Here is a 57,671-nt window from a genome sequence, read left to right on the forward strand (position 1 = left end):
GAATCGTGCCTTGTCGAAGCTGTTAAATTCCGGTCGTTTGCACTCCATGATTTTCTGGGGGCCGCCGGGTACCGGCAAAACAACGCTGGCAAGATTGATTGCTCAGCAGTCCGACTTGCAGTTCATCAGTTTGTCCGCCGTGCTGGATGGTGTGAAATCGGTACGCGAGGCGGTTGAGCAAGCCAAGCTTCATCAGGCGCAGTTCAACCAAGGTACGTTGTTGTTTGTTGATGAGGTTCATCGTTTCAATAAAGCGCAGCAAGACGCGTTTTTACCTTATATTGAAGACGGCACCTTCATCTTCATCGGGGCGACGACAGAAAACCCGTCATTCGAATTGAATAATGCCTTGCTTTCACGAGCACGTGTCTATGTGTTGAGACCATTGGAACAAGAGGATTTGATGCAAGTGTTACAACGCGGCATTGAACTTCTGAGTGAAGATTTGGGTACAACGCTGGAATTGGAACCGCAAGCCGAAGAGTTGTTGGTGCAATACGCGGATGGCGATGCACGACGCTTGCTGAATATGTTGGAGCAGGCGGTCGATTTTGCCGAGCAAAATCTGCCAGGTCGGGTAGTGTTGACTGCGGATCATTGCCGAGAAGTCGTGCAGGGTGGTGTGCGTCGTCAGGACAAAGGCGGCGAGTTGTTTTATGATCAAATCTCCGCGCTGCATAAGTCCATACGAGGCTCAGATCCGAATGCGGCGTTATATTGGCTGACGCGCATGCTGGAAACCGGCGTTGATGCGCGTTATCTGTCCAGGCGGTTGATTCGCATGGCGAGTGAAGATATTGGGAATGCCGATGTGAAAGCCCTTGGCTTGTGTTTGGATGCAGCAGAAGCTTATGAGCGCTTAGGTTCCCCCGAAGGGGAGTTGGCGCTGGCACAAGCGGCGGTTTATCTGGCGGTGGCTCCTAAGTCCAATGCCGTTTACATGGGATATAAAGCCGCGGTGAGAGATATTCAGGAGCACGGTACCTCGGAGGTTCCGTTGCACTTGCGCAATGCGCCGACCAAATTGATGAAGAACCTAGATTATGGCGAAGGCTATCGTTATGCGCATGATGAGCCTGAGGCTTTTGCCGCCGGAGAATGTTATTTCCCCGAAGACATGCCTGAGCGTGATTACTACCAGCCAGTGCCAAGAGGGTTGGAGATAAAAATCGGCGAGAAAATGGCTCGACTCAAACAAATGAATTTGCAGTCACCGCAAAAAAGGCGGTGATAGCTTGATGTATAAATAGAAAGAACTAGGAGAAACCTTGTGCAAAGTTTTCACTTGATGCAATTACTCGCTGTCGGGGTCGGCGGTACCTTTGGTGCCATGTCCCGTTTTTTGCTGTCGAACCAGATGTATGCCTGGTGGGGGCGTGACTTCGTTTGGGGAACTTTGACGGTAAACGCTTTGGGATCTTTTTTGATCGGGCTGTTGACGATTTTGATGATTGATAAATTACAGCTTGCCCTTGAGTGGCGTGCGTTATTAATCGTCGGTTTTCTAGGGTCATTCACTACTTTCTCGACCTTTGCTTTTGAAACCCTGTTGTTCTTGCAGGAAGGGTTGTTTGAAAAAGCGATGATGAACATCGTTGCCAATGTTGTGTTGTGTATTTACATGGTTTGGTTTGGCGTCTGGTCTGGCAAACAATTCTTGTTGTAATGAGGTTTCCATAGAGAAATTTTCTACAAGTAATTCATAAAATAACCCTTAGAATTTAATGAATATTTTTTATTCCTAAGTCCACATTTTGATAAACTTTTGACTTCAAATTTTTGCAAATTAACGTCAGTCAGAGAGACGCCATGACAGAGTCCGCCAACCTTCTCAAAACCCCTTCTTACGACCTTCATGTCGAAGCTGGTGCCAGAATGGTTCCTTTCGCTGGTTACGATATGCCGGTGCAGTACCCGATGGGCATTAAAAAGGAGCATCTGCATACACGCGAAAAGGCGGGGTTGTTCGATGTGTCTCACATGGGACAAGTCAAACTTAAGGGTGAAAAAGCCGCGCAAGCACTCGAAGCGTTGGTACCCGTCGATATTATCGATCTGCCTTTATTGAAACAGCGCTATGCATTGTTCACCAATGATAAGGGTGGTGTGTTGGATGACTTGATGGTCACTTGTGTTGATGATGGTCTGTTTCTGGTCGTCAATGCCGCCTGTAAAGAGCAGGATATCGCTCATCTGAAAGCCAATCTTGATAGCTCGGTTACAGTAGAAGTGTTGGACGATAAAGCCTTGTTGGCGTTGCAGGGACCAGAAGCCAAAAACGTGATGGCAAAGCTGGCACCGGAATCACAATTCATGACATTTATGACTGCCAAATCTTTGGAGATTGGTGGTATCAACTGCTTTGTGACACGCTCCGGCTATACTGGTGAAGATGGTTTTGAAATTTCCGTTGCCAAAGATCAAGCCGTTGATTTGGCAAGAATGCTATTGGCGGAAGACGCTGTGGAGTGGATTGGTTTGGGCGCACGGGATTCTTTAAGACTGGAAGCCGGTTTGTGTCTATACGGACATGAGCTGACAACTGACATCACGCCGATTGAAGCCAGTTTGAACTGGGCAATTTCCAAAGCAAGACGTCCGGATGGCGTCAGAGCAGGCGGTTATCCGGGGGCGGATGTGATTGGTGGGCAAATGCTGTCCGGCGCGCCACGTAAACGTGTAGCGATTTTACCGCAGGGAAAAATGCCAGTGCGCGATGGCGCGGAAATCATTACCGAAGATGAAACCCTTGTCGGTATCGTCACCAGCGGTGGTTTTGGCCCTAGTTTGAATGTGCCGATCACGATGGCGTTATTGGATACGGATGTAGCCCAAGGGCAACAGCCGTTATTTGCAATGGTTAGAGGTAAGGCGATTCCTGTTGAAATAACGTCTTTGCCGTTTGTTAAACAAAATTATTACCGTGGTGCTTGAGGATAAGTTAAATCAGCATGCTAAAACAATTTAATAGAACAGTTTATTGATTCAGAGGAGATAAGTGATGAGTCAAATTAAATATACAGAAGATCACGAGTGGATTGAAATTCATGGCGATGGTACGGCGACTATCGGCATTACGGATTTCGCTCAAGAACAACTAGGTGACTTGGTTTATGTTGAAGTGCCTGAAGAAGGTTCTGACATTACCAAGGGGGAAGCGGTCTCGGTTATCGAGTCTGTTAAAGCCGCATCTGATTTGATTGCACCTGTTTCTGGAACCATCATCGAATCAAACCAATCTTTGGAAGATGAACCTGAAAAGGTCAACGAAGACCCAATGGGCGATGGTTGGTTTATCAAAGTGCAAATCGCGGATGAATCCGAGTTGGAAGATTTGATGGACGAAGCTGCTTATCAAGCTTGCATCGAGTAATTTGATTTCTCACTAAGTGACATGAAGTAAGACAAAGCCATTAAGAGAAGATTATGACCGGAAAAATTGCAGATTTGATGAAGACCGATAATTTTAGTCAACGTCACATTGGCTCCAATCATGAGCAACAGCAGGCAATGTTGTCTGCACTGGGTTATGACTCTCTTGAACAACTTTTGGACGGAGTAGTCCCTAAGTCTATTCGCCGTCAGTCTGAGATGGCGCTTGGTGAAGGCTTGTCCGAGCATGATGCTTTGGCCAAGCTCAAAGCAATGGCAAGCCAAAACCAGTCAATCAAATCTTTTATCGGCATGGGGTTCTATAACACGCTAACACCGCCGGTGGTGTTGCGTAATGTATTGGAAAATCCGGCTTGGTACACGGCCTACACGCCATATCAAGCGGAAATCTCTCAAGGGCGTATGGAAGCCATGCTGAACTTCCAGACCATGATTGCCGATATGACCGGCATGGAGCTTGCCAACGCGTCGATGCTAGATGAAGCGACTGCCTGCGCAGAAGCTATGACATTATGTCAGCGTATGTCAAAATCGAAAGGCAATGTGTTCTTTGTGGCTGAAGATTGCCATCCACAAAATATTGAAGTGCTGAAAACCCGCGCTGAACCACTGGGTATTGAAGTGGTGGTTGGCAATCCAGAAAACGGGTTTGCAGATTTGGAATTGTTCGGTGTTTTGCTGCAATATCCGGGCACCTATGGCGATGTAAAAGAGTTATCCGCCATTATCGCCGAAGCGCATGAAAAGAAAGCCTTGGTTGCCGTTGCAACAGACTTACTAGCGCTGACGCTGTTGAAATCACCGGGAGAAATGGGGGCGGATGTCGCCATCGGGAACTCACAACGTTTTGGTGTGCCTTTAGGGTATGGCGGACCACATGCTGCTTTTATGGCAACCAAAGACGACTTTAAACGTTCCATGCCGGGGCGTTTGATTGGAGTGTCGGTTGATCGTTTGGGCAACCCTGCTTACCGCTTGGCATTACAAACGCGTGAACAGCATATCCGCCGCGAAAAAGCGACCAGTAACATTTGTACCGCTCAAGCACTCTTGGCGGTGATGGCAAGCTTTTATGCTGCTTATCATGGAGCAGAAGGTTTAAAACGTATCGCCAATAAAGTCTTTCAGCTAACCGCAGCTTTTGCCGATGCGCTCAATAAAGCGGGCATCAAGGTTCAAAATATCACTTACTTCGATACGGTCAGTTTTGAAGTCACATCTGCCGATGCTACTTTGCAGGCAGCGGAGCAGGTGGGCTACAACCTAAGAAAAATCAACGATACGCTAATTGGTGTATCTTTTGACGAATCCACGACTTTAGAAGATGTGACAACTCTATTGAGTGTGTTAAATGCATCTGCGGAGATTGCGGATAACACGCCATTTTCATTACCAGCGGAGCTACAACGTACCTCGGATTTCCTAACGCATGAGGTCTTCAATCGCTATCACTCTGAAACGGAAATGATGCGCTACATGCGCCACCTTGCCGATAAGGATTTGGCATTGGATAGAGCAATGATTCCGCTTGGGTCTTGTACAATGAAGTTGAATGCTGCTGCGGAGTTGATGCCGGTATCCTGGAAAGAATTCAGTGGCATCCATCCTTTTGCGCCTTTACATCAGGTTCAAGGCTATCAACAAATGATTGAAGACTTGGAGCGCATGCTTTGTGAAGCCACAGGCTATGATGCGGTTTCGCTACAACCTAACTCGGGTGCGCAAGGAGAATATGCCGGTTTGTTGGCAATTCGAGCGTACCATGAAAGCCGTGGCGAAGGGCATCGCGACATCTGTTTGATTCCAGCTTCCGCGCACGGAACCAACCCTGCCTCAGCACACATGGCTGGGATGAAAGTCGTGGTCGTCAAGACGTCTGAAAAAGGCGATATCGACCTTACCGACCTTCAAGCCAAGTGTGAGCAACATGGGCAAAACATTTCCGCGATTATGATTACCTATCCTTCAACGCATGGTGTGTTTGAAGAAGACGTGAAAACCGTCTGTGACATGGTGCATCAGCAAGGTGGTCAGGTTTATATCGATGGTGCCAACATGAACGCCATGGTTGGCGTTTCGTCACCGGGCGAATTCGGGGGTGATGTTTCCCACTTGAACCTTCATAAAACCTTTGCCATTCCGCATGGCGGCGGTGGACCAGGTGTCGGGCCAATCGGTGTTGGTAAACATCTTGCGCCTTTCTTGCCACGCACCCCTAAGCAGGATTCAACGGTGGGTCAGGTTTCTGCCACACCTTGGGGCAGTGCGGGTATTTTGCCAATCAGTTGGATGTATATCGCCATGATGGGTAAAACTGGCTTGTACCAAGCAACCGCCAATGCGATTTTGAACGCCAACTACATTGCACATCGCTTGGCGCCGCATTTCCCGATTTTGTATACCGACAAAAACGGTCATGTTGCGCATGAGTGTATTGTTGATTTGCGTCCAATCAAGGCGGAATCAGGCATTACTGTCGATGACATAGCCAAGCGTTTGATTGACTACGGTTTCCATGCGCCTACCATGTCTTTCCCTGTTGCTGGAACCTTGATGATCGAGCCGACTGAATCCGAGTCACAGGCTGAGTTGGATCGATTCTGTGACGCTATGATTCAAATCAAGTACGAAATCGCGCAAGTGATGGAAGGGCAGTTCACTGCCGAAGACAATCCATTGGTGAATGCACCTCATACCGCTCTGGAAGTGACAGGCGATTACTGGGCGCATAGTTATTCCAGACAGCAGGCGGCTTATCCGTTGGAAAGCCTGAAACGTGAAAAATACTGGTCTCCGGTGGCAAGGGTTGACAACGTTTATGGTGATAAGAACCTTGTGTGCTCTTGTTTGCCGATGTCAGCATACGAGTAACACCCCTACATAAACGAAGCGAGAGGTGATGAGATGAGACAATCGATTGTAGTCAGTGTTTTGGGGGAAGATTCTCCGGGCTTGGTTGCCGCATTATCCAAGCTGATTGTCAGTTATCATGGCGACTGGGTGGAAAGTAGCATGGCAAGCTTAGCGGGCAAGTTCGCTGGCATTCTGCGTGTTGACCTGCCTAGAGAGCAAGTTGAAGGTTTTACCAAAGCCCTTGAGTCGGAAAATTTGGGACTGAAGGTGATGTATGAAGTGTCTGAACCGGAAACAGTTGCTCATGCATTCAAACAATATGACATTGAGTTGATTGGTCAGGATCGTCCGGGTATTGTTCACCGTCTAACAGACGCTTTGGCAAGACTTGGCGGTAGTGTAGAGAGTTTGGAGTCTGAAGTGATTGAAGCCAGCATGTCTGGCGAGCAATTGTTCAAGGCGCAGTTATCGTTAAAGATTCCGATGGATGTCAATCGTAATGACATTCAAGAGGCATTGGAAGCCATTGCAAATGAATTGATTGCCGACATTCAATTGGCAGATGCTTAAAGCTCACTTACAATACGCACATTAAGAATTTATTAATTAAAAATAGAAAGAAAACTAAGAGATTACCATGCTAGATGCAAAGCTACTGAGAACAGAACTGGAACAAGTCGCGGAAAAACTGAAAACACGCGGCTACGATTTGGATGTTGCCCACATCCAGGCACTTGAAGTGCAGCGTAAAGACTTGCAGGTCAAGGCACAAGAGTTGCAAGCGCAACGTAACAGTCGTTCCAAAGAAATCGGTAAAGCCAAAGCATCCGGGCAAGATATTCAGCCACTATTGGATGAAGTTGCAAATCTTGGCGACAGCTTGAAAGAAGCTGAAGAAGCCAGTCATGCCATCCAATCGCAAATTGAAGATATTTACGCAGGCATTCCAAACCTTCCTCACGAAAGCACACCAATCGGTGGTGGTGAAGACGACAATGTTTTGGTGCGCCAGTGGGGTGAGCCAAGACAGTTTGATTTTGAAGTGAAAGACCATGTCGATCTTGCTGAAGCACGCGGTTGGTATGACAATGACGCCGCCGTGAAAATCACCTCATCAAGATTCTCAGTCCTAAAAGGGAAAATGGCAAAGCTACAACGTGCTATTACCCAGTTCATGCTGGACACGCATACAGAAGCCGGTTATGAAGAAGTTTATGTGCCATTCTTGGTAAACCAAGACAGCTTGCGTGGTACCGGTCAGTTGCCAAAGTTTGAAGCAGATTTGTACAAAATCGACAAGCACGAAGAGCATGACACCTCAGACCGTGATTTATATTTGATTCCAACGGCAGAAGTACCGGTCACCAACCTAGTGCGTGACGAGATTATCGATCAAGCCTCATTGCCGTTGAAATTTACCGCACACACGCCATGTTTCCGTTCAGAGGCAGGTTCTTACGGTAAAGATACCAAAGGGCTGATTCGTCAGCATCAGTTCGAGAAAGTCGAATTGGTACAAGTGGTTGAGCCTGAAACCTCTTACCAAGCGTTGGAAGAGCTTACACAACAAGCGGAATTGATTCTACAAAAGCTGGAGCTGCCATATCGTGTGATGGCACTTTGTACGGGTGACATCGGTTTCTCATCTGCCAAAACCTATGACCTTGAAGTTTGGTTGCCGGGGCAATCTGCTTATCGTGAGATTTCCTCTTGTTCTAACTTCGAGGATTTCCAAGCGAGACGCTTGATGACGCGCTATAGAAGCGGTCAAGACAAACCTCAGTTGGTACACACCCTAAACGGCTCTGGTTTGGCGGTAGGGCGTACGTTGGTTGCTGTTTTGGAAAACTATCAGAATGCAGACGGAAGTGTTACCGTACCAACCGCATTAAGACCTTATCTTGGTGGGGTTGAAACGCTCTAATCAAGCCTGTAATAAAAATTCAAAAAAGTGCGTTATTTGCTTGCAATTATTTTGCCACACTCTATAATACGCACCTGTTCCGGTGGACTGGCTGAGTGGTTGAAGGCGGCGGTCTTGAAAACCGTTGTAGGTTAGTAGCCTACCTGGGGTTCGAATCCCTAGTCCACCGCCATTTTTCAATGCTACGCAACGAAAAATAGGAACAACCGAATTGGAAGAAAACTTGACGCAACGTCAAAAATCCTTACAATTCACAGCTTACTTTGAACCTTCGTTACAAAGTTCTCAATAAGCGCCCGTAGCTCAATTGGATAGAGTACTCGGCTACGAACCGAGCGGTTAGGGGTTCGACTCCCTTCGGGCGCGCCATTTATGTTTTAAAATCAATAGCTTATATTGTATTTAAATTTTTTCAGCTTAAAACTTAATTATTTTCGCCGGAAATTTATCGGTAACTGATCTTTAACGTATTGAAAATAAAGAAATGTTCACTAGGTTATAAGCGGACTGCTTTATTGTAGTTATTAAAAGTGAATATTTATTTTGTTATATAAAAGAGAGGAGGTTAGAAAGTCTAAGAGACTGGTAGCAAATCTTGTTCAAGTTCTTTTGTTTCTCGTCTAATCGCCTTCCAGAATTTACCTTCAACTTGCTCTTCATTTGCTGGATTAAAAGGAATACCTAAGTCTTTTAGGGTTCTTTTTTTCGATTCTATGCTAAAGTCATCAAAATTTGGAATATATGTTGAGTGTTTTTGTTTGTATTTCATTTCGTAGTATGTCTTTACGAATGAACGTGGTTTTAGTTTAGAAGTACTAAATCTTTTATCTGAAACAATGCTTTGAACAAAGTAGTCAAGGGTAAATAAAACATCCAAATCATCAATTTCTGAAAAAAAAGCCAGCCAACCTTTACGGGTATGGTCAATTATGCAGCCTGTAATTCTAAGATTAAGTCGCCACATCAAATATGCTGAAGTTTTATTTTTTCTTTGATAAGAAATAAATAATCCGATAATAGAGTTCCTTAGTTTTTGTAATGACTGCTCTTTGACAGAAACTTTTGGTGTTTTAGCTTTTGAAAAGTCTTTCTTTTCAGGATAATACAAATATCCTAAAAAAGAAAATGGCTCACCTTTGTCAAGCAATACGCATTTTTCAGGAACTTTATGTCTATCATGGACCTTTAGGCCTTTTTGTTTACACTTCTTTATAAAATCTAATTCAGTAGCTATGACGTCGTGGCTAGCGCCAATAATTAATACATCATCCACGTATCTAAAATATTTAATATTTAAAGTGCTTTTATTGAAACGATGATCGATACTTTTAAAATATATGTAAGCTAATATATTTGATATTGCTAAGCCTTGTGGAACCCCTTTTTTATTTTCTCCTGTTCCTGTTCCTGTTCCTGTTCCTGTTCCTGTTCCTGTTCCTGTTCCTGTTCCTGTTCCTGTTCCTGTTCCTGTTCCTGTTCCTGTTCCTGTTCCTGTTCCTGTTCCTGTTCCTGTTCCTGTGGCGATACCTTTGAGAATGAGATCTGAAATAATTTCTGTTCCAGATTTAAAATATGTACCTAGACTGGATGCCAACTTTTTATGATTAATACTTGGATAAAACTCAGAAACATCAAGTTTTAGAATTTTGTCAAACCCTGAGATATCTAAAGTCTTTTTGACCTCTCTTGTTAAGGCTTGTGGAGTGTCGAAAGTCACGTGTTTATCTAAGACTTGATGCAAAAAAATTTGCACAGCTTTCAAAACGAGTTTATCTCTTATCGTGGGAATCGAGATAATTCGCGGAAATTTATTTGCCCCTTTGCTAATAAGTTTTTGCTTATAACGTGAGAAATTATAAGTTCCGTCCAGTACTTTTCTATGAATAATTGATATTTGATTATCTAAATCTTTGGCAAAGGATTTTGCTGTCCGGTTATCAACACCTGTTGAATGTTTGTGACTGATATGTGTCTCAAAAATTTCCTTTAAGGAACTTTCAGAAAAAACTTTTTCAAACTCTTTAATATGGCTCATTTTAATAGAAAGTGAATAGGAATTAGTGTTAAAGCAGGTAAAGCCCAGTAAAAAATAATGAGCAGCATATTTAAGCACTTATAAGAATGGTATTTGTCTATTTGAGCCTGTGATGGGGTGCTTGATAGCGGATAATTTTCACTCTGAGGGTCTTTTTTATGTTCAGCTAAGTTTTCATATTCATTTACAAGCGCAGAAACATAATCAAGGTCGGTATGGTTTTCTGATAATTCTAAAATACCGAGATATTCATTATTTATAGTTCGTTGATCAAAATAGTCAGCTTCATCGTGTAACTTGTTGAGCATTTCATAGCTTTTCTTCATTTCCATAGCTCGTTCATTAAAGCGAGAGTAGTTGACGATAATGCTGAGAACCAAGATGCCAATAGATAGAAATATCAAAGCCAATTCCACGTTTGTATCAAGTTGATACTTCAGTCCATAAATAGACGTACAAACGGCAATAAAAGAATACCAAATAAGAATATGTTGGCTTAACTTTGCATTAGCCTTCAATCGAATTTCAGAATAAATTCGCGCTTTTTTGGTCCACCAAATTTTGTTTATAATTTTCTGCTTATTCATCTTAAGGTCTTATGTTAGGAGAGCTTTGAGAAGTAAAAAGTTCAATGTTCAACGTTAAGGAAACCTTAACTCTTTCAATTATCTTGAACTAACACAAAGTGTTATCCGATTAGTGTCATTTGCAGTGCAAACGTTTCAGTTTCCATCTCGAAAAGATGTAACTAACTCTTCTCAAAGCAATATTGAGTATAAAACGCATTCTTTAAAATTCAAGAAGAAACTGCCTTTAAAGTTAAGTTATATTGAGTTGTTTTTGTATTGAAATCTTTCCCGACAAAATGTTTCTAAATCACATATAAACAGGGGTAAGAAGGAGGTGACGGAAAAATATAAGTTAACCTATTGAATTTTAATGATTGTTTTTTCAGTCATGAATCAAGGGGTTAGGGGGGGGCTCCCTTCAAGCGTGCCATTTTCCTTAGTTTTATAGTCAGTCTGTTGGACGATTATTTATTCCATTGTTGTCTTTCAAATAAATACTTTTCTCTATAAATTTCATTGTATTTGCTTCTGTCAAAGTTGTGCTAATATGGTTTTCAGAAACTAAGCCAGCTCAAAAGGAGTTAAGCGTGGATTTTAGCTCTTCAGATTGTTATAGGTTTAAAACATTCATTGAGAATATGAATGATGCCATTGTTGTTGAGAACGAGAGTGGCGAGCTTGTCTTAGCCAATCAGGCCTTTTGTGATTTGTTCAATATCACTGCCTCTCCCGACGACATTGTTGGTATCGATTGTGCGTATTCTGCACAGCAATCAAAGCATCTGTTTAAAGATCCTGAACGTTTTATTGAAAGAAAAAACGAAATACTCAGAAACAAGGAACCCGTAGGTCACGAGGTGCTGGAAATGGTAGGAGATAAGTTTCTGGAAAGAGATTTTATTCCGATTTTTGAGAAAGGATCTTACGTGGGGTTGGTTTGGGTTTTTAAAGACCTGACGGCTCATTATCAGATGCAATCGCAGCTTGTGATGTTAACCGAAACAATACGAGAGCAAAGTCTGACGGATTCGCTCACTGGAGTTGGTAATAGAAGATATTTAGATAGCGAGTTGCCTAGGTATTCTGACTATGCCAAACGTCACAACACACCGTTGTGCATAGCGATTGTTGATATAGATTTCTTTAAATCCGTCAATGATGAATACGGTCACGAAATAGGCGATCAGGCTCTGGTTCATGTCGCAAATTACTTAAAGACTTCGATTCGTTCGTCTGATTTAATTGGGCGGATGGGTGGGGAGGAGTTCATGATTGTTATGCCTGAAACCTCTCTTGAGGATGCCAAAAAAAGGATTTTAGATTTGCATGCATCCTACCGGCCACCTGCTAATCTCAATAAAAGAATGACGTTTAGTGTTGGGATGTCTTGCGTTTCAGGTGATGAAGATTATAAGGTGACATTGAGTCGTGCAGATCAAGCGCTTTATGAAGCAAAAAGGGAAGGGCGAAATAGGGTTGTTGTTTCAGAAGCTTAAACTCTTGTCTTTCAATATCTTATTTTGTGGGATAGAAATAAAAAAGGTCAGCATAGCTGACCTTTTTTGTTTTAACTTTGTTTATTTCACAAGGGCTTTACACCAGTCTTCCATAAAGTCGGTCGCGACTTGCATTGGTGGTTCCATAAAGCTGACCATGAAGCTGTCTCCTAGGTCGGCAACTGCAATTGAGCGTGGGCGAACTGCCAGTACTTCCGGGTTAGGGATTTTCATACCGAAACAGAAGAGGATGTTTTTGGCATCTTTGATGTCACCGCGGATTTCGCCATCAATGCTTTGTGTGTGGCTGTAATGGTCGAAAATAGCGATTAACGTTGCCTTCGGATTGGCTTCGATTTCAGATTGAAGTTGTGCAATGATGTCATCTACAGTAGCGAATTTAGATTCAGACTTGTTAAACTGAAGCTTGTAGATTGGAAACTTTTCTTGGAATATTTGTTGTTGCATATTGGACTCCTGATTTTTTTGGACTATGAGAATAGGTTCAAATGAAGGGGTGATAATAATTATAAATATAATTTATATCTAATAAGTATTATTAATGCAAGCTCTAAAGCAAAACTAATTGATGCTATTTAAGTAAGTTATGCGCATTTTTATCGGTGTTGAAGTCTGTGATGATGAATTGAAAAAGGCCTTGCTGTCTTGGCAGCATAATGCTGAGCCATTTTTAGGAGAAAGGTGGCGCATGACGGCGCCATATAACTTCCATTTAACGCTACGATTTCTGGGGCAGATGGAAGCGTCTCAGGTTGAAAACATCATCAAAAATCTACCAGGTTGGGTATTTGGATGTAAAACCCTAACAGTAAGGAGCAAAGGCTTAAAGCTTTTGCCCAGTGATGAAAAGGTAAGGGTTGTGACTTTGGCTTTTGAAAACTCATCGGCATTGCAAGATTTGGCGGAAAAAGTTAATGCGGGGTTGATGTCATTAGGGTTTGATGCGCCAGATTTACCCTTTTTACCGCATATCACGCTTGTTCGTCACAAAGGTAAGCCTTTGCGCGAGTTTGATATGGGAGGGGTGCAATGGCATGAAGACAACTCTGTTGATTTGGCGGTTAAGACGGTTACAGTGTTTAGTAGTGAGTCGTCATTAAACGGTGTGGTTTATCGTCCGCTGTTCAGTATAAATTTTTAGTATTTTTGCTTACTATGGTTTGAAAGTATTTCCTTGTTTTTCATCTGGTTAGTTGTGTTTTTAAGGTGAAATGCCCTTTGTATTCCTTTTTGTCTGCGTAAAAATATCGCTTCATTCATGAACCAATTTGGTTCATTTTGGCTTTATTTTCAGCATCCATTTTCTTATAAAAAATATTAAGTCTTTGATTAATTTCTATAAATAGTCTTTGGAATGTTAATTGTTACCATTAGGCGACATTTGGTTCGGAGGTGCAAAGATGCGTTCAAAGTTTGATGTGTTGATTGTCTCGGATGGCGATGACGTTAGTGAGCTTGAGGCAGGGTTGGTTTCAATTGGCGCAGATCAAGTAAAAGTATTGCCAATTGAGCAAAATATTTTGAAAGCGCTAAATGAAATGCCGGTCGATTTGATGGTATTGGATGTTAAAAAACCAACGGCAAAACTTTTTGAACAGTTTAGTTTGGTGAATGAATATTGTCCAAAACCGGTTATTTGCTTTAGTGAAGAACGTGATAGCAAAGTCATCGAGCAATCAGTAAAAGCAGGTGTGGCCGCTTACATAGTGGAAGGAAAGGATGTTTCCAGGTTGAAGCCGATTGTCGAGGTGGCAATGTTGCGTTTCAATGCATGCCAAGCGGTGAAAAAGGAATTGTTGCAGGTTAAGGATAAGCTGTCCCAAAGAGCGATTATTGAGAAAGCCAAAGGTTTGTTGATAGAACATAAGAATATGTCGGAAGATCAGGCCTATAAAACCATGCGAAAAATGGCGATGGATCAGGGGAAGAAAATTTCAACAATCGCACATGAAATATGTGATGTTGTTGCGGCATTAGAAAACACGATGACAAGTGTGTAAACAAGCTGATACAAGCTTGATCTGATACGGAAGGCGCATTTCATTTGAAATGCGTTTTTTGTCTCTAAATAAGAAAATAATTGGCGCTGGATTCCGTTGGTTGGATTGGTTTGATTGGTTTGTGGTCGTTAAGTAGACAGGTTTATAAATTATGGAAAATTTAAATAGGTTGCATATGGATGAAATAGCCTCGTCGGAACTGTCGACGTTAAACACCCTTGAGAATAGACTGTACTCAGTTTTTCAACCGATATACAGTTTTTCTAATCAAGCTTGTGTTGGTGCGGAGGCGCTGGTGAGAGGGCGTTCGTTAGAGAATGGTTTTCAAGTGCCTGTCTATAATTGTTTGGAAGTGCCTGAAGGATTGACCCAAGCCGAATTCAGCCAGCAATTGAACCGGATGCATTTTGAAAACTGGGCAAAACTAAAGCGCCCTGACAACTGGTTGTTTTTGAATTTGGATTTCGAGGGCGTAACCTCACTGGGAGATTTGTGCATCTCTGACTTGCTTCATGATCTTAAGATTCAGGGTCATGAAGTGGTTATCGAAGTGGTTGAAAGCGAAATCAAAGACGAAGAATTGTTTAATAAAGTGATTACCACGCTGAGAGGTTTGGGGTGTTTGATTGCATTGGATGACTTTGGTGCGGGGCACTCGAATGTGGATCGTATCTGGAAGGCGCAACCAGACATTGTTAAGTTGGACCGCGGTGTGTTGTTGGAGGCGACGAAGAGTATCAGAAGCCAAAGCGTGTTACGCAATCTGACCAATCTTATTAAACAAGCCGGCAGTATCTGTTTGCTCGAAGGGGTGGAAAACAGAGAGCAAGCTTTGTTGGCGATGGATATTGGGGTCGATTTGGTTCAGGGATTTTATTTTGCAAGACCTCGTCAGTTGTTGGATCGCATCAAACAAGGCGAGTCTTGCATAAAGCAAGTGACAGAGCAATATCCGTCCTATATTGAAGAAAAAGCCTTCTTAAAACAAATTCAGAGGAAAGGGTACGAAACTTTGTTTGAAAGTTTCTTGGGTATGCCGAACTTAGCGGCTCTTGAACTACAGATGGAAAAACTGCTGACGTTATCGTTTGTGAAAAGGTTTTTTATCTTGGATCAAGAAGGCTATCAGGTTAGTGATGAATATAATGTCGAAGACAAAATCAAACAAGTTAGCGTGTTGAAGAAGGGTAAGGGGTTGTGCTGGAAAAATCGCCGTTATTTCGTGAAGGCAATACAGGCTCCCGGAAGATTGTATGTTTCAGAACCTTACCGTTCACTGATAGATATGCAGCTATGTTTAACGGTTTCAAAAGTGGTGCATATCAATGAAAAACCCTTTGTGGCATGCTTTGATGTTAGCTATGTCGATAAATCTACAGAGAGCGTTCAGATCTCGGTTTAACCAATCATTTGTGTAGGCTTTGTTGCAAAGATAGGTCTGCACCAAAATCGAACAAATGCCTAGTCATAATTGTTAGGTTTTGTTCGTCAAATTTCATAATAAACTGCTGATATATAACACAAATTTAAGAACGGGTCTCCTTCTCGCTTTAATAGGATTAAAAGGGGAGATTTATGCAGGAATTTATTAATCTTTATCAAGACCATCGGGTTGAAATCGAAAAGTTTCTGATCGAAACCATTCGGAACAACGGGCAATGCCTGCAGCCTCATGTCGTCGGAATGAAGGGTTTCTTCTCTATCCTACCGAGCCTTGAGCTGGTGTATATCACCGACAAGTCGTTTATCCAAATTTCACCGAATGTCTTCAAAAATAAGACCAACAAGTCCGCGGTGGGCAAAAATCGTGATTACTTGGTGTCTAAGGTCAAATCTCGTGATGAAGTGGTTTCCATTAGTGAGCCCTATATCAGTTCTGCAACGGGTGAATCGTGTGTGACGGTCATGATTGCCGACGGCGACTACTATTACTTTTTCGACTTTAATCTACCCACCTTGCTGACCCGCTTCGGCTTGGTAGAGCGTCACCCCTTGTTCAATCAAGTTACCAAAAGCTTCTATCTGGTAATTGGCCTGTCATTGATGTTCTTTTCAATTATGTCGATTGGCTATGCTTTCTATGACTATGTGATCCAGTTAAATCATTTGGCGCAATACAGTTTGGAGAGTATTTTCAAGCCGATTATCTCTCTGACGATGGGGTTGGCGATTTTTGACTTGGCTAAAACCCTATTGGAAAGGGAAGTTTTCTTTAAGGCTTATTCGGACAAAAAAGACGATGCCCGTTTGCTGGCGAAGTTTTTGACGGCAATCATTATTGCCTTGTCGATAGAGGCGTTGATGGTAGTGTTTAAAGTTGCATTGAACGATCCGGCGCAAATGTTGTACGCCTTGTATCTGATTGTCGGGATTGCCTTGATTATTTTGTCGCTGGCCTTTTATAACAAGTTTGTCATTAAGAAGCCGGAAAATTAATGCTTCAATGAAGCATTTCCCGCTTTGATTAGGAATTGGCGTTTATGAGTCAAATGGTTATTTTTACAGACTTGGATGGAACTCTGCTGAATCATCATAATTATGATTATCAGGGAATTTGTCCACTTCTGGTTAAGCTGAAGGAAATGGGGATTCCGGTGATTTTGAATTCCAGCAAGACACTGGATGAGCTTGCTCGTTGGCAAGAACTGCTGAAACTTGATCCGCCGGTAATTGCCGAAAACGGCGGGGTGGTGCTGTTGCCATCCCATGAAGGGTCTCAAAAAGTTTTGATTGGCAAGCCTTACAGTGATATTCGCTCTTATTTGAAGCACTTGAGAAAGGCGCATCATTGGGATTTTGAAGGCTTTGGCGACTGGACGGTCGCAGAAGTGATGAACAAAACCGGATTGAAGGTCAAAGAGGCGGCACTGGCGAAAGAGCGCGAAGTGACCGAACCGATTATCTGGAAAGATTCACCGGAGGCTTTGGCGCAGTTTGAAATCGAATTGGAAAAAGAAGATTTGATTTTGAAGAAAGGCGGGCGTTTTTACCATGTGATGGGTAAGCATGACAAAGCCGATGCCATGCAGTTTTTGGTAAACAAGGAATATTTCAGTTGCGGCAGTCTATGCAAAATCATTGCATTGGGCGATAGCGACAATGATTTGGCAATGTTGAATTATGCCGATACCGCAGTGGTTTTACCGGCGGCTTCGGGCGAAAGATTAGAGGTGGCGGGTGCGATTTATGTTGAAGATCATGCGCCGCTGGGTTGGGTGAAAGCTGTTGAGTCGATTGTAGGGTTATAAATGGCGAAGTAGTAAAGTGTAAAAGCATAGGAGCTTTGAGTTATGGGTGATTTTTTTCAAAACGGAACAGTAACGACATTTCATAATCTAACGGATAGGCCGGTTGAAGAGTTGGAAAGAGAACTTCTCAACTTCAGTCAATCCAAACCCCTCGGTATTATCCTGCCGTCCTTATTCAGCGAGCTTGAAGGGCCAGCGCTGAAACACATTGTCAGTGAGTTGAAAAAAGTACCCTATCTCAGCCAGATCGTTATCGGTCTGGACAAAGCCAATGCTGAGCAATTTGCTTATGCCAAGGAATACTTCTCCGAGTTGGAGAATGTCAAAATCGTCTGGAACGATGGTCCTCGTATGCAAGCCATCACAGCCAAGTTGAAAGAAAAAGACCTGGCGCCTTTGGAGCGAGGAAAAGGCAGTAATGTCTGGAACTGTTATGGCTACGTTTTGGCATCAGATCAAGTGGAAGCAGTCGCGTTGCATGATTGCGATGTGCTCACTTATGACAGAAGCTTACTGGCGCGTTTGATTTACCCTGTGGCTCACCCGACATTTAACTTTGTCTTCTCGAAGGGGTATTACCCAAGATATGCAGATGGCAAACTTAACGGTCGGGCTTCACGTTTGTTGGTGACGCCGCTACTTCGCGCCCTGAAAGGGGTTGTGGGAGATGATGCATTACTGGATTATCTGGACAGCTTCCGCTACCCGTTGGCGGGCGAGTTTGCAATGGATGTTCATTGTCTGAAGGAGATTCGCATTCCATACGACTGGGGCTTGGAGATCGGCGTGATGTCCGAGGTGCTGAGAAACTATTCAAATCGCCGCATTTGCCAAGTGGATATTGCAGATGTCTATGACCATAAACATCAAGACGTTTCGTATGAAGATAAAACGGCGGGGTTGTCTCGCATGAGTCAGGATATTGCCAAATCATTATTCAGAAAGCTGGCGGTAAGAGGACATCAGTTCTCCCGCAGTACTTTGAGAACCATTCGTGCCAAATACTACCGTACGGCGTTAGATCAATTGGAGTCCTACGCGTTTGATGCAGAAATGAATGGTTTAAGGTTGGATTTACACTCGGAAGAAAAAGTGATTGAGTTGTTTGCTACAAACATCATGGATGCCGGGGTCGGCTTTATGGACAACCCGGGAGAAATGCCGTTTATGCCAAACTGGAATCGCGTTGTCAGTGCCTGTCCGACGATTCTTGAAGAAATTAAATTGGCGGTGGATCTAGACAACGCCTAACCAAATTTAAATAGGTTAAACATATTAATGAAAGCACGCGCACCGGAGAAAGTATGAGTCATGAAACGCTTCGTCAGATAGAAACCAAATTACAATCACTCTATCCTGAGAAAGAGGCGGCTTATGCTTATCAGCGTATTGTAGAAATGATGGAGGCCTTTCCTAAATCAAATTTCGAAGGAGAGCGCTGGAGTCAGGAAGATGCGTTGTTGATTACCTATGGTGATACTTTCCTACAAGAAGATTTAGCACCACTGGAAACGTTGAAGAAGTTTTTGCAGACGCATATCAAAGACGCCATCAATACGGTTCATATCCTGCCGTTTTTCCCTTACAGCTCGGATGATGGTTTTTCGGTTATTGACTACAAAATGGTCGACCCGGATTTGGGCGATTGGGAACACGTTGAAGGCCTGAAGGAAGCCTATGATTTGATGTTCGATTTCGTTGTGAATCACGTCTCCCGAGAAAGCTTGTGGTTTACCGACTATAAGGCGGATAGAGAACCTTACAATCGCTTCTTTATTGAAATGGAAGGTCATGAAGATGTTTCTCAAGTAACGCGCCCAAGAAACTCGCCGCTTCTGGTTCCTGCCTATACGCATCGTGGGCGTAAGATGGTTTGGGCGACTTTCAGCGCCGACCAAATCGACCTAAACTTCAAGGAAGTCGAAGTCTTGATCAAGATGATCGAAGTGCTTCTGATGTATCTGGAGAAAGGCGCTCGCTTGATTCGTTTGGATGCCATTGCTTTCTTGTGGAAAGAGTTGGGAAGCAACTGTATTCACTTGCCGCAAACCCATACCGCCGTGAAATTGTTTCGGGATATTATGTCCGTGGTACGCCCTGAAGCCATTATGCTGACAGAGACCAATGTACCCCATCAGGAAAATCTGTCCTATTTCGGCAATCAGGATGAAGCACACATGGTGTACCAGTTTGCCTTGGCGCCCTTGGTGCTGCATGCGCTGCATCGTGGTGACGGGCAGTATCTGACGCAATGGGCGAGCGAGTTGGGGGAACCGCCAAAGGGTTGTACTTTCCTGAACTTCACTGCCTCGCATGACGGTATTGGTGTGCGCCCCATTGAAGGTATTTTGCCCAAACGTGAAGTGGATGATTTGATTACCGGCATGCACCGTTTAGGTGGGTTCGTGTCTATGAAAAGTAACCCGGATGGTACGGAAAGCCCTTATGAAATCAATATTGCGCTATTCAGTGCTTTCCGCGAAACGCATAAGTCAAACGGGCCGGATCAATGGCAGGTAGATCGCTTTATTTGTTCTCAGAATATTATGATGACATTGCAAGGTATTCCTGCATTTTATGTCCACAGTTTGGTGGCGACACCGAATGATTTGGACGGGGTTGAGAAAACCGGACGAACGCGTTCCATTAACCGTCGTAAGTGGGACTATGAATATCTTCAGGCATTGATTGAAAGTGGCAGAACCTCTAATGCCGAGGTTATCAAACGTCTGACGAATATTCTGCAAAGACGTAAAAAACACAAAGCTTTCCATCCAGATACGCCGCAAAAAATTGTTGATCTGGGGAGTGATTTCTTTGCGTTATGGCGAGATGGCGAGGGTTTGGTTTTCCCATTGTTGGCAATTCATAACCTGACGAATGACATCAAGATATTGAACCTGTCTGAGATAGCCGGCATAGAACGTCACAACTACTGGGTAAACCTATTGTACAACCAAGGGGTAGCCAGCCAGGAAGAGAAGTATGTGATTCAGCCTTATCAATCCGTTTGGTTGATGCCGGAGTCCATTGATAGTGTTTCCGCCTTGTGGGCACCGTTTACACCTTAGACCCTTTTGCACCGCTTTAATACACAAATGCATAGCCGTGAAGCAAATGTTACAGAATTATTGAGAAAAAATGATTTCAAAAAGTCTAAAAAATAGTTAAGTTGTTGAATTTAAATAGCTATTAGATTTTAGGCATATCGATTGTTATATGATAAGTGTTAAGTTAGAGTGCCTTGCTCGCACAAAGCGAACGATTGTTTTGTGCGGGATTTTTTTAACTTAATCAAGAGTTTATCTGTTGCGTCTTTTTGAATTTTAAGCGAGGTTCATCTGGACGTTTAATATGCAACGATAGTATCTGTTCTTTAGTCATTATTACCTCCATTGAGCCATTCATAATTCCCTCATTATGAGTGGTTTTTTTTCCGCTCGTTTTTACTTCTCAGTGTCTTTTCTGCTTATAAATCGCCGATTTACGTCGGTAATGCGTGCGAACTGATAGACAAAACTCGGGCTTCTCAGTAAAATGCCTGCCCAATTAACCACTAATAATTTTTGATTCGAAAGAGAGTGATATCAGATGGGAAGAGCCTATCAAAACCGTAAGGATTCCATGGCAAAGACCTCCAATATGAAAGCGAAGGTCTACTCAAAGTTCAGTAAAGAAATTTACGTTAGCGCCAAAAATGGTGGGACAGACCCGACGGCTAATTTGGCATTGTCCCATTTGATTGAAAAAGCCAAACAAAACCAAGTACCTGCACACGTTATTGATAAAGCACTAGAAAAGGCTTCTGGTGCGGGTGGTGAAGATTTCGTAACGGTTCGTTTTGAAGGGTTCGGTCCAGGCGGCTGTATGATGATTGTTGACTGTCTGACCGATAACAACAACCGTACGTTTGGTGAAGTCAGAGGCGTGTTCAATAAAATCAAAGCGAAGTTGGGTACGCAAGGCACAACTGCCCATATGTTTGACCATTGCGCAGTTTTCGAGTTTAAGTATGACGATGAAGATGCAGTATTGGAAGCATTGATGGAAGCGGATGTCGATGTCTCTGATGTTGAGTCGGAAGACGGTTTGGTGCGTGTATTGACACCACCAACAGAATACTTCAAGGCCAGAACCGCTTTGACGGAAGCTTTCCCTGATGTGACGCTTGAAACGGATGAAATCACATTCATTCCTCAAACCTACACTTTGCTACAAGGCGAAGAGTTGGAAACTTTTGAGAAGTTTATGGATTTGTTGAACGACCTAGATGATGTTCAAGAAATCTACCACAACGTTGAAGTAGAAGATTAATCTCAATCTTGTCACTATTTTCACCCCAACCTGGCAGATTTTCTCGACAGTTCTTCGTGTCTCGACTTACCCTTTCAGGCGTCGAGTTCTTCGTGTCTCGGCTTACCGCTTCGGTTGCATAAAATCTGCCAGGTTGGGGGGCTTTCGTTCCACTCTCATTAAATCTCTTTAATTCTGTTTAATTCTTTTAACAAGCTCTAGTCAAAGCTCTTTCCGAAGTAGAAGTAAACCGATTGTTTGCTAGAATTGTGGTATCCATAGGCAAGGTATGCGGGCCCTAAAGGCGTGTTCATGCCAAGAAAAACGCTGCCAGCCTGCTTGGTTTTATCCAAGTCAATTTTTTCCGGCGAGGTGTAGCTACCGAATACATTCCCGGCTTCCAAGGTAGCGCCCAGATAAAGTGGAAAGTGAAATACCGAATTACTCTCACCTAACAGGCGGTAGAGGTACTTCAATCGGGTAAAGACGATCTGGTTTCCGATCAACTCGTTTTGACGAAATCCGGACAATCTCTGGAAACCACCTAAAGTATAAAACTGACTGCTCTCAAAACCGATAGGCCCGTTCATATCGGTGTATTCCGCATAGAAGTTGAAGGTGTGGCGGTGAAAAGAGCGATAGCTTGAAAGTTTGAAAACGTCAGTGTGACTTTCCAGCGAGGGTTCATATTTGCTGGAAATGCCCGAGAATCCATAATACAGCAGGCTACCGGATGTTGGGAAAGCGACTTGGTCAAGCGTGTCATGCGCAAGCCCGACTGTGGTGACGGTTTGGTGATATTTGTCGCTGATTTCCTTTGAAGTTTTGTGGCCGATAATCAATTCACCGCTTTCGTAGTAGTATTGGGTGAACAGTCTGTTGTTGGTGGTGAGGTTAACGCCAAGTTCCAAACCGGTTTGGGTGCGCTTTTTATCCAAGGCAATGGAGAAGGTACCGAAAGCGTCATTGTTGTAAAGATAGTTTTCTTCCTGGTAGTCGGCAAAAGGTTTGACGTAAAAACTTTGTCCTTGGGTAATGGGTTGGTAAAACTCGGTGCGGACATGCTGAATCTCACCGATCTGTAATTCATTTCGCCATTCCGCGCCCAGATCGTCCACAGGTTGATAGGTGTGCCTAACGCCTAAATTGAATTGAGTGTCGTCGCCAAGGTTTGAAGCCAGGTTGAATTTAAGTTTAAAGAAATTCGGCCCCCATTCAGGTTCGGTAGTGTGAATCAGCAACTTTCCCTGTCCTTTATGGTTGATGAAGTCATAACTCACGTTCTTGAAAAAGCCCAAGCCATACAGATAAGAGAGGTCTGTTTCCAGTCGTGTTCTATCCAGTGGTTGATCAATTTTCTGATGGATGTAACGGAGAACCACGCTGTTAGCAATGCCGGTCTGATTGTCCAGCGCAATTGTTTTGACTAGCAAAGAATGGCTACGATGTTGGTTAGGTGGGCTGTAGGGTTCCAGTAACGCCAATTTTTTCAGTGCGTCTTCATGTGCGGTTGCCGCTTGCTCTCCGCGTTCGATAAGTAAGGTGCTTTTGTCAAAATCAGTAGAGGTGAAACCGGTCAAGTCAGGACAAATCAGCACATCTTTCTTTGTGAGTGTCGAAAGCTGTTGCAAACTGTTGTTTAAGGTCAAACCGGTAATCAATTGGTTAGTGATGTCGACAAAACTTTTGAGTTTGTCTCGCTGTGCTCGCTCGTCATGTATGTCGGAAACAATGACAATGTCCGCGCCCATTTTGCGTACGACATCAATGGGCGTGTTGTCGGTAATGCCGCCATCCACCAAAAGGTGTTTTCCAATTTTAACCGGCGCAAAAATACCGGGTACAGACATACTCGCGCGCAACGCTTGGGAGAGGTTTCCTTCTTTTAGAACAACGCTTTGCCCTGTGGCAATATCGGTGGCAACGGCTCGGAAGGGAATGGGAAGTTTGTCAAAGTTTTCCGACGGCGCGGCATTGAGCAGTAAGCTTTCAAGTAAGATGTCCTGTTTCTGTCCTTGAATCAAACCGTTAGGCAGGCGGAAAGTCCAGTCGTGCATACCGACTTCGCCTTTGATGTAGTAACCAAATTGTTGTTGCTTACGTCGAAACGACTGGTAGTAACGTTTCGGATCGTCATTGAATGTTTGCTCCCAGTCGACACGAGTGGCGAATTGTTCGATCTGGTCAATGGGCAAACCTGCCGCATAGAGTCCACCTATCAAAGCGCCCATGCTGGTGCCGGCGATATAGTCGATGGGAATGTGTCTGGCTTCCAGTGCTTTGATAACTCCGATATGGGCAAGCCCTCTGGCTCCGCCGCCGGCCAGTACCAGCCCGATTTTCGGGCGGACATGCTCGGGTGACTTATCATTCTGCACTGCCGGCCCTGGTGTCGGTTGTACCGCGTTTGAGGGTGTTTGAAGCTCGCTGGCGTGAGCATAAGAAAACAACGAAACCCCTGCCATTAACAGGATAAATAGTGCGTGCTTCATTATGCTGTTTTTCATTGTCAGCGCTTTCCGTTGCCGCCCGCTTTGAGGAGTAGCGCATCCAACCAACGGTTTGGAAGAATGCGTTTCAGCCAAGCAAACAAGTGTGTGGGGAAGGTTACTGGGTAGCGAATCTTGGGCTTGTTGGCGGAAATGATTTTTTCAACAACATCGCTGACAGCTTCAGGTCCAAGCGTGAAGGGGGCAGCGGCACCTTCTTTTTCAAGTCGTTGAATCATGGAGTCGTAACTGGCTTGATGAGCGCTTTGCTTGCCGGCAATCCAACGCTGATACTGCTTGAATGAGTTGGCACGGAATTCGGATAAAATCGGCCCGGGTTCAATCAAACTGACGTGAATATTGTCTTGTTTAAGCTCAAGTCTTAGTGTGTCTGCCAAGCCTTCAATGGCGAATTTACTCGCATTGTATGCCCCGCGGTACGCCATAGCGGCAAACCCCAGAATTGAACTGTTATAGATGATTTTGCCACCGCCGTTTTGTCGCATGACCGGTACCAGTAAATTGGTCAATTCTTGTGTGCCGAACACATTGGTTTCAAACTGGTAGCGTAGCGCGTCTCGGGATAAATCTTCCACAGCGCCTGGTAGCCCGAAAGCACCGTTATTGAATAAGACATCAATTTTCCCCTCGGTCATTTTGAGCAATTCATCAACAGCATGATGGATAGAGTCCGAGTCGGCTAAATCCAGCTTCAAGCAGCTAATCCCCATTTGGCGGATTTTGGCGACATCTGCTTCCTGTCGGCAACTGCCGATAACGTGATAGCCTTTGGCATGAAGGGTTTTAAGGGTGTAATGACCGATGCCGGTTGAGCAGCCGGTAATGAAAATAGTGAGGTTTGCGTGTGATGTCATCTTGATGTGTTTGTTGGTCATTTTGCCAGATTTCGTTTATGAATCTTAATGCTTGCCATCTTAGAATATTTCAGTTGGATGCCCAAGCCATAAATGAATGCTTTAATTTCGATAAAACCATTCAATTCTTATATAATAAGCCATTCTTTTTATTTCGAGTTTTGTTTTCGGGTTTTGAATTCATTTAGCCATGTCTCTGATTAAACGTTACTTAATTGCTGGATTGCTTGTGTGGCTGCCTTTGGGTGTCACCATCGCGGCGTTGATTTTTCTCGTCAACCTGTTTGATAAGAGTTTAGTGCTTTTACCGAGACACCTTCGCCCGGAATATTGGCTAGGATATGAAATTCCTGGGTTCGGCGTCATCCTATCCTTTTTGTTGATTCTGATTACCGGGATGCTGGTCGCCAACTTCTTTGGACGTTACCTTTATGGCTGGTGGGAAAAGTTTCTAGCGAGAATTCCGCTAGTGCGCTCGATTTACATGGCTGTCAAACAGATTGCGGAAGCATTGTTTGGCTCTGGCGCGGAAACCTTTCAAAAGGTGTATTTGATTCAGTACCCGCGTGAAGGCTTGTGGACACTGGCATTTCAAACAAGCCGTACCCATGGTGAAGCGCAGCTGAAAACTGGGCTGATTGATGCGGTGAATCTGTTTGTGCCGACCACGCCAAACCCGACTTCAGGATTCTTTCTGATTGCCTCGCGACATGAAATTATCGAACTGGATATGAGTGTTGATAATGCATTGAAAATGGTGATTTCAGGCGGGGTGGTCGTTCCGCCGTGGAAGAAGGTGCCAGAAGTTGTACCAGACGTCGCGCCGGAAGTTGCCATCCCTGAACAGAATCTGGCGCCGACAAGCGAAAAATAAATTTTATTAAAACAGGAGAGCTTTGCACGAGTGGGGTACGAGGTAAAAATGAAATAAAATTTTTCTGAATTAGGCGAAAAACGCAGCTAATAGCTGGCTATTGGCAAGTTTTTCAACAACATTCAGGTGGATTTTAGCCATTTTTAGCCGTGCATCCATCTCGTACAAAGCTCTCCATTATTCAATTCAAAGGTAAAAAACACATGATGCGTACACACTACTGTGGACAAGTTACAGAAGTCTTAGAAAGTCAAAAAGTCACAGTTGCCGGCTGGGTGCACAGACGCCGAGATCATGGTGGCGTTATTTTTATCGACTTACGTGACCGTGACGGCTTGGTTCAAGTAGTGGTCAATCCTGATGACGCTGACAAGTTCGCCAAAGCGGAAAGAGTGCGTTCAGAGTATGTGTTGAAAGTGGAAGGTCAGGTTTGTGCGAGAACGCCGGAAACCATCAACCCTAAGATGGTGACAGGAAAGGTTGAGATTGTTGCGGAAAGCATCGAAATCCTAAGCGCATCTGATCCGATTCCTTTCCAGTTGGATGATAAAAACATTTCTGAAGAAGTGCGTTTGACTTACCGTTATTTGGATTTGCGTCGCGATGAAATGCAGCAAGCGATGAAAACCCGTTATAAGGTGACACGTTCTATGCGTCGTTACTTGGATGATAACGGCTTTATGGATATGGAAACACCTATCCTAACCAAATCTACACCGGAAGGGGCGCGTGACTATTTGGTGCCTAGCCGTACCCATCCAAATAAATTCTTTGCATTGCCTCAGTCTCCTCAGTTGTTCAAGCAATTGTTGATGATGTCTGGTTTTGACCGTTACTACCAAATCACGCGTTGTTTCCGTGATGAAGACTTGCGTGCAGACCGTCAGCCAGAATTCACGCAGTTGGATATCGAAACCTCTTTCATGTCCGAAGAAGAAGTCATGGACATGATGGAAGGCTTGGCGAAAACAATTTTCCGTGAAGCGGTAGATGTGAATTTCGACTATGACTTCCCTCGCATGCCGTATTCTGAAGCCATCGAGAAGTACGGTATTGACCGTCCTGATTTACGTATCCCTTTGCAGTTGGTGGACGTAGCTGACTTGTTGCAAGATATTGAGTTCAAAGTATTCTCTGGTCCTGCAAAAGATCCTATGGGTCGTGTCGCGGCTTTGCGTGTGCCACAAGGCGGTACACTTTCTCGTAAGGAAATTGACGATTACACCAAGTTTGTCAGTATCTACGGTGCGAAAGGTTTGGCGTATATCAAAGTCAACGATCTAGCGGCAGGCTTGGATGGTTTACAGTCTCCAATCGTTAAATTCTTCCCTGATCAGGTCATGGAAATCATGCAGCGTGTGGGCGCGGAAGACGGTGATATTGTCTTCTTCGGCGCGGACAATGCGAAGATCGTTAACGAAGCGTTGGGTGCATTGCGTTGCAAGCTGGGTGAAGACCTCGGCATGATCGAAAAAGAATGGGCGCCAGTTTGGGTGGTTGATTTCCCAATGTTTGAAATGGATGAGAAAACAGCTAGATTGACTGCCATTCACCATCCATTTACGCAGCCTAAAGCAACAACGGAAGAAATTTTGAATCATGACAAGCCGGAGCAAATGTTATCTCGCGCTTATGACTTGGTTATCAATGGTATCGAAGTTGGTGGTGGTTCAGTGCGTATCCATGACACCAAAATGCAAGCAGCCGTCTTGAAGATGTTGGGTATCTCCGATGAAGAGGCCAACGATAAATTCGGTTTCCTACTGAACGCTTTGAAATACGGTTGTCCTCCGCATGCTGGTATGGCATTCGGTTTGGATCGTTTGGTCATGTTGATGGCAAATCGTGATTCGATTCGTGATGTTATTGCCTTCCCGAAAACGCAATCTGCTGCCTGTATGCTGACCGAAGCGCCAGGTGTGGTTGATGATGGGCAATTGGCAGATTTGGATTTGCGTTTCCGTAAGCCAGCACGCGATTAAGCGCGCAATAGCGTTATCTAAAAACCTCTCCAAATCACGGAAAAGGGCATACAATAAATCAAAGGCGTGAATGGCATTTACGCCTTAAGTTTATTCACTTGGAAGAACCATGTCGGAATTATCTCCTACGCAACAAGCCTCAGGCTTGGCAAAATCTGTTCCGCTTGAATTGGTTAACAGCATTAACCAACTAGCGCAGTCCGCTACGCCTGCAAAACATCTCAGTGAAGCAGATCGCGACTCTCTCAAAACCAAAATCAAAGCTTTGTTGAAAGAGAAGAATGCTCAAATCGTTGCGCATTATTATGTCGATGCCGAGTTGCAAGCTTTGGCGGAAGAAACAGGCGGGAAAGTCGCAGATTCTTTGGAAATGGCGAATTTTGGCGCGCAATCTAATGCCGATATTTTGGTGGTTTGCGGTGTGCGTTTCATGGGTGAAACAGCAAAAATGTTGAGCCCGGAAAAAACGATTTTAATGCCGGATTTAGAGGCAAACTGTTCTTTGGATATCGGCTGTCCGGCAAAAGAGTTTGCCGGGTTCTGTAAACAATATCCTGACCGTAAAGTAGTGGTGTATGCCAACACCAGTGTTGAAGTTAAAGCGATTGCTGACTGGGTGGTGACATCGGGCAATGCATTGAATATCGTGAACCACCTGAAAGAGCAGGGCGAAAAGATTATCTGGGCGCCTGACCGTCATTTAGGGCACTGGATTCAGAAAGAAACCGGCATGGATATGATTCTGTGGCAGGGACAGTGTATCGTTCACAACGAATTCCAGGTCTACGAACTGAAAAGTCTGAAAGAAAAACACCCGAACGCCAAGGTATTGGTACACCCGGAGTCGCCTGAAGAAGTAGTTGATTTGGCGGATGTGGTTGGCTCGACGCGCGTGATGATTGAAGCGGTGAGAGATTTGCCCGATCAAGAGTTTATCGTCGCGACGGACTTGGGCATTTTCTACAAAATGCAGCAGTTGGCGCCTGAGAAGAAACTGATTGTCGCGCCGACTGCGGGTAAAGATGGGCACTGTATCAGTTGTGCACATTGTCCGTGGATGGCTATGAACGGCTTGGAAAATCTTTATCATTGCCTTCGTGATGGCACAGGCGAAATCCTGATCGAAGAGAACATTCGCCAAAAAGCTTTGGCATCGGTAAACCGTATGCTAGAGTTTTCCAGACAAGCAGGTTTGGTGAAGGCGAACAAATAGTCTTAAACAGGAGAATAAGTGCCGAAGATTCAACGTATACTAGGTGTCGACCCAGGATCACGCAAAGCGGGATTCGGACTCATTGAATCAGGGCGCTATCATCCTAACTATCTGATTAGCGGTGTCATCCGTGTCGAAAAGCTCTCAGGTGCAGAGCGATTGAAAACCATTTTTGAGTCAGTCATGCAGATTCTCGATCAATACCAGCCAGATGTGATGGCGATCGAGAAGGTTTTTGTATACAAAAACCCCAACTCTGCGATCAAGCTCGGTCAGGCGAGAGGGGTGATACTCTGCGCGGCGGCGATGAAAAATGTGCCGATTATGGAATATACACCGACTCAGATCAAAAGTACCGTGGTTGGTAACGGTCACGCTAACAAAGATCAGGTTCAATACATGGTGAAGACCTTGTTGAAACTCTCGGAAACGCCTCAGGAAGATGCGGCGGATGCCTTGGCAGCGGCCTTGTGTCATGATCGCTACCTGACGTTAGGCATTAATCCCGAAGATATTTCCAAGGGAACGAAATTTTAAGAGTAAGATTCCAGGATTAAATTTTAGGAATAGATATGATTGGCTTTTTATCCGGCAAACTCCATGCGAAACAACCCCCAATGCTGTTGATTGATGTCAATGGTGTTGGTTATGAGGTTGAAGCCCCTATGTCAACTTTCTACGCACTGGGTGAACTTGGCGCACAGGTTACGGTAGTCACGCATATGCATGTGCGTGAAGACGCTATGTTGCTGTTCGGCTTTGCGACGGAGTTGGAAAGAAGCTTGTTCAGAGAGCTGATTAAAGTTAATGGTATTGGCGCTAAGATGGCAATTGGCATCTTGTCGGCGATGACGGTTAACGAATTTGTCGGATTGGTGGAAGTCGCTGATACCGCTGCATTGACGAAGATTCCAGGGGTTGGAAAAAAGACAGCGGAACGTTTGGTGATTGAAATGCGCGATCGTTTGAAAGGCTGGCAGGGTGATGCTTGGATGGGCTTGGCAAAATCCAGTGCTTCTGTCGCCGCGGCATCGACGCAAACAAACAGTGCTACATCTACGGCGGTACAAGCACTGATTACGCTTGGGTATAAACCTGTGCAAGCAGAACAAATGGTCAAAGCCGTTCCAGAAGGGCTGAGTACGGAAGAAACAATCCGTAAAGCATTACAGTCCATCAAGCTTTAATCTTTTTTGATAAAAATCTGCCAGGTTGGGGTATGGAAAAGATAGGTTTTACTACCTATTCTTAGGCTTGTCTTCATTTTTTTGTCATAAAATTCGCCTCAAATATCACGGCATAAATGTTTATAATTGATGCCTGTTAAATGAGAATCAACACGCAAAAGAGAAGACGGAATAAAGGACTCATTACGAATGATTGAAACGGATCGAATTGTCGGAGGTCAGGCTCAAGAAGAAGACATGTATGTGTCTCCAAGTGTCCGCCCTCAAATTATCTCCGACTATATCGGCCAGCAAGCCGTTCGTGATCAACTTCAACTGTCTATTTCCGCGGCAAAAATGCGCGGCGAGCACTTGGATCACGTGTTACTTTATGGTCCGCCAGGGTTAGGAAAAACCACACTTTCGCATATCATCGCTCAGGAAATGGGCGTGACATTACGTCAAACTTCAGGGCCTGTTATTGAAAAGCCGGGCGACTTAGCGGCGATCTTAACGCGCTTAGAGCCACATGATGTCTTGTTTGTGGATGAAATCCACCGTCTGAGCCCGATTGTTGAAGAAGTGCTTTATCCTGCGATGGAAGATTTTCAGATCGATATCGTCATCGGCGACGGCCCCGCTGCGCAAAGCGTCAAAATTGATATTCCCCCGTTTACCTTGGTTGGTGCTACCACGCGCGCAGGGTTGCTGACGTCTCCGCTGAGAGATCGTTTCGGTATCGTACAACGTTTGGAATTTTATTCGGTGGATGAGCTGTCTCAAATCATCCGTCGCTCTGCGAATATCTTAGGGATTGAATCCGACGATAGAGGAGCGATTGAAATCGCCAAGCGTTCCAGAGGAACACCTCGTATCGCCAACCGCTTGTTGCGCCGTGTGCGTGATTATGCACAGGTGAAGGGCGACGGCATCGTTACCGCGGAGATTGCCGATGCCGCATTGAATTTGCTCGAAGTCGATCCATTGGGGTTGGATAAGATGGATCGCCGTCTTCTGGAATTGTTGATTCATAAATTTGAAGGGCGTCCGGTAGGCATCGACAGTATCTCGACAGCGTTGGGAGAAGAACGTGGCACCATCGAAGACGTGATAGAGCCGTTTTTGGTTCAGCATGGTTTTTTAGTGAGAACACCGCGTGGTCGTGTGGTCACAGGTCATGCTTATACCCACTTGGGGTTGGAAAACCCGGAAAAAGAATTGTTTGAGTAACGCATTATTCGAAACGCATTAGTTTGAAAAAGGATTGGATTGAATGAGTGATAGTTTGTCTTTAACAGAATTGGTTTTTAATGCCAGCCCGGTCGTACAAGGTGTCATGGCATTGTTGCTGGCGATGTCGATTATGTCTTGGGCGATTATCTTTGCGAAATCTTTTCAGTTGAAAAAAGCCAGAGAAGCCGCTGACGAGTTTGACGAGTTGTTTTGGAACACGCCAGAACTGTCGACACTTTATACCCAGTTGAATAACGGTGAAGTGCCGATGACCGGTTCGTCATTGATTTTTGATGCCGGTTTCAAAGAATTTGTGCGTCTTAAAAAACAAGGTGTGACCGACACTTCAGATTTGGTGACCGGAACACAGCGTGTGATGAAAGTCGCTTTTACCAAGCAGGCTGAGATTTTGGAAAACCGCATTGCTTCTTTGGCAACGGTTGGGTCTTCTTCACCTTATATCGGTCTTTTCGGAACGGTATGGGGGGTTATGCATGCCTTCGCTTCATTGGGCGATGTGCAGAACGCTACACTGTCAACCGTTGCACCGGGGATTTCCGAGGCATTGATTGCGACGGCAATCGGTTTGTTTGCCGCGATTCCAGCATCGGTCGCTTTTAACCGACTGACAGTCAAAGCGGATAAATTGATCACGCAATATGAAAACTTTGCCGAAGGGTTCTTGACGATTATCCAACGTCAGGCACATATGGCTGAACACGCAAAAGACAAGGAATAACGGAGTTATTATGTCAATGCGTTCAAGTCTAAGAGGCGGTAACCGTAAAAAATTGATGTCAGAGATGAACGTCGTACCTTATATCGACGTGACATTGATTCTGCTGATTATTTTTATGATTACGGCGCCAATCGTACAGCAAGCGGTGACGGTGGATTTGCCACAGACGCCGAAGATCGTCAACAAAAGCAAAAACAAGGTTTCCAATCAGGTGCCTTTCGTCATTACTGTGACCAAAGAAGGGTATTACAAAACTTCGGATGACACGAAAACGCTTTTGAGTTTTGATGAGATCGCAGCACAAATCGTCGCTCGATCACAGCTGCACCCAGACCAACTATTTACCATTCAAGGTGACAAATTAACACCATACCAAAACGTCATGCGATTGTTCGTGACGTTGAAAGCCAATGGGGTTAATAAGGTCTCCTTGGTGACGCAACCTGAACAATAATTGTGTATAGGTTTCTGAAAACAACATTATGATTCGATTTATTTCACGACACCCGGTAGCTTTTTCATTAGCGATATTGCTACATATCATTATTTTGCTAGGACTTTCCTATCAAAACTTCATGACCCCCGATGACAACACCATCAAGGTAACTTTGACGTCTCCTGATGAAAATGCAGTAGACCAAAAAAACACGGTTGAAAAAATGCAGCCGATGAAAACAACCTTGTTGGATGCGAAAACCGTGCAGGCAGCTTTGGATAAGGTCAAACAGCAGGAAGCTGATAAGAAACGCCAGCAGCAAGAATTGGCTGCACAAACAAAAGAAGAAAAACGTCGTATTGCCTTATTGCAGCAACAAAAAGACGCCGAGCGCAAGAAGATAGAGCAGGCGAAACTTCAAGCGGAAGCTGAGAAGCGTAAAGCGGAAGAAGCAGCTAAATTGGCGGAAATCCAAAAACAGAAAGTCGAAGCGGAAAAGCAACGAGCCATTGCTGAAGCAGAAAAAGCAGATAAAGCCAAACAGCAAGCAATGCTAGCGGAAAAGCAACGTCAGGAAGCTGCGAAACTTGTCGCGCAGGCTGAGTCTCAAAAAGCAGCGTTACAAGAGCAAATCAAGAAACATTCAGAAGAGAAAAAGCTGCTGGAACAAGAAGCTTTGAAAGCACGTTTGCTAAAAGAGCAAGAAGAGCAGGAAGCACAAATTCAACAGCAGATCGCTGCTGAAGAATCCAAAAAACGTGAGCAAGCCAAGGCTAAGGAATTGCAGAACCTGAAAGAAGTTTATGTTAATTCCATTGCCTCAAACGTTAGACAAAACTGGCGTACGGCTGCCAGAATTTCCGATAAAGCAGAGTGTGTTATCAGCATTACGCAAACGCCAAATGGTATGGTGAGTAGTGTAAAGGTCGATCACTGTAATCAGTTTGCAAATGCGCAGTTCAGAAAGGATGCTGAAAGTGCCGTGTTGCGTTCACAACCTTTGCCACAGCCGCCTGTAAAAGAAGTGTTTGACCGCAACATCCAGTTTAAATTCAAACCCTAAAATCTGTTAAGAACCATTATCAGAACAGTTTAAGAGAGTGTTATGTCCTTGTACCGCATAAATCGTCCATATCGTTTTATTACATTTGCCTTTCTATTCGCTTGGTTTTCTATCGCCAGAGCGGATTTGACAATCGAAATCGACCACAGTTCCGACAACGCGACACCGATTGCGATAGTGCCTTTCGAATGGAATGATCCGAACGATGCGCCACCTCAGAATTTGGCTCAGATTGTCGGTGCTGATCTTTATCGAAGCGGAAAGTTTCGTCCGATTGACGATGCAAAACTGCCAGCGAGACCTTCAAAATTAGAAGACATTAATTACCCGGATTGGCGAGCACTGGGTGCCGACAATATGTTGATTGGCAGTATCAAGAAGAATGCTCAGGGCAACTATGACATTGAAATGCGTTTTGTCGATATCCTGCGCCAAGAACAGGTGATCGGTAAGAAGTGGACGAATATCCCTGCAAGATTGTTGCGTCAGGTCGCCCATGTGATCAGCGATATGTTGTATAAGGAGTTGACGGGAATTCGCGGCGCTTATAACACTAAGATTGCTTATGTCACGCTTAGAAAAGTCGATGGCAAAAAACAATATAGTTTGGAAATTGCCGATTCTGATGGCTACAACGCACAACCGATTTTGAAGTCTTCAGAACCGATTATGTCGCCAAGCTGGTCGCCGGACGGTAAGAAACTCGCTTATGTTTCATTTGAAAACGGGCGCTCTGAAATTGTTTTACAAAGTCTTGACGGCAAGATGCGTAAGATTATTGCCCAATTTAAAGGCATTAATGGTGCCCCTGCTTGGTCGCCGGACGGTAAACAGTTAGCGTTGACGTTATCCAAAGACGGTTCTGCGGATATTTATGTTATGAACATGCAAACCGGCAAGCTAAGACGACTCACTCGTAACTTGGCCATCGAAACTGAATCTGCTTGGGCACCGAACGGTCATTCGTTGTTCTTTAACTCGGATCGCAGAGGTAAGCCGCAAATTTTCCAAGTGTTCTTGGATACCGGAGAGATTCGCCGAATTTCTTTTGTCGGTAGCTATAATGCTAACCCGGCAGTCTCTCCGGATGGACGTTATGTCGCCATGGTCAATGGCGGTAATAGTGATACCAACGGTTTTAAAATAGGCTTGTTGGATCTTTACACCAATGATTTCCGTGTGATCACCAAAACATACCTGGACGAGTCGCCAAGCTTTTCACCGAATGGTGAGATGATTCTTTATGCGATGAATAAAAACGACAAGGCTCGTTTGGCAGTCGTTTCCATCGATAACAGCGTGACGCAGGTATTGAGCGTTAAAGACGGAGAAGTAAGAGCGCCTTCATGGGGGCCTTACCTTGATAGCGAATAGCAACGAATAACCGCCGACAATAGTCGAAGAAGATGAAACGGGAGAACAGTATGCAAACACAATTGATGACAAAAATTTTTGGTGCGAAGTCCACTAGTAAAACCTTAATGACAATTGGTGCTTTATCCATTTTCTCGGTCATGTCTTTAAGTGGTTGTAGCACCATGCCTAAAAAATCGTCGGACGCCGGTGATGAAACTGCAACTTCTCAAACAGAAGGGGGTGCAGCGGGTTCTTCAGCAGCCGATGAAAAGAAGAAAGGCGTTGAGGTGATTGGTGCCAGCGGTGCGAATGGTCTAAACGGTCAAGACATCAACGGCTCAAACCTAAACGGTGAGCAAGCAGGTCAAAACGGCGCAGAGCAAGAAAAGGTTTATGAACCCATTATCTATTTCGGTTACGACCAGTCCGAAGTGGATGACACCGGGGTGGATATTGCCAAGTACTATGCAAAAATTCTGGTGGATAACCCGCAGGAATCTGTAAAATTAATCGGTAATACCGATGAGCGTGGCACGCCGGGTTATAACCTGGCATTAGGGGAAAAACGTGCCAAAGCGGTGGCGCAAATCATGATGCTTTATGGCGTGTCACAAGCGCAAATTGATGTGGTCTCCATGGGGGAAGAACAACCGGCAGTTGATGGTCATACCGAAGCTGCATGGCAGAAAAACCGTCGCGTTCAAATTGAAATAAAACAATAAACGTTAATCGTTTGACAGCAGGATAGGAACAGAATGATGGGTAAAAAAGGGAATGCTTTAGTCTTAGGTGGTTTAGGAGTTGTACTGCTTTCTCTGTTTTCCGTACAAGCCTTTGCCAAGGAACAATCTCTTGAAGATCGTGTGGCGCGTTTAGAACGTATGGCGAACAACCCGGTTCTGATTCAACTCAGCCGACAGCTTGGTGAGCAAGAGCGTGAAATTCAGGATTTGCATGATCTGATTGATCGTATGAATTATAAAATGGATCAACTCACCAAAAAGCAGGATGAGCGATATAAAGAAACCGATGACCGCTTGAGTAAGTTGGAGTCAACCGCTCAGCAGCAGGCGCAAGGTGCTCAAGCCGATAGCGATGAAGACGTTGGTGTCGATGTCGGAGCGGGTGTTGCGGCTAGCCAACCGCAAGCTGCGGCATCAACGGCTGCCCCTGCAACGAGTGCGCCTGCTACAGATGCTAAGTCTAAGCCAACGGCGAAAGCGGCAGCACCGGTTGCTGCGGCAAATGCTCAGAATGCTAAACCAGCGGTTGAATCGACTAAAAAGACGGCTGATACCTCTGCTAAACCGATTGTGACTCATGCAGCAACCAAAGCGGAAAGTGCAGCTTATCAGGATGCTTTTGCCATGATTAAGTCATCTCAATACAAAGGGGCGGCAAAAGCCTTTACGGACTTCCGTAACAAATACCCTAAAAGCGCCTTAGCCAGTAACGCGTCTTATTGGGCGGCGGAATCTTATCTGGTGCTGGAGCAAAATGATAAAGCCATTAAGGCGTTTCAGGATGTGACGGCAAGTTATCCAGACTCCTCAAAGGCACCTGCGGCATTGTTGCGATTGGGTGACACTTATGCCAATCAGTCCAAACCTGCGGATGCAAAAACGGCTTATCAGCAACTGATCAAGCAATACCCTAAGTCGAAAATGGCGGCAAAAGCGAAGAAACGTCTAGAGACGCTTGGTAAATAAAAACATCAACAAATTTTACAGATTAAACATGGAACCAACGACACCCAACAAGCGCGCGGTTGTTTTATTATCCGGCGGCCTTGATTCAACCACTGTTCTAGCCATTGCTCAATCACAGGGCTATGAATGTCATGCTTTGAGTTTTGATTATGGCCAGCGCCATCAAGTGGAGCTGCAAGCTGCCGTTCGCATTGCGGAAACGTGTCAAGTGGCCTCGCATCGTGTCATGCAAATGAATATGAACGCGATAGGAGGCTCAGCACTGACCGATAACAGTATTGATGTACCAACAGGGGGTGTTGAAGAAAATACCATTCCGGTGACCTATGTACCGGCGCGTAATACCATTTTCCTATCCTATGCACTGGGGTTGGCGGAAGTTATTGATGCCGACACCATCTTTATCGGTGTGAATGCGGTGGATTACTCCGGTTATCCGGATTGTCGCCCTGAATACATCGAAGCCTTCGAGAAGATGGCTAATCTGGCGACCAAGAAAGGGGTTGAGGGGCATAAGATTCATATCGAAACGCCTTTGATTTCGATGACCAAAGCCGAAATCATTCAAACCGGTACTTCACTAGGTGTGGATTATGGCTTAACCGTCTCTTGCTACCAAGCGAATGATAAGGGTGAAGCTTGTGGTGTTTGTGACTCTTGTCGTCTAAGAAAGCAAGGCTTTGCAGACGCTGGCGTAGCAGACCCGACGCATTATTATTCCGCGCAATAATCTGCTGCTCAGATGTTTGCGGATTTTGTCTGAAACAGACAAGCCTTTGATTTCACATTGAATCAAAAAAAGATTGTTAAAAGATGGCTAAAATGTCTTGCCAATTCCTTTTCAGCTTGTATAATACGCCCCATTCCAGAGAGGGTCGTTAGCTCAGCTGGTAGAGCAGTTGGCTTTTAACCAATTGGTCGCGCGTTCGAATCGCGCACGACCCACCATTCACCTGGAATCACACTTTCTTTATGCTCTCGCATAATTTCAAAATGGGTCGTTAGCTCAGCTGGTAGAGCAGTTGGCTTTTAACCAATTGGTCGCGCGTTCGAATCGCGCACGACCCACCATTTACTCTCCCAAACTTCTAATATTTCACAAGTTGCTTAACCGCAAAGATTTGTTTGTGCTTGACGCAAAAAAATCTACCAGGTTGGGATATACAAGCTTAAAAAGAGCGGCATAATAAGATGATGAATGATGAGAGAAACGGAATGCAAAATACAGAGAATAGTAAGAATCAATCGAGTCTGACCCCATTGATTTACGACAAGCAGTAAAACTTAATTATAAAAAATGGTTAAGATGTTTAGAGTTAAAAAGTACCGTTGGTACCCTTGAGTTGGATGACCTTAAATCCATGACATCAAGTCTGATAGGATTCAATACATGAAAACAATAGAAGAATTTGAACTTGTAGAAGAGTTAACAAGATACTATTGGAGAACTGACAAGTTTATAAAACACTTTTTTACTAGTGTTTTCCGTACTTTTACGCCAGTGTCTTTACTAGCCGTATTTATGTTCATGGACTTCTTGATGTCATTTTGGCTTGGTATTCAAATTAAGGGGAATGTTTCTGCCTTTCATTGGATGCTCGTCTTTGAAGCAATATTGTTAATTTGTGTATTTTATTTAATGTATCAATATGCAAAAAAACTATACGAAGTTCATTTATCGCCGTATGAAGAAGAGTATGACATACAGAAAATCATAGGAGTTAATTATAGGGTGGTTTTTCATCTTTATAATTTTATAGAACAGTGTAAAAAATCAGAAAAAATTATGAATAGCACATTTTTGGATGAGGCGATTAATAACCAACTTAAAACAATAATATCTTCTTTACAAGAGTCAAATATCACAATTATTTCTAAGTTTGAAAGAGTACTTAGAGATCCTGTTTTTTGGGGCGTAATAGGTATAATCTCAGCTCTTATCTTATCCTCTCTAACATTTGTTCCAACATTAAAAAATGACTACGTTATTCAAATTCAAAGAATTTTGTGGATTTTTTCTGTGGTACTTATATTTCCACTCATTTATAGGGCGTTTGCCGTAGCGACATTAGATGAAGTTTTGCAAAAAAAGAAAGCATTTTTAGCGTTCTATTTTTTGAAAAAAATCAATAAGGTCAGGCTCGATTGATTTTTAATCATTTGTGAAAAATCTTCCAGGCTCAGGTATAGGGCTTTTGCCCCAACCTGATAGATTTTTATAGTTAGATTGAAGCTTGAATATCTCTTAGCGTAGGAACTGCAAGTTTTGCTTCATCAGCAATCCCTAGCGCGCGTTTCAACCGAGCTGGGGCAGAGCGTCCCATGCAGCCATGCTGTGGATCGCCCTCAAAGGCTTCCAGCATACCTTCAATCAATTTTTCTCTAGTCTGTTTAGACTGGGTTAGGGTGTCTTGAATATCCAAAACATCTTGCGCAACGGCATTCATCACATCCGCATGGTCTTCGGCCAATTCAGCAACGTTCCCACCGACTTTCAGACCAGCGATATTGGTTGTCAGAATATATAGATTTTTTCTCACCAATTCGTACAGCAGTTCATCTTCAGAGTCGAGTTGCACGCTAGGTAGATCCAAGGTTGCCAGTGCATCGAACACCAGCTTGGCATGTTGGCCAAACACAGGCGAAGGAAGCACCACTTTGCTGTCCATGCCTTTTTTCTTTTCAAACCAGACAGAAATAACGGTTGGATTTTTGATGTCAGTTGCTTCCCAATCACGAGGCAAAAGCTCATTTTGTAGCAGGATGGTTTTTTCTTGCCATTGTGCAGGGCAGTCAGCCAAAGTTTGGTGGATGTCAGCTTCACCAACAGCAATTAAAACCGCGACAGGATTGGGGATGCTTTCAGCAATGTCTTGCATGGATTGCTGACGGTTAACGGCTTGTACCGGGTAACCGAGTTTTAGAAACCCGCGAGCGAAGACGCTCCCTAGCTCTCCCATGCCGACAACAATGATTGGATTTTGCATAAATGCCCCTTTTTTGAATAACTTTGTTTTAAAATAGTGCACAGTGTTTAAACTTCCCGTATTACCGCTGGTTGCAGCGGCTACCTATTGGTTCGGGAAATCGTCATAATTTGGGAAAGGATATTACCAATGAATGCCCAAAAAGCAAAATTTACATGGCATTATTATTTCATGGCTTTCGGCGCGCTGATGGCGATGCTGGCAGCCACTTTGTCCGCTTGGGGTGGGGTTATTAGTGCGCTTGGGTTTGCGGTTATGTCGCATCCTGCCATTCGCTTTGCAGGCGTGGGACGATTCGTTTTTTTGATCCTATTCGCGGTGCTGTATGCGTTTGCCTTTCCTGACCCTTCGGTGGTGAAATCCATGATGGCAAGCGATGTGGCGCATTCCTAGCTTATGCTGTTATTTGGTGGGAGATTGCTTTGACCAGCAAAGCCTTTGAAGATTACTTGAAAATCATTTACAAGCTAGAAGAGTCCTTACCGGAAAACGCCGACAAGGGGGTTAGCACGACGGCCATCGCCGAGCGTTTGGCAATTTCAAAGGCTTCCGTTTCCAATATGCTGAAGAAACTCGCAGATAAAGCGCTCATTCGTTATGAGCCGTATTATGGCGTGATGCTGACGGAAGAAGGCAATAAGATTGCGCTGAATATGATTCGTAAACATCGGATATTGGAGCAATATCTGGTGGAAAAGCTTGGTTACTCCTGGGATGAGGTTGATGCGGAAGCAGAAGTGCTTGAGCATGCCGTGTCCAACCGTCTGACAAATCGTATGTGGGATGCTTTGGGTCGACCGACTCGAGACCCTCATGGTTCACCCATTCCGAATGAAGAAGGTGAAATGTCTGGTGAAAGCGGTGAAAGCTTGTCGGATGTGACGGTTGGGGTGTTGAAGACGGTGGTACGTATTCAAAACCGAACGCCTGAAGAATTAAGGTATCTGTCTGCCATTGGATTGACTCGCAATGCTAAGGTCAAAGTACATGAAAAAGCACCATTCGATGGTCCGCTTTCGGTAGAGGTGGGAGGCGACTCCCATGCATTGGATTTTCGTTTGGCACAGTCCATTTTTGTACGCTAATTTTTAGGAGTGGTGTGCTTTGAATCACAATATTATTGAGCAACAGGTTTCCGAATCGGAAATACTCGCTGGTTTGACGACAGCGGTGGTATGGATCGATAAGAATGAAAACATCGGTTTTATCAATCTTGCGGCGGCGGAATTACTTCAATTGAGTCAGTATCGTGTTATCGGTGTAAACTGGCGTTATATCCTGCCGAAATTATTGGACGATATTCATGCTTGTGGAACAGGGCGTTTAACTATCCACGAATACAGCATTCGCTTGCCGGACGGACAGAAGTCTCATGTCACCTGTACTATCTCCTACTATGAGATGGATGGTGAAGATGGTTGGTTGATTGAGCTTTATGATACCGAGCGTCATTACCGCATTGCGGAAGAAGACGAGCGTTGGCATCAATATGAAGCCGGAAACCTGTTGGTTAGAACGCTGGCGCACGAAATCAAAAATCCTTTGGCTGGGATTTATGGCTCAACGCAGTTGCTCAGAAAGCGCTTTCCCGACAATGAAAAGGCTGAGAAATTTTTGGACGTCATTTCAAATGAGGTCAATCGCCTTAAGAGTTTGGTTGACCGCATGCTTGGACCAAAAGGTAATGACGAGCAAGAGCCTCACAATATCCATGAGTTGATTGCTTATGTATTGGAAGTCGTCAACGGCGAGAAGCCGGATAATATCGCGATAAAGCTGGATTACGATCCCAGTATTCCAGAAATATCGATGGATTTTGGTGCCATGGTGCAGGCGTTGTTGAACTTGGTGAAGAACGGTATTCAAGCGATGGAAGATCATGGCGGTCTGTTGACTATCAGAACGCGGGTTGAGTCGAAATTTACCTTGGGAACCAAAACCTATCCGTTGGTCGCGGTCATCAGTGTGATAGACGAAGGGGTCGGGATTGACCCTGAAGTCTTCGACGCGATTTTCTACCCAATGGTCAGCAGTAAGAAAGAGGGGACAGGGCTAGGGTTGCCGGTCTCTCAGAACATCGTTCGTCAACATGGCGGCTTAATCGTTGCGCAGAGCGAACCCGGAAATACGGTTTTTAATATTTATTTGCCTTTCGATCATAATAGAGAAGAAGCACAAAGAATCAGTCATCAGGAAAAACTATGAATCATCAAAATACGCCTGAATTTCAAGAACCCGTTGTTTGGATTGTCGATGATGACGCATCGATTCGTTGGGTGTTGAATGAAGCCCTAGAAGATCGGTCTTACGAGGTTCATGCCTTTGAATCTCCTCTGGAAGCGTTGAAAAATATCGATAGGGCACCGCCAACAGTCGTTATCTCGGACGTTCGTATGCCGGAAATGAGCGGTTTGGAATTCATGGAAGAGATTCATCAGATTGATAAGTCGATTCCTGTGATTATTATGACCGCCCATGCTGACTTGAATACAGCTGTGCGCTCTTTGCAAAGCAGTGCTTTTGAATATTTGCCGAAACCGTTTGAGATTGATGATGCCTTAACGGTTATTGATCGTGCGATTAAACGTCATTTATCGGGTGGCAAAAAACCAAGAAAAACGAAAACGACTAAGCAGCCTTTGAATATCATCGGTTCTGCACCGTCGATGCAGGAAGTATTCCGTATTTTGGGACGTGTCTCCCAGTTGGACGTAACCGTTTTGATTAACGGGGAAACCGGTACAGGGAAAGAGCTGGTTGCCAGAGCACTGTATGAATTGAGTAGCCGAGCCAACCAACCTTTTGTTGCCATCAATACCGCGGCGATTCCGCGTGACTTGTTGGAGTCCGAGCTTTTCGGTCATGAAAAAGGTGCCTTTACCGGTGCTTTGACGCAACGTGTTGGACGCTTTGAAGAAGCGAATGGCGGTACGTTGTTCCTAGATGAAATCGGTGATATGCCGGTAGACTTGCAAACGCGTCTATTGCGTGTTCTGAATGATGGTACTTTCTATCGTGTGGGTGGTAAAACACCAATCAAAACCGATGTACGTATCATCGCGGCGACTCACCAAAATATGCGCGAGTTGGTTAAGCAAGGGCGTTTCCGTGAAGATTTACTGTATCGTTTGAACGTTATTCGCATTAAGGTTCCGGCATTGCGCGAGCGTCGTGAAGATATTATTCCTATCTTGCGTTATTACCTGTCTGAAGAAGCCAAAACCTATGGCTTGGAAGAAAAACAGCTGAGTCGTCCGGTAGAAAAATACCTTGAAGGCTTACCATGGCCGGGTAACGTGCGTCAAATTCGCAGCTTGTGTACTTGGTTGACGATTATGGCACCAGATAAAACTGTGCACATGGAAGACCTGCCATTGGAGTTGAAATCCGGTACTTTTACAGAGTCTGCTTCCGGTAGTAATGGTACAGACGATTGGCAAACGCCATTACAGCATTGGGCAGAAGCATTTCTTGCATCCGGCAAGAGTGGATTACATACCGAAGCTGAACCGATGTTTGAGAAGGTGCTGATTGATGCCGCGATGCGTGCCAGCATGAATCATCGTCAGAAAGCGGCGCAATTGCTGGGTTGGGGTCGAAATACTTTGACCAGAAAAACGCAAGCATTGGAAGAGCGCGACGAGCTGCCATCTTCTGATTAACGGCTTGCCGTTGTCGGCAAGCATACGTAAAGGCCTAGTGTGTTAAAAGCGCTGTTTCAATTCTTTACCACCCCATATTTTGCCCCTTGGGTTCGAAAAATGGGGTTTCTCTATGAAGCCATTGCCATGGATGGACGCTACCATCGGTGTAAGCGTCAATGGCAACCGCACTTCGAATATTGCCAGCAGGCGATTTTAAAAGCCATTACCCTGTGCGAGCAAAAACGCAGCATTCTTATCTTGGGGGCAGGCTCGCTTAAAGACATTCCATTACCAACGCTATCGGAGCAATTTGAGCAGGTGTATCTTGTTGATCTGGTATTTCTAAAGTCTGCCAGAAAACAGGCGGCCGCCTTTGGTAATGTTGCGCTGATTGAAGCAGATGTGACCGGATGTCTGGAGCATGTTTTCCAAGGGAAAATGCATTGTGATAGTACATTGCCTTGGCTGGAGAAAATTGGGGATGTCGACTGTGTTGTTTCTTTGAATCTCACGACCCAATTGCCCTTGATACCCATCAGTTGGTTGATGAAGAAGTATAACCTTCAAACCGAAGCGGCAGGAAAGTTCGGCACTAAAATGGTCGAGCAACATCTAGCCTGGTTGAATGGTTTTTCTGGCGTTAAGTGCTTAATTTCCGACCGTTGGATAACAGAATATGATGTTTCAGGCAACCAGGTTGATGGATTTGATCCAGCATGGGATGTGCCATTACCCGAAGCAGAAATGTCATGGGATTGGGAAGTGATTCCTTTGGCAGAGTCCACCAATAGAACCTCTCAAATCAATCAAGTCGGCGCGACTATTTGGTGCTGATTCGATTACTGCAGAAGCTGTAGGCTAAAGTTGATGCCGAATTGATAGTTTTTAGATGAGTCATAGGAACCACTGAAAAAAAGCTGGCGACGCTTATCCACTTGAACACCTGAAAAAACAGTTACGCCGGTAGTGTCTGACACACTTTTATAAATACTCTGATTGTAACCCAAAGAGGCGCCGATATAAGTGCTGTCGGAAATGGATTGGCTTAATCCCACGCTTGCGAAAATGGGGTCTTTCATATCGACCCCATCCACTTTCCCCGTTACCTTGTAGCTTAGAGATGAAAAGATTGACTGCGTATCGTTCAGGCTACTGAAATAATCCAATTGCACACCCGTGTCTGATTTACCGGTACTGGTACCATCATCTACCGAACCTGTCGGCAGTTTATGGTTGAGGCTCAAAGTCACCCACGGGGCTTGCATCAAGTCATAACCTAACGATAAAAAAGTGTCGCCTATGCCTGAAACGGGTTTGTTCAATTTCACCTGATCATAGCGGTAGGTTCTCAAGTAACTGGTAAATACACTCGCAGACCAACGGTTATCTTGATAGCTTAATCCCACTGGAAACCCGATGATTTCACTATTGGTGGTAGAAACGGATTCGTTTTGTCCATTGCTGTAAAACGCGCCGAACATCAGTTGTGCCTGCGGCTGAGCAGACGCGTAGCTAGGGAAGGCACCCATAATTAGGGCGCCGCAAAAAAGGAAAAATGTTTTCATGGAGGTGTTTTATGGATGGTTCAATTTAATTTGATTAATCGAAGGGCGCTGCTGTTTCATCAGCTCTTTTTGCATCTGCTGTTGCGTTTGGCGCATTTGCTTGATTTGTTGCTGTTGCTGCATCATTTGTCGTTGTGGCGCTTCCGTTTTTGGCGGCAGTTGTTGATGTTGTACCTGATAAGCTTTTAGCGGGACTGCGGTTTGCGCGATGTCTCTTAACACCAGGTGTTGTGTGTGGATTTGACGTTCTTCCAACAGACGGCTCAAGCCTCGCTGCATAACGATGGTACGCGTCGTTACGTTGAAATGCGTTTGCATGGACGGCAATGTCCAAGTGACATGATTCGGGTTGGCATTCAGGCGGGTCGCCGTCCATTCGCCATTGGCTGATTGGTAAGCATTGACTGCAATATACTGACCTAGAGTGGCATTTAAGCCGTTATCAACATGAGTGAATTCATTGGTGTTGATCCAGGTGTTGTTGACCTGAATGCGGTTTTTCTCGGTTTTTTGTACTTGCCCGGCAAAAGGATAGTAAATCTCGATTTCGCTGGTGACAGGGGCTTCCTGATTACGTGTTTTGAGAATGACTTGTTGTCCCAGCTTCAGAGCAGTTGGGGTAGCTTGGGCATTCAATAGATCTGAATTAACACGAGCATTTTTAGGGTATTGGACCTCAACGCCATTTACCCAAATACTACCGAATCCAGTAATGGTTCCAATAAACAATGCATGGTCATAGTTGCCCGGCAAACTGTAATGTCTAATGCCAGTGCCACCGAACCCACTGGTGGGGGCCTGTTCTTCCTGAACAAGAATGATTTTGTCTGTTCCCCCTGTGCCAGAGGATTCTTCACTCGGTGCTGTACGTGTAGGGGTGGATTGACAGCTGGCAATCAGCATTATCGAAAAAGCCACGAGTAAACGGGGAAATAAAGTTTGAATAGGGGGTATGAAGTTACGCATCTTTATTCTCCGTGTTCTCGGTTTTGTCGTCGCGTAAGAAGTAACTGCCGAAATGAAATTCAGAAGTAGCGGTTTTGTCTGGTTGGTCTTGTTGCTGCAGTTCTAGTCCAAGCATATTGATTTCTGTCAGTAGGGCAAGACTCTTGTCACGAGCGGTTTGCTCAATCTTCTGGAGAGAGTCTTCTGAAAGGTTTTTGTAAAACACAGCGCGGTCAAACATGGCTCGATCATCACCGGAAAGGTTGTGGGCAACGACAGTCAGGTGAGCATTGATGTTCTTACCGGCAAAAAATAGTTTTTCCTCAAGGTTGTCCTGAGGAACAAATCCCGCCTCGTTCAGGTGGACAAAATTTTTCTCATCCAAGGTTACGATGCCTTGGTTAATCCAATCATCTAGAACAGAACGGGGATGTTTGTCTTTGGAGACGCGGAAAACCAAGTCTTCAAAAGAAGGAGAGAGGCCTTGCTTTGGTAAGGCAGAGGGAGAGCCATCGGCGTTAAGAAAATCAGGGTGTCCAGTCCAGGTCGCCATGATTTGCGCACTGATCCCTGCCTTGATTTCTTGAGCGGAAAGAGAGGTGTCTGTTTCTCTTAAACGTTTTACTTCTTTTCTGTGTACGCCGGTCAGCAAGCTGATTCGGCTATCGGTTTGTTTTTTGTTGGCTAAAGGGAACGACTCTTCCGCCACTTCTACAAAAATCTGTTTCAGCGGTTCCACAAGCGCGGTATAGGTAATGCCTTGTTGTAAAAGCAACTTGACCAAAGGTTTAAGCATGGTCTTGATGGTTTTGTACAAGGCTTTATCCAAAGTTGAAGAGTCGTTTTGAATCATAACTAACTAACAATAAAACTACAGGGTTGATTAATGAGCGCCTTTAAATTGTCCTTGAGCTTTTTGTTGAGCTTGGACGTTACGCATTTGCTGGGATTGATCCTTGACTTGCATGGCGTTGTTGCGCATTTGCATCGCTTGGTTACGAACTTGAGCAGCTTGCTGTTCGTTTACACGGTTGCGAATCTGTTCTTGAGATTGTAATTGATTATCTCCTTTAGCATTCGGCTTTGTAGGACCTTCAGCTTGATTAGGGGTGGTTTTTGTCGCTGCAAATGTTGAAAAGCTTGCGAAACCAAGTGTAACAAGTAAAACAGCAGAAGCAGTAAAGGTTTTACGTTGAGTTTTCATAAGGAATCTCCTTGTAGATATCGTTAAGTATAGGTTAAGTAAAAAGCACTCATTAGTAAAAATGTAAAAAAATCACATTTGTTGAGCTGAAGTTTAATGGTTTTGAGAGAGTTGTCAATAAAAATGTAAAAAAATTACATTTATTTTGGAGTCTTCATGATTGAAACAGCATAAAAATCTGGAGGAATATTTGAGATTAATGCCTTGCGACAAGGCCTGTGTAAGCAGAAAGCTAGGCGGGTCAAAGCCTGTAGAAAATATCAGGCTTTTGTATTTCGCAAAATAAAAATTATTGATTAGTTTTTTTACGGAATCGCCTTAAACTGGCGCTTGATCTATATCAACTAATAATAATTATTTAATACTTCGGGAGAGAGGATAAGTGGAAAAAACTTCATGGCTCAATTTGCCTAGTTTATCGTTTCCTGTAAAAACATTGTTTACAGGGTACTTAATGGTCACCGGTCTAGGGTTGTTGATGGCTGGCGCGCAAATCATGTTGACGCACGGGATGGCGGATGGAAAATTCGGTTTGTCGGTGAATGATATTGTTTACAGCTATTACGGAAATCGTACCGGTTCAACACTGGAAGCTAAGCTAAACGGTTCGATGAAAGTGAATGCGCCGCCGCAGGCACGTTTTACTTTGATTCAGTGGGCACGTGACGGAGCGCCAAAGTCGCAATGGGAACCTAAAATCAAGCCGATCGTCGACCAATATTGTGCGAAGTGTCACGGTAAATTGGCTGGGATTCCTGATCTTCCGAAGTATGATGTCATTAAGATTTTCGCGAAAGTGGATCATGGTGCAACGGAAGCATCAATGGTTCGTGTCGCACATATTCATTTGTTCGGGATTTCATTTATTTTCTTCTTCGTGGGGCTGATTTTTTCCATGTCTGTTGGCTGGAATCGTTGGGTGAAGGGTACGTTGATCTTCATTCCATTTGCCTTCTTGGTGGTGGATGTGGCGTCTTGGTGGCTAACCAAGTGGAATCCTGAATTTGCATGGCTTGTAATCATTGGTGGTTTTGGCTACAGTTTGGCGTCAACCATTATGATTTTCACTTCTTTGTATCAGATGTGGATTATGCCTTGGCGAGGAAAATCCTCTGATGAAAACACTTGGCATGTGGATGCTGCCTAGTAGTTAATAAACCTTAAAATCTGCCAGGTTGGGTAAACGATTTACTCAGCCCCCAACCTGGTAGATTTTTATTATCTTTTTGCGCTATCAACGGCATTTTTTCATAGCTTTTTTTTAATCATTTCCAGTAAACTTTGCACATTCTGATACTGCCCAATTTCTGTCTAAAGGGCTTTTGTGTGAGGTGTTTCAATGCATTTGGTCTTTGCCAAAACTTCTTGGGTGTATAAAGTCTTTCCTTATTTCAAGTGGACGGTTTATGCGTTGCTGTCGATTAACGTCTATCTGTTTTTCACGGAGCAAACTCTGGTTGAAGGTATCGATTCTTTGGCATGGGTGGTGTTACTGCTATTGTTCGAGTGGGAAACCTCTCAAATGGGCAAGCCAGCGCAGTCTAAGTGGAAGAAGTATGGCATTCACCTAGTCAGGTTGATCGCCTATGTGTTTGTGGTGGTGTCTGCTATCGAATACAGCACTGCAAGCTATATCGCTGAAAATGGTCGTCTGGATATGTATAACAGCTGGATATGGTTAGGCGTGGTTATTGCGTTGGAATATGATGTCTACTTCCCGGGTTATTACCGCAAGTGGGAGTGGTGGCTGAGAAATGCCTTAAAGATTGTTATGTACGCTGCTTTGATTGTAATTGCCTTGCTGTGGGGGATGGAAAGCTACGAAGGCGCATGGCTGGATTTTTATGATGCGTTATTGTGGATACTGTGTTTCTTTGCGATTGAGTTAAATGTGTTTCGCTTTGAAGAGGAGATACCTTTTCAGGAAGAAGTGGAGGCTAACCCTGAGTTGGCAAAAGAATTTGATGAAATTGTTCATTAGAAGTCATGAACAAAAAACAGACAAACAAAAAAGCCCGCATAAGCGGGCTTTTTGACAGGTGTTGATTGCGAATTAAAGCGCTTCTGGACCTGTTTCCCCCGTACGGATACGGATGGTTTGTTCGATAGGTGTAACGAAGATTTTACCATCACCGATTTTACCGGTTTGTGCCGTGGTCGTAATCGCTTCGATAACTTGATCGACCTTGTCTTCTGCAACGGCGATTTCCAGTTTTAGTTTAGGTAAGAAATCAACAACGTATTCCGCACCACGATACATTTCAGTGTGACCTTTTTGGCGACCATAGCCTTTGACGTCGATGACCGTCATACCATGTACGCCAATGTCGTGTAGTGCTTCACGGACATCGTCTAATTTGAAAGGTTTGATAATCGCAGTTACCATTTTCATCATGCTGAATCCTTTTGAGTGAATTTCGGTTTCAAGACTTTTGTCATATTTTCTTAAAAGTTCGGTTTTGCATAGTTTGCCAGATGTTGACCCATTTTAACAGGCGTATTTTCTGGAATTTTGCCCAGATCCGGCATTTGTCCTTCGGTTGTGAGTAAAACAACAGTAGAACCCATATTGAAACGACCGATTTCATCCCCTTTAGCAAAGGAAAGTAATTGGTCCGAATAATCCCAATGCTCAATGGTTGGGCGATAATCCGGTGTGATTTTTCCTTGCCACACGGTTTCCATGCTACCGACGAAAATCGCGCCTACCATGATTAGGCAGAAAGGTCCGTTTTCATTTTCAAAACGTAATACCAAACGTTCGTTTCTGGCAAACAAACCTTCAACCGTACGAACGGTAGATGGGTTAACGGCAAACAAATCGCCCGGCACATAGGTCATGGACTGTAGTGTTGCGTTGGTCGGGCAGTGAATACGGTGATAATCTTTGGGGGAAAGGTAAATGACGGCAGAATCCCCGTTTTGGAATTGTTTGGCGTATTCAATATCGCCACCCACTAGAGCTTCTAAGGTGTATTCATGGCATTTTGCCTGTACCAAACGGTTACCGTTGATTGGCATGGATTGGCTGACGACGCCATCCACCGGGCTGCACCATGCGTCTGGCGTGCTGTCGATTGGGCGCGCACCAGGCTGTAAAGCACGGGTAAAAAATGCATTAAAGTTGGCGTAGTAATCCAAATCTTCATACTCGGCTTCTTCGACATTGATATCGAACGCCTTAATCATCAATTTGGTGGTGGTGTTTTTCACCCAAGGCTGTTCAATTTGCATGAACCAATGCATGGCTTTAGACGCTAGGTGTTGCGGCAAAATGTATTGCGGCGAGACTTTAATAAAATCAATCAAACTCATTCTGTCATCTTTGTTGGTAAACCCGGTTAATCATTCCAGGTAATTGAGAAAATAAACCGATTTTAATGTATAATTCGCGCGTTTAACAGAACTATATATTTCGCAGGGATTTCAAAGGAAAACAAAATGTCGCAAGTTAAAAAAGTCGTTTTAGCTTATTCAGGTGGTTTGGATACTTCAATTATCGCCAAGTGGTTGCAAGAAGAATATCAGTGTGAGGTGGTTACCTTCACCGCGGATATCGGGCAAGGTGAAGAAGTGGAGCCAGCACGTGCAAAAGCTGAAGCGATGGGAATCAAGGAAATCTACATTGAAGATTTGCGTGAGGAATTTGCCCGTGACTTTGTTTTCCCTATGATGCGCGCCAACGCCATTTACGAGGGTGAGTACCGTTTAGGAACGTCTATCGCACGTCCGTTGATTTCAAAACGTTTGGTTGAAATCGCGAGAGAAACCGGTGCGGATGCGATTTCTCATGGGGCGACAGGTAAAGGAAATGACCAGGTACGTTTTGAGTTGAATGCCTATGCTTTGATGCCGGATGTCAAGGTCATTGCGCCATGGCGTGAGTGGGATTTGTTGTCTCGTGAAAAATTGATGGCTTATGCTGAAGAGCACAACATTTCCATTGAGAAGAAAAAAGGCAAGAAATCACCTTATTCAATGGATGCCAACTTGCTGCACATCTCGTATGAAGGTGGCATTATCGAAAACCCTGAAAACGAACCTGAAGAAGATATGTGGTTGTGGACGGTTTCTCCTGAGAATGCGCCAGATGAACCGACTTACCTAACCATTGGGTTTGAAAAAGGCGACATCGTTTCAATCAATGGTGAAAAAATGTCACCTGCGATCGTGATGGAATATTTGAATAAAGTGGGCGGTGCAAACGGTATTGGCCGTGATGACATCGTTGAAAACCGTTTTGTTGGGATGAAAGCGCGTGGTTGTTATGAAACGCCTGCGGGAACCATTATGCTGAAAGCGCACCGTGCGATGGAGTCTTTGACTTTGGATCGTAACGCGGCACACTTGAAAGACGAGTTGATGCCTAAGTATGCGGAAATGATTTATAACGGTTTCTGGTTTACACCAGAGCGTGAAATGCTTCAGGCATTGATTGATGCATCACAAAAATTCGTTACGGGTGAAGTTCGCTTGAAACTTTATAAAGGTAACGTTGTTGTAGTGGGTCGTTCATCTGAGTATAGTTTGTTCGATGAAGCAATTGCCACTTTCGAAGAAGATGGTGGCGCTTACAACCATAAAGATGCAGAAGGTTTCATCAAGCTGAATGCACTACGTTTGAGAACGGCTGCTAAAAGACGTTTGAAATAATTATTTAAATTTGAAAAGACCGCTTGTTTATCTCATGGGATAACAGGCGGTTTTTTTATATGAGGCTTTTAGTAAAGGCTCAAAAGAAAAGGTGCTGTCGATGACTCGAACCCCGACTTTTAAAGACTTGATGAAACATCCTGTGTTGTTTTTAGGTTTCGGATTGGGGTCAGGTTTATCTTCCAAAGCGCCGGGTACAGTCGGGACACTGTTTGGTGGTTTGATTTTCTTGCCACTCATGCTGTGGAGTCAAGAAATAGCTTGGGCACTGACCATTGTTGGTTTGTTGTTGGGAAGTCGAATTTGCGGTCAATCTGCTGACTGGTCTGGTGTTCATGACCACGGCGGGATTGTCTGGGATGAGTTTGTTGCCATGTGGCTGGTACTGCTTTGTTTGCCCGAACAAAACTGGCAGTATTGGTTGCTGGCGTTTGTGACGTTTCGCTTCTTCGATATCGTAAAACCCTGGCCGATAAGCTGGGCAGATAGAAAGGTGGCGGGCGGCCTCGGGATTATGTTGGATGACATAATCGCAGCTTGTTATAGCATAATCATTATTTGGGCAGTGTTTCGCTTGTTTGCCTAGTTTTTTATAGGCGGATAAGGGATAATTTTGCAAATAATCAAAGCATTAAAAAATTAAATAAAAAAATAAAAGTAGGTTGGAGACGTAAAAATGTTTATTTCGTGTGAAGACGCCAAGCGACTCATTAAAGAAAAGAGTGCACAATTTGTCGATGTAAGAACACCGGAAGAGTTTTCTATGAGCAAGTTGCCTGGTGCGGTCAACATTCCTTTGCAGGACATTGATCAAGTTGGTGACAGCATGTTGGATAAAGATATGCCGGTTATCGTATTCTGCCGTTCTGGGCAACGTTCGCATATGGCAATGCAAATTTTGTTGTCACTTGGGTTTGACGAAGTCTATAACTTGGGGCCTTACCAAGCTTGGTATCAATGCCCTGATATGTAAGCATGGGTTCTGTAAAGCTTGTTTGCAACGAAGTGGCAAGTTAATATTGTTGAAAAAAGTACCTTAGGGTACTTTTTTTTTAAGAGCGAAATTGTTCGGAGAAAAGTATGAAAATCGCATTACATTGGCAAATCCTGATTGCATTGATTTTTGCCGCACTAATGGGGGGGTGGGCAGGAACGGATAAAGCGATTTTCGGTGTGCTGTGGCTGTCGATTTTCACTTTTATCGGTACCTTGTTCTTGAATGCATTGAAAATGATTGTGGTGCCTTTGGTGGTGTCAGCAATTATCACCGGTGTGGCAAACATCGGTTCACAAGGTGGTTTTGGGCGCTTGGGAGCGAAAACCATTGGTTATTATCTCATGACATCATCCATCGCCATTATTGTGGGGTTGACGTTGGTGAACCTGATTCATCCGGGCGTTTCTGGAAACGGCGTTCCCGTTCTTCACACCGATGCGGCGGTTATGCAGGCTGTTCAAGGCAAATCAGCAGGTGACATTGTTGAAGTCTTTTTGCGCATGATTCCTGTAAATGTCGTTAATGCTGCGGCAACAGGGCAAATGCTCGGCCTGATCTTTTTCAGTTTGTTGTTCGGTTATTTTATGACGCGAATTCAGTCGGACTTCAAGCAAACCCTGTCACAATTCTGGAATGGTGTGTTTGAAGTAATGATGTTGATCACCCAATGGGTCATGAAGTTCGCACCCCTTGGGGTGTTTGGCTTGGTGGCTGCGTCTATCGCGAAAACCGGATTCGATCAGTTTGAAAACCTTGCCATGTTCTTCCTAACTGTGACCTTAGCGCTGGGTGTGCATTTGTTTGTGGTGATGCCGATTCTATTGAAAACAATCGGCAAGGTACAGAACCCTTGGCTGCATTATCAAGCTATGGCGCCAGTGTTATTGACAGCGTTTTCAACCAGCTCGTCTTCATCGACCTTGCCGGTGACGATTGAGTCCGTCGAAAAACGCGCAGGGGTTTCCAACCGGATTTCGAGTTTTGTATTGCCGCTGGGGGCAACGGTCAATATGGATGGGACGGCACTTTATGAATGTGTCGCGGCTATCTTTATCGCGCAAATGTTTGGCATCAATTTGGATTGGTCAACGCAGTTGTTGATTGTGATTGTCGCTCTGACAACCTCTATCGGTGTTGCCGGGATTCCTTCTGCAAGCTTGGTGGCAATCAGTATTATCCTTGTAGCGGTAGGGCTGCCAGCGGAGGCGATAGGGTTGCTGTTGGTGGTGGATCGTTTGTTGGATATGATGCGAACGGCCGTCAATGTTTTCAGCGATTCCGTCGGTGCGGTGATTATTGCGCGTTCCGAAGGTGAAACAAACGTTCTTACAGAAAAACATTTCTAAGGATGACCTGTTGGTCAAAATAGCTTAAAAATCTGCCAGGTTGGGGGTGATGTAACGCTTGGCGCTGGCTATTTTTAATGCAATTTTCCTATAAAAACTTTAAAATGGCCTGCTAGATTTAAACATTACAAAACGGCTTTCAATTGGTTATGGTAAGTAATCGTATCAAGGAAGTCGTCAGCTATTTTTAATTGGCTATTATTGGATTAAGGCACCGAATGAACTTACACGAATACCAAGCAAAATCTTTGTTTTCCGATTACCGAATCCCCATTCCTCAAGGCGTTATGATTTCGAGCATGGCTCAGCTTGATGCAGCACTGACTAAAGTTGACGGAGATCAGTGGGTTGTGAAAGCGCAGATCCATGCCGGTGCGCGTGGTAAAGCAGGTGGTGTGAAGCTGGTAGCCTCTAGAGAAGAAGCACATCAAGTTGCTGAGCAGTTATTAGGCGGTTCGCTTGCAACGATTCAAACAGCAGGTAAAGCGCTTCCTATTCATTCATTGCTGATTGAGCAAACGCTTAATATCCAAACAGAACTGTATTTGAGTTTATTGGTGGATCGTGTCACCAAAACCCATACATTCATTATTTCTGAAGCAGGCGGGATGGATATTGAAGCCGTTGCTGAGGCAGCGCCAGAAAAGATTTTGACGGTTCATGTTGACCCAACCGTTGGCTTGATGCCTTATCAGTGTCGAGAAGTCGGTTTTGCGTTAGGGCTCCAAGGTACGGCTTTCAAGCAATTGATGGCCGTGATGCAAGGGTTGTATCGTTTGGCGTTGGACAAAGACATTGCGCTACTTGAAATTAACCCTCTAGTGGTGACTGCAGAAAACAACCTGATTGCATTGGATGCGAAAATCAATATTGACTCAAATGCGTTGTATCGTCAGCCCGCATTGGTTGCGATGCGCGATGCAACTCAAGAAGACGAACGCGAAGCCAAAGCCGCCGATCATCAGTTGAACTATATTGCTTTGGACGGCGATATCGGTTGTATGGTAAACGGTGCCGGCTTGGCGATGGCAACCATGGATTTGATTAAGCTGAATGGCGGAGAGCCAGCGAACTTCTTGGATGTTGGCGGCGGAGCGACGCCAGAGCGCGTGTCAGAAGCTTTTAAATTGATTTTGTCTTCTCCAGACGTGAAGTCTATCTTGGTGAATATTTTTGGCGGTATCGTCCGTTGTGACTTGATTGCGGAGGGTATCATTCAAGCGGTGCAGGAAGTTGGCTTAACCATTCCTGTGGTCGTACGCTTGGAAGGAACGAATGTGGAATTAGGAAAAGAAAAACTGGCGAAAAGCGGTTTAAGCATTATTACAGCAGACGGTTTGGCGGATGCGGCGCAAAAAGTGGTTGCCGTAGCGAATGAGAGAACAATCAACGGAGGCGCTATCTAATGAGTATTTTGATTGATAGCAACACGAAAGTCATCTGCCAAGGCTTCACAGGAAAACAAGGATCTTTCCATTCCGAACAGGCGATTGCCTATGGAACCAAAATGGTTGGCGGTGTGACACCAGGCAAAGGTGGAACGACACACTTGGATTTGCCGGTTTTCAACACGGTCAAAGAAGCGGTTGCACAAACAGGCGCTGAGGCGTCGATGATTTATGTGCCGCCAGCGTTTGCTGCGGACTCGATTATTGAAGCCATTGATGCAGGCATCAAGGTGATTACCTGTATTACTGAAGGGATTCCGGTGAATGATATGCTGAAGGTTCGCGCGGTATTGGATAAGTCTGACGCTTACCTGATTGGACCAAACTGCCCTGGCTTGATTACGCCTGGCGATGGTAAAGAAGGGTGTAAGATCGGTATTATGCCTGGGCATATTCACCTTCCAGGTAAGATTGGTATTGTTTCCCGTTCAGGTACTTTGACCTATGAAGCGGTTCATCAAACCACGCAAAACGGTTTGGGTCAGTCAACTTGTGTGGGGATTGGCGGAGATCCGATTCAAGGCATGAACTTTATCGACTGTCTGCATTTGTTTGAACAAGACCCTCAAACCGAAGGTATTATCTTAGTCGGCGAAATTGGTGGTCAAGCAGAAGAAGATGCGGCACAATTCATTCAAGAACATGTCACCAAGCCGGTTGTTGCCTATATTGCCGGTGTCACGGCGCCCGCGGGTAAACGTATGGGGCATGCAGGTGCTATTGTCAGTGGTGGCAAAGGTACCGCGGAGGCTAAGTTTGCGGCGTTGGAAGCAGCGGGTGTGACCGTGGTACGATCCCCTGCGGACTTGGGAACGGCAATTGAACAACGATTGGCTTAATTGAATTAAGTGTCGGTATTTATGAGGCAAAGCGATGTCTGAACAAATCAAGATTGTCATGGCACAAATTAACCCGGTAGTCGGGGATATTGATGGCAACGTGCACATGATTATCGATGCTGCTCAGCAAGCAAAGCAACAACATGAAGCTGATATTGTCGTGTTCCCAGAGTTGACCATTACGGGGTATCCACCAGAAGACTTGTTGTTTAGGCAAGCGCTTTACAGTCAGGTTGATGCGGCGCTGTCTACAATCTGTGAGGCGGTGAAAGAGGTTGTCGTGGTAATCGGATACCCGATGATGGATGATTTGGGTGAACGCTTCAACATGGCTGCGTGGATTGAGAACGGGCAAATCCAAGCCAGCTATATCAAACAAAGCCTTCCTAACTATAGCGTATTTGACGAAAAACGTTACTTCGAATCCGGCGACCAATCTTGTGTCGTGACTTACAAAGGGGTGTCCTTTGGTTTATTGATTTGTGAAGACATTTGGAAAATTTCACCCGCTAGCCAAGCAGTGGCTTCTGGCGCGGAAGCATTGTTGATTTTGAATGCTTCACCATTCTTTTCTGAAAAGCACCAAGACCGAATCGATGTTGTGAAACGTCGCATTTCCGAAGTATCTGTACCCGTGATTTATGTTAACCAAATCGGCGGGCAAGACGAGCTGGTATTTGACGGTGGCTCTTTTGCAACCTGTGCAGAAGGGGAAGTGCAAGTTCAAGCCCCCGAGTTTAAAGAAGCGTTGACCCCCGTTACCTTGTTGAAACAAGGTAACTCTGTTGCGATTATGCCAGGTGAGCAAGCGGAGCTTTATGAAGATGAAGCGCGTGTTTATCAGGCATTGGTGATGGGAGTGCGTGATTACATTCAAAAAAATGGATTTAATGGTGCGCTTCTTGGATTATCAGGTGGTATTGACTCCGCATTGACGCTTACGATTGCAGTCGATGCATTGGGCGCAGATAAAGTTGAGGCTGTGATGATGCCTTTCCGTTACACTGCCGATATCAGTATTGAAGATGCAAAATGGGAAGCAGATGCGCTCGGTGTGCACTATCATTCAATCCCAA

The 57,671-nt window shown here is 44.5% G+C and carries 56 protein-coding genes and 4 tRNA genes (2 of these 60 only partly in view); 48 read left to right on the forward strand and 12 right to left on the reverse strand.

Going from position 1 to position 57,671, the window contains the following annotated elements:
* From F8R13_RS01330 to F8R13_RS01370, 9 genes are all read left to right on the forward strand, one after another.
* On the forward strand, positions 1–1,231 hold the 3' portion of the coding sequence (locus tag F8R13_RS01330) for a replication-associated recombination protein A (RefSeq protein ID WP_152831525.1). 80 nt of this gene lie to the left of the window's left edge; only the last 1,231 of its 1,311 coding nucleotides appear in the window; its start codon lies beyond the left edge, outside the window; the stop codon is at positions 1,229–1,231.
* 39 nt (positions 1,232–1,270) lie between these two features.
* The gene (crcB, locus tag F8R13_RS01335) at positions 1,271–1,666 is read left to right on the forward strand and encodes a fluoride efflux transporter CrcB (RefSeq protein WP_371414872.1); all 396 of its coding nucleotides are present in this window, start codon (positions 1,271–1,273) and stop codon (positions 1,664–1,666) included.
* A gap of 143 nt (positions 1,667–1,809) precedes the next feature.
* On the forward strand, positions 1,810–2,934 hold the full coding sequence (gene gcvT, locus F8R13_RS01340) for a glycine cleavage system aminomethyltransferase GcvT (protein ID WP_152831527.1): 1,125 nt from the start codon (positions 1,810–1,812) through the stop codon (positions 2,932–2,934).
* 67 nt (positions 2,935–3,001) lie between these two features.
* Positions 3,002–3,373 carry a glycine cleavage system protein GcvH gene (gcvH, locus tag F8R13_RS01345; protein WP_152831529.1) on the forward strand — a complete coding sequence of 124 codons (372 nt, stop codon included), beginning with the start codon at positions 3,002–3,004 and terminating at the stop codon, positions 3,371–3,373.
* 53 nt (positions 3,374–3,426) lie between these two features.
* Positions 3,427–6,264 (forward strand): aminomethyl-transferring glycine dehydrogenase, encoded by a 2,838-nt coding sequence (gene gcvP, locus F8R13_RS01350; protein ID WP_152831531.1) that lies wholly within the window; start codon positions 3,427–3,429, stop codon positions 6,262–6,264.
* Between the two features lie 33 nt (positions 6,265–6,297).
* On the forward strand, positions 6,298–6,816 hold the full coding sequence (locus F8R13_RS01355) for a glycine cleavage system protein R (RefSeq protein ID WP_152831533.1): 519 nt from the start codon (positions 6,298–6,300) through the stop codon (positions 6,814–6,816).
* A 67-nt stretch (positions 6,817–6,883) separates the two neighbouring features.
* The gene (gene serS / locus F8R13_RS01360; RefSeq protein ID WP_152831535.1) at positions 6,884–8,170 is read left to right on the forward strand and encodes a serine--tRNA ligase; all 1,287 of its coding nucleotides are present in this window, start codon (positions 6,884–6,886) and stop codon (positions 8,168–8,170) included.
* Between the two features lie 81 nt (positions 8,171–8,251).
* Positions 8,252–8,342: transfer RNA gene (locus tag F8R13_RS01365), tRNA-Ser, on the forward strand.
* 120 nt (positions 8,343–8,462) lie between these two features.
* Positions 8,463–8,539 (forward strand) — tRNA-Arg (locus tag F8R13_RS01370).
* Positions 8,540–8,744: 205 nt separating this feature from the next.
* On the opposite strand, the gene F8R13_RS01375 is transcribed toward F8R13_RS01370, so the two are convergent.
* Positions 8,745–10,205 (reverse strand): reverse transcriptase domain-containing protein, encoded by a 1,461-nt coding sequence (locus F8R13_RS01375; RefSeq protein WP_152831538.1) that lies wholly within the window; start codon positions 10,203–10,205, stop codon positions 8,745–8,747.
* Positions 10,202–10,792, reverse strand: a complete 591-nt coding sequence (locus tag F8R13_RS01380; RefSeq protein ID WP_152831540.1) for an SLATT domain-containing protein — start codon at positions 10,790–10,792, stop codon at positions 10,202–10,204. Before F8R13_RS01380 ends, F8R13_RS01375 begins: the two co-directional genes overlap by 4 nt.
* 569 nt (positions 10,793–11,361) lie before the next feature.
* Between F8R13_RS01380 and F8R13_RS11780 the strand changes: the two genes are divergently transcribed.
* Positions 11,362–12,270, forward strand: a complete 909-nt coding sequence (locus F8R13_RS11780) for a sensor domain-containing diguanylate cyclase (RefSeq protein ID WP_152831542.1) — start codon at positions 11,362–11,364, stop codon at positions 12,268–12,270.
* A gap of 81 nt (positions 12,271–12,351) precedes the next feature.
* Here the strand turns inward: F8R13_RS11780 and F8R13_RS01390 are convergent, their stop codons facing one another.
* Positions 12,352–12,738: a DUF6858 family protein gene (locus F8R13_RS01390; protein WP_152831545.1), complete on the reverse strand. Its 387-nt coding sequence runs from the start codon at positions 12,736–12,738 to the stop codon at positions 12,352–12,354.
* A 139-nt stretch (positions 12,739–12,877) separates the two neighbouring features.
* On the opposite strand from F8R13_RS01390, the gene thpR reads away from it, so the two are divergent.
* From thpR to F8R13_RS01430, 8 genes are all read left to right on the forward strand, one after another.
* Positions 12,878–13,432: an RNA 2',3'-cyclic phosphodiesterase gene (gene thpR / locus F8R13_RS01395; protein ID WP_152831547.1), complete on the forward strand. Its 555-nt coding sequence runs from the start codon at positions 12,878–12,880 to the stop codon at positions 13,430–13,432.
* Between the two features lie 259 nt (positions 13,433–13,691).
* The gene (locus F8R13_RS01400; protein WP_051622926.1) at positions 13,692–14,291 is read left to right on the forward strand and encodes an ANTAR domain-containing response regulator; all 600 of its coding nucleotides are present in this window, start codon (positions 13,692–13,694) and stop codon (positions 14,289–14,291) included.
* A 151-nt stretch (positions 14,292–14,442) separates the two neighbouring features.
* Positions 14,443–15,693: an EAL domain-containing protein gene (locus tag F8R13_RS01405; RefSeq protein ID WP_152831549.1), complete on the forward strand. Its 1,251-nt coding sequence runs from the start codon at positions 14,443–14,445 to the stop codon at positions 15,691–15,693.
* A 173-nt stretch (positions 15,694–15,866) separates the two neighbouring features.
* Entirely contained in the window at positions 15,867–16,727 is an 861-nt protein-coding gene (locus F8R13_RS01410; RefSeq protein WP_152831551.1) for a hypothetical protein, read from the forward strand.
* A 44-nt stretch (positions 16,728–16,771) separates the two neighbouring features.
* A complete protein-coding gene (locus F8R13_RS01415) occupies positions 16,772–17,539 on the forward strand; it encodes a mannosyl-3-phosphoglycerate phosphatase (protein ID WP_152831553.1) in 768 nt (255 codons plus the stop codon).
* Between the two features lie 42 nt (positions 17,540–17,581).
* The gene (locus F8R13_RS01420) at positions 17,582–18,790 is read left to right on the forward strand and encodes a glycosyl transferase (RefSeq protein ID WP_152831555.1); all 1,209 of its coding nucleotides are present in this window, start codon (positions 17,582–17,584) and stop codon (positions 18,788–18,790) included.
* A gap of 53 nt (positions 18,791–18,843) precedes the next feature.
* Positions 18,844–20,610 (forward strand): sugar phosphorylase, encoded by a 1,767-nt coding sequence (locus tag F8R13_RS01425; protein WP_152831557.1) that lies wholly within the window; start codon positions 18,844–18,846, stop codon positions 20,608–20,610.
* 520 nt (positions 20,611–21,130) lie between these two features.
* Positions 21,131–21,853, forward strand: a complete 723-nt coding sequence (locus F8R13_RS01430) for a YebC/PmpR family DNA-binding transcriptional regulator (protein WP_152831559.1) — start codon at positions 21,131–21,133, stop codon at positions 21,851–21,853.
* A gap of 197 nt (positions 21,854–22,050) precedes the next feature.
* Here F8R13_RS01430 and F8R13_RS01435 read toward each other — a convergent pair whose 3' ends face one another.
* Both F8R13_RS01435 and F8R13_RS01440 read right to left on the reverse strand, forming a co-directional pair.
* The gene (locus tag F8R13_RS01435) at positions 22,051–24,339 is read right to left on the reverse strand and encodes a patatin-like phospholipase family protein (protein ID WP_152831560.1); all 2,289 of its coding nucleotides are present in this window, start codon (positions 24,337–24,339) and stop codon (positions 22,051–22,053) included.
* Between the two features lie 2 nt (positions 24,340–24,341).
* The gene (locus F8R13_RS01440) at positions 24,342–25,217 is read right to left on the reverse strand and encodes an SDR family NAD(P)-dependent oxidoreductase (RefSeq protein WP_253806290.1); all 876 of its coding nucleotides are present in this window, start codon (positions 25,215–25,217) and stop codon (positions 24,342–24,344) included.
* Positions 25,218–25,386: 169 nt separating this feature from the next.
* Between F8R13_RS01440 and F8R13_RS01445 the strand changes: the two genes are divergently transcribed.
* The 16 genes from F8R13_RS01445 (at position 25,387) to F8R13_RS01520 (ending at position 39,116) form a co-directional block, all read left to right on the forward strand.
* A complete protein-coding gene (locus tag F8R13_RS01445; protein WP_152831562.1) occupies positions 25,387–26,070 on the forward strand; it encodes a DUF502 domain-containing protein in 684 nt (227 codons plus the stop codon).
* 206 nt (positions 26,071–26,276) lie between these two features.
* Positions 26,277–28,052, forward strand: a complete 1,776-nt coding sequence (gene aspS, locus F8R13_RS01450; protein WP_172967690.1) for an aspartate--tRNA ligase — start codon at positions 26,277–26,279, stop codon at positions 28,050–28,052.
* A gap of 109 nt (positions 28,053–28,161) precedes the next feature.
* A complete protein-coding gene (nadA, locus tag F8R13_RS01455) occupies positions 28,162–29,265 on the forward strand; it encodes a quinolinate synthase NadA (protein WP_152831564.1) in 1,104 nt (367 codons plus the stop codon).
* Between the two features lie 18 nt (positions 29,266–29,283).
* Complete coding sequence (ruvC, locus tag F8R13_RS01460) at positions 29,284–29,802, forward strand: crossover junction endodeoxyribonuclease RuvC (RefSeq protein WP_029908442.1); 519 nt, start codon at positions 29,284–29,286, stop codon at positions 29,800–29,802.
* Between the two features lie 35 nt (positions 29,803–29,837).
* Positions 29,838–30,452: a Holliday junction branch migration protein RuvA gene (gene ruvA / locus F8R13_RS01465; RefSeq protein WP_152831565.1), complete on the forward strand. Its 615-nt coding sequence runs from the start codon at positions 29,838–29,840 to the stop codon at positions 30,450–30,452.
* Positions 30,453–30,641: 189 nt separating this feature from the next.
* Complete coding sequence (gene ruvB, locus F8R13_RS01470) at positions 30,642–31,661, forward strand: Holliday junction branch migration DNA helicase RuvB (protein WP_152831566.1); 1,020 nt, start codon at positions 30,642–30,644, stop codon at positions 31,659–31,661.
* A 43-nt stretch (positions 31,662–31,704) separates the two neighbouring features.
* Complete coding sequence (gene tolQ, locus F8R13_RS01475) at positions 31,705–32,403, forward strand: protein TolQ (protein ID WP_152831567.1); 699 nt, start codon at positions 31,705–31,707, stop codon at positions 32,401–32,403.
* 10 nt (positions 32,404–32,413) lie between these two features.
* Entirely contained in the window at positions 32,414–32,857 is a 444-nt protein-coding gene (locus F8R13_RS01480) for a biopolymer transporter ExbD (protein WP_253806291.1), read from the forward strand.
* 28 nt (positions 32,858–32,885) lie between these two features.
* Positions 32,886–33,902: a cell envelope integrity protein TolA gene (gene tolA, locus F8R13_RS01485; RefSeq protein ID WP_152831568.1), complete on the forward strand. Its 1,017-nt coding sequence runs from the start codon at positions 32,886–32,888 to the stop codon at positions 33,900–33,902.
* 42 nt (positions 33,903–33,944) lie between these two features.
* Positions 33,945–35,276: a Tol-Pal system beta propeller repeat protein TolB gene (tolB, locus tag F8R13_RS01490; protein ID WP_152831569.1), complete on the forward strand. Its 1,332-nt coding sequence runs from the start codon at positions 33,945–33,947 to the stop codon at positions 35,274–35,276.
* A gap of 50 nt (positions 35,277–35,326) precedes the next feature.
* Positions 35,327–35,980, forward strand: a complete 654-nt coding sequence (locus tag F8R13_RS01495; RefSeq protein WP_172967665.1) for an OmpA family protein — start codon at positions 35,327–35,329, stop codon at positions 35,978–35,980.
* A gap of 33 nt (positions 35,981–36,013) precedes the next feature.
* Positions 36,014–36,967, forward strand: a complete 954-nt coding sequence (gene ybgF / locus F8R13_RS01500) for a tol-pal system protein YbgF (protein ID WP_152831571.1) — start codon at positions 36,014–36,016, stop codon at positions 36,965–36,967.
* Between the two features lie 28 nt (positions 36,968–36,995).
* Positions 36,996–37,697 carry a 7-cyano-7-deazaguanine synthase QueC gene (gene queC, locus F8R13_RS01505; RefSeq protein ID WP_152831572.1) on the forward strand — a complete coding sequence of 234 codons (702 nt, stop codon included), beginning with the start codon at positions 36,996–36,998 and terminating at the stop codon, positions 37,695–37,697.
* A 142-nt stretch (positions 37,698–37,839) separates the two neighbouring features.
* Positions 37,840–37,915: transfer RNA gene (locus tag F8R13_RS01510), tRNA-Lys, on the forward strand.
* 47 nt (positions 37,916–37,962) lie between these two features.
* A tRNA-Lys gene (locus F8R13_RS01515) sits at positions 37,963–38,038 on the forward strand.
* Positions 38,039–38,357: 319 nt separating this feature from the next.
* Entirely contained in the window at positions 38,358–39,116 is a 759-nt protein-coding gene (locus F8R13_RS01520; RefSeq protein WP_152831573.1) for a hypothetical protein, read from the forward strand.
* 73 nt (positions 39,117–39,189) lie between these two features.
* On the opposite strand, the gene F8R13_RS01525 is transcribed toward F8R13_RS01520, so the two are convergent.
* The gene (locus F8R13_RS01525) at positions 39,190–39,954 is read right to left on the reverse strand and encodes a hypothetical protein (protein ID WP_152831574.1); all 765 of its coding nucleotides are present in this window, start codon (positions 39,952–39,954) and stop codon (positions 39,190–39,192) included.
* A gap of 129 nt (positions 39,955–40,083) precedes the next feature.
* On the opposite strand from F8R13_RS01525, the gene F8R13_RS01530 reads away from it, so the two are divergent.
* The 5 genes from F8R13_RS01530 to F8R13_RS01550 all read left to right on the forward strand — a co-directional run bounded on the left by F8R13_RS01530 (position 40,084) and on the right by F8R13_RS01550 (position 44,432).
* Positions 40,084–40,347, forward strand: a complete 264-nt coding sequence (locus F8R13_RS01530) for a hypothetical protein (RefSeq protein ID WP_152831575.1) — start codon at positions 40,084–40,086, stop codon at positions 40,345–40,347.
* A gap of 29 nt (positions 40,348–40,376) precedes the next feature.
* The gene (locus tag F8R13_RS01535) at positions 40,377–41,039 is read left to right on the forward strand and encodes a metal-dependent transcriptional regulator (protein ID WP_152831576.1); all 663 of its coding nucleotides are present in this window, start codon (positions 40,377–40,379) and stop codon (positions 41,037–41,039) included.
* A gap of 19 nt (positions 41,040–41,058) precedes the next feature.
* Positions 41,059–42,159, forward strand: coding sequence for a nitrogen regulation protein NR(II) (gene glnL, locus F8R13_RS01540; protein ID WP_152831577.1), 1,101 nt, complete (start codon positions 41,059–41,061; stop codon positions 42,157–42,159).
* Positions 42,156–43,616: a nitrogen regulation protein NR(I) gene (gene ntrC / locus F8R13_RS01545; RefSeq protein ID WP_152831578.1), complete on the forward strand. Its 1,461-nt coding sequence runs from the start codon at positions 42,156–42,158 to the stop codon at positions 43,614–43,616. Before glnL ends, ntrC begins: the two co-directional genes overlap by 4 nt.
* Positions 43,617–43,715: 99 nt before the next feature.
* Positions 43,716–44,432, forward strand: a complete 717-nt coding sequence (locus F8R13_RS01550) for a hypothetical protein (protein ID WP_152831579.1) — start codon at positions 43,716–43,718, stop codon at positions 44,430–44,432.
* A gap of 5 nt (positions 44,433–44,437) precedes the next feature.
* Here F8R13_RS01550 and F8R13_RS01555 read toward each other — a convergent pair whose 3' ends face one another.
* The 4 genes from F8R13_RS01555 to F8R13_RS01570 are packed head-to-tail and all read right to left on the reverse strand — an operon-like array spanning position 44,438 to position 47,312.
* Entirely contained in the window at positions 44,438–45,127 is a 690-nt protein-coding gene (locus F8R13_RS01555) for a hypothetical protein (protein WP_152831580.1), read from the reverse strand.
* 45 nt (positions 45,128–45,172) lie between these two features.
* Entirely contained in the window at positions 45,173–46,129 is a 957-nt protein-coding gene (locus tag F8R13_RS01560) for a DUF5666 domain-containing protein (protein ID WP_216642574.1), read from the reverse strand.
* Entirely contained in the window at positions 46,122–46,961 is an 840-nt protein-coding gene (locus F8R13_RS01565; RefSeq protein ID WP_152831582.1) for a DUF6502 family protein, read from the reverse strand. The genes F8R13_RS01560 and F8R13_RS01565 overlap by 8 nt, the downstream gene beginning before the upstream one ends.
* Before the next feature lie 30 nt (positions 46,962–46,991).
* Positions 46,992–47,312: a hypothetical protein gene (locus F8R13_RS01570; RefSeq protein ID WP_152831583.1), complete on the reverse strand. Its 321-nt coding sequence runs from the start codon at positions 47,310–47,312 to the stop codon at positions 46,992–46,994.
* Positions 47,313–47,694: 382 nt separating this feature from the next.
* Here F8R13_RS01570 and F8R13_RS01575 point away from each other — a divergent pair, with 382 nt between their 5' ends.
* Positions 47,695–48,459, forward strand: a complete 765-nt coding sequence (locus tag F8R13_RS01575; RefSeq protein ID WP_371414873.1) for an elongation factor-1 alpha — start codon at positions 47,695–47,697, stop codon at positions 48,457–48,459.
* Positions 48,460–48,651: 192 nt separating this feature from the next.
* On the forward strand, positions 48,652–49,293 hold the full coding sequence (locus tag F8R13_RS01580) for a hypothetical protein (protein WP_152831584.1): 642 nt from the start codon (positions 48,652–48,654) through the stop codon (positions 49,291–49,293).
* Between the two features lie 72 nt (positions 49,294–49,365).
* Here the strand turns inward: F8R13_RS01580 and F8R13_RS01585 are convergent, their stop codons facing one another.
* Positions 49,366–49,704 carry a P-II family nitrogen regulator gene (locus F8R13_RS01585; protein ID WP_152832077.1) on the reverse strand — a complete coding sequence of 113 codons (339 nt, stop codon included), beginning with the start codon at positions 49,702–49,704 and terminating at the stop codon, positions 49,366–49,368.
* A gap of 53 nt (positions 49,705–49,757) precedes the next feature.
* Complete coding sequence (gene asd / locus F8R13_RS01590) at positions 49,758–50,627, reverse strand: archaetidylserine decarboxylase (protein ID WP_152831585.1); 870 nt, start codon at positions 50,625–50,627, stop codon at positions 49,758–49,760.
* A 126-nt stretch (positions 50,628–50,753) separates the two neighbouring features.
* Here asd and F8R13_RS01595 point away from each other — a divergent pair, with 126 nt between their 5' ends.
* From F8R13_RS01595 to F8R13_RS01625, 7 genes are all read left to right on the forward strand, one after another.
* The gene (locus F8R13_RS01595) at positions 50,754–51,965 is read left to right on the forward strand and encodes an argininosuccinate synthase (RefSeq protein ID WP_152831586.1); all 1,212 of its coding nucleotides are present in this window, start codon (positions 50,754–50,756) and stop codon (positions 51,963–51,965) included.
* A 100-nt stretch (positions 51,966–52,065) separates the two neighbouring features.
* A complete protein-coding gene (locus F8R13_RS01600) occupies positions 52,066–52,551 on the forward strand; it encodes a phosphatidylglycerophosphatase A (protein ID WP_152831587.1) in 486 nt (161 codons plus the stop codon).
* Positions 52,552–52,641: 90 nt separating this feature from the next.
* A complete protein-coding gene (locus tag F8R13_RS01605) occupies positions 52,642–52,938 on the forward strand; it encodes a rhodanese-like domain-containing protein (RefSeq protein WP_152831588.1) in 297 nt (98 codons plus the stop codon).
* A 107-nt stretch (positions 52,939–53,045) separates the two neighbouring features.
* The gene (locus F8R13_RS01610; RefSeq protein WP_152831589.1) at positions 53,046–54,308 is read left to right on the forward strand and encodes a dicarboxylate/amino acid:cation symporter; all 1,263 of its coding nucleotides are present in this window, start codon (positions 53,046–53,048) and stop codon (positions 54,306–54,308) included.
* A gap of 218 nt (positions 54,309–54,526) precedes the next feature.
* Positions 54,527–55,714, forward strand: coding sequence for an ADP-forming succinate--CoA ligase subunit beta (gene sucC, locus F8R13_RS01615; protein WP_152831590.1), 1,188 nt, complete (start codon positions 54,527–54,529; stop codon positions 55,712–55,714).
* Positions 55,714–56,595 carry a succinate--CoA ligase subunit alpha gene (sucD, locus tag F8R13_RS01620; protein WP_152831591.1) on the forward strand — a complete coding sequence of 294 codons (882 nt, stop codon included), beginning with the start codon at positions 55,714–55,716 and terminating at the stop codon, positions 56,593–56,595. Before sucC ends, sucD begins: the two co-directional genes overlap by 1 nt.
* 34 nt (positions 56,596–56,629) lie before the next feature.
* Positions 56,630–57,671: the 5' portion of an NAD+ synthase gene (locus F8R13_RS01625; RefSeq protein ID WP_152831592.1), read on the forward strand. It continues 590 nt past the right edge of the window; 1,042 of the gene's 1,632 nt are visible here — the first part of the coding sequence; it begins with the start codon at positions 56,630–56,632; its stop codon lies beyond the right edge, outside the window.

Source organism: Hydrogenovibrio sp. JE_KL2, from assembly GCF_009296185.1.
Classification (GTDB): Bacteria; Pseudomonadota; Gammaproteobacteria; order Thiomicrospirales; family Thiomicrospiraceae; genus Hydrogenovibrio.

Bases quoted from the DNA above. Each gene is read 5' to 3' on its own strand.
- thpR (WP_152831547.1), top strand. From the start codon at position 12,878: ATGCGCATTTTTATCGGTGTTGAAGTCTGTGATGATGAATTGAAAAAG.
- F8R13_RS01355 (WP_152831533.1), top strand. From the start codon at position 6,298: ATGAGACAATCGATTGTAGTCAGTGTTTTGGGGGAAGATTCTCCGGGC.
- ruvB (WP_152831566.1), top strand. From the start codon at position 30,642: ATGATTGAAACGGATCGAATTGTCGGAGGTCAGGCTCAAGAAGAAGAC.
- F8R13_RS01530 (WP_152831575.1), top strand. From the start codon at position 40,084: ATGAATGCCCAAAAAGCAAAATTTACATGGCATTATTATTTCATGGCT.
- F8R13_RS01550 (WP_152831579.1), top strand. From the start codon at position 43,716: ATGGGGTTTCTCTATGAAGCCATTGCCATGGATGGACGCTACCATCGG.
- F8R13_RS01480 (WP_253806291.1), top strand. From the start codon at position 32,414: ATGTCAATGCGTTCAAGTCTAAGAGGCGGTAACCGTAAAAAATTGATG.
- tolB (WP_152831569.1), top strand. From the start codon at position 33,945: ATGTCCTTGTACCGCATAAATCGTCCATATCGTTTTATTACATTTGCC.
- ruvA (WP_152831565.1), top strand. From the start codon at position 29,838: ATGATTGGCTTTTTATCCGGCAAACTCCATGCGAAACAACCCCCAATG.
- gcvP (WP_152831531.1), top strand. From the start codon at position 3,427: ATGACCGGAAAAATTGCAGATTTGATGAAGACCGATAATTTTAGTCAA.
- sucD (WP_152831591.1), top strand. From the start codon at position 55,714: ATGAGTATTTTGATTGATAGCAACACGAAAGTCATCTGCCAAGGCTTC.
- F8R13_RS01390 (WP_152831545.1), bottom strand. From the start codon at position 12,738: ATGCAACAACAAATATTCCAAGAAAAGTTTCCAATCTACAAGCTTCAG.
- F8R13_RS01605 (WP_152831588.1), top strand. From the start codon at position 52,642: ATGTTTATTTCGTGTGAAGACGCCAAGCGACTCATTAAAGAAAAGAGT.
- F8R13_RS01440 (WP_253806290.1), bottom strand. From the start codon at position 25,217: ATGACCAACAAACACATCAAGATGACATCACACGCAAACCTCACTATT.
- F8R13_RS01595 (WP_152831586.1), top strand. From the start codon at position 50,754: ATGTCGCAAGTTAAAAAAGTCGTTTTAGCTTATTCAGGTGGTTTGGAT.
- F8R13_RS01580 (WP_152831584.1), top strand. From the start codon at position 48,652: ATGCATTTGGTCTTTGCCAAAACTTCTTGGGTGTATAAAGTCTTTCCT.
- serS (WP_152831535.1), top strand. From the start codon at position 6,884: ATGCTAGATGCAAAGCTACTGAGAACAGAACTGGAACAAGTCGCGGAA.
- gcvH (WP_152831529.1), top strand. From the start codon at position 3,002: ATGAGTCAAATTAAATATACAGAAGATCACGAGTGGATTGAAATTCAT.
- sucC (WP_152831590.1), top strand. From the start codon at position 54,527: ATGAACTTACACGAATACCAAGCAAAATCTTTGTTTTCCGATTACCGA.
- F8R13_RS01570 (WP_152831583.1), bottom strand. From the start codon at position 47,312: ATGAAAACTCAACGTAAAACCTTTACTGCTTCTGCTGTTTTACTTGTT.
- F8R13_RS01435 (WP_152831560.1), bottom strand. From the start codon at position 24,339: ATGAAAAACAGCATAATGAAGCACGCACTATTTATCCTGTTAATGGCA.
- asd (WP_152831585.1), bottom strand. From the start codon at position 50,627: ATGAGTTTGATTGATTTTATTAAAGTCTCGCCGCAATACATTTTGCCG.
- F8R13_RS01415 (WP_152831553.1), top strand. From the start codon at position 16,772: ATGAGTCAAATGGTTATTTTTACAGACTTGGATGGAACTCTGCTGAAT.
- ybgF (WP_152831571.1), top strand. From the start codon at position 36,014: ATGATGGGTAAAAAAGGGAATGCTTTAGTCTTAGGTGGTTTAGGAGTT.
- F8R13_RS01375 (WP_152831538.1), bottom strand. From the start codon at position 10,205: ATGAGCCATATTAAAGAGTTTGAAAAAGTTTTTTCTGAAAGTTCCTTA.
- F8R13_RS01565 (WP_152831582.1), bottom strand. From the start codon at position 46,961: ATGATTCAAAACGACTCTTCAACTTTGGATAAAGCCTTGTACAAAACC.
- F8R13_RS01600 (WP_152831587.1), top strand. From the start codon at position 52,066: ATGACTCGAACCCCGACTTTTAAAGACTTGATGAAACATCCTGTGTTG.
- F8R13_RS01525 (WP_152831574.1), bottom strand. From the start codon at position 39,954: ATGCAAAATCCAATCATTGTTGTCGGCATGGGAGAGCTAGGGAGCGTC.
- queC (WP_152831572.1), top strand. From the start codon at position 36,996: ATGGAACCAACGACACCCAACAAGCGCGCGGTTGTTTTATTATCCGGC.
- F8R13_RS01430 (WP_152831559.1), top strand. From the start codon at position 21,131: ATGGGAAGAGCCTATCAAAACCGTAAGGATTCCATGGCAAAGACCTCC.
- F8R13_RS01405 (WP_152831549.1), top strand. From the start codon at position 14,443: ATGGAAAATTTAAATAGGTTGCATATGGATGAAATAGCCTCGTCGGAA.
- F8R13_RS01425 (WP_152831557.1), top strand. From the start codon at position 18,844: ATGAGTCATGAAACGCTTCGTCAGATAGAAACCAAATTACAATCACTC.
- F8R13_RS01555 (WP_152831580.1), bottom strand. From the start codon at position 45,127: ATGGGTGCCTTCCCTAGCTACGCGTCTGCTCAGCCGCAGGCACAACTG.
- F8R13_RS01495 (WP_172967665.1), top strand. From the start codon at position 35,327: ATGCAAACACAATTGATGACAAAAATTTTTGGTGCGAAGTCCACTAGT.
- F8R13_RS01520 (WP_152831573.1), top strand. From the start codon at position 38,358: ATGAAAACAATAGAAGAATTTGAACTTGTAGAAGAGTTAACAAGATAC.
- F8R13_RS01400 (WP_051622926.1), top strand. From the start codon at position 13,692: ATGCGTTCAAAGTTTGATGTGTTGATTGTCTCGGATGGCGATGACGTT.
- F8R13_RS01445 (WP_152831562.1), top strand. From the start codon at position 25,387: ATGTCTCTGATTAAACGTTACTTAATTGCTGGATTGCTTGTGTGGCTG.
- gcvT (WP_152831527.1), top strand. From the start codon at position 1,810: ATGACAGAGTCCGCCAACCTTCTCAAAACCCCTTCTTACGACCTTCAT.
- tolQ (WP_152831567.1), top strand. From the start codon at position 31,705: ATGAGTGATAGTTTGTCTTTAACAGAATTGGTTTTTAATGCCAGCCCG.
- ntrC (WP_152831578.1), top strand. From the start codon at position 42,156: ATGAATCATCAAAATACGCCTGAATTTCAAGAACCCGTTGTTTGGATT.
- F8R13_RS01585 (WP_152832077.1), bottom strand. From the start codon at position 49,704: ATGAAAATGGTAACTGCGATTATCAAACCTTTCAAATTAGACGATGTC.
- nadA (WP_152831564.1), top strand. From the start codon at position 28,162: ATGTCGGAATTATCTCCTACGCAACAAGCCTCAGGCTTGGCAAAATCT.
- F8R13_RS01380 (WP_152831540.1), bottom strand. From the start codon at position 10,792: ATGAATAAGCAGAAAATTATAAACAAAATTTGGTGGACCAAAAAAGCG.
- aspS (WP_172967690.1), top strand. From the start codon at position 26,277: ATGCGTACACACTACTGTGGACAAGTTACAGAAGTCTTAGAAAGTCAA.
- tolA (WP_152831568.1), top strand. From the start codon at position 32,886: ATGATTCGATTTATTTCACGACACCCGGTAGCTTTTTCATTAGCGATA.
- F8R13_RS01560 (WP_216642574.1), bottom strand. From the start codon at position 46,129: ATGCGTAACTTCATACCCCCTATTCAAACTTTATTTCCCCGTTTACTC.
- F8R13_RS01610 (WP_152831589.1), top strand. From the start codon at position 53,046: ATGAAAATCGCATTACATTGGCAAATCCTGATTGCATTGATTTTTGCC.
- F8R13_RS01410 (WP_152831551.1), top strand. From the start codon at position 15,867: ATGCAGGAATTTATTAATCTTTATCAAGACCATCGGGTTGAAATCGAA.
- F8R13_RS01420 (WP_152831555.1), top strand. From the start codon at position 17,582: ATGGGTGATTTTTTTCAAAACGGAACAGTAACGACATTTCATAATCTA.